This is a genomic window from Calothrix sp. CBUCES-K 9914 (assembly GCF_059640475.1).
The window spans coordinates 1-57,671 of sequence record NZ_JBXXZH010000027.1 but is presented as its reverse complement, the minus strand read 5'-3'; the positions used below and the strand labels follow the sequence as shown (position 1 = coordinate 57,671).

Here is a 57,671-nt window from a genome sequence, read left to right as displayed (position 1 = left end):
TACCGAGCAATGGCTTCCAATGAAATTTAACAAACCGTGCTTTACCTTGTTCGTTAACAAAGCGGAAAGTATGAACACCAAAACCCTGCATCATTCGATAGCTGCGAGGGATGGTACGGTCAGATAGCAACCACATTATCATGTGCATCGACTCGGGCATCAATGACACAAAATCCCAGAAGTTATCGTGTGCAGAAGAAGCTTGGGGCATTTCGTTATGAGGTTCGGGCTTAACTGCGTGAATTAAGTCGGGGAACTTCATCGCGTCTTGGATAAAGAAGACGGGGATATTGTTACCTACCAAGTCGTAGTTTCCATCTTCTGTGTAAAACTTCACTGCAAAACCACGTACATCACGTACTGCATCTGCTGAACCCCGGAACCCTGCCACTGTTGAAAAGCGAACAAAAACAGGAGTTTTTACTGAAGGGTCTTGAAGGAACTTTGCTTTTGTTAACTCAGATAATGATTCGTATGGCTGAAAATAACCGTGGGCGCCAACACCACGAGCATGAACTACGCGCTCAGGAATACGTTCGCGGTTGAAGTGCGCGTTTTTCTCTAGCAAATGAAAATCTTCTAGCAAACTTGGTCCACGTGTACCAGCTTTGAGTGAGTCATTTGTATTATTGACTTTTACCCCTTCGTTAGTTGTTAATAATTCTCCCGGCTCTTTGCGGAATTGTTCTAAGTCCTGATTTTTGCTTTGCTCGTTAGTATGTTCGTTCATAAAATCTCTGTTTACTAGTCTGGCTATGTGAGTCAAGATATAAAGACAATGTTTTGTAAACAGCAAACAAATAGCTTTTACCATCCCAAGAGGCGTGAACTATCACGCACGAGATAACAAAAGCGCTTTTGTAGGGTTTGTATTTTGTTTGTGCTGCTACTCACTTATCTTCAAACTTTCAACTTCAGGCGCCATCAACCAGCAGAAGTAGTTGCTTTGAACTGTAGCTATATAAAAGGGTGTATATTCTGGCATCATATAAATATGTGACAGACAAGGATGCCTGTCCCACAAGATTGATGATTTAATTTTTGGGATGTTCTATGTATTGCCAATCTAGTATCACGTCTAAATATTGTCTAAAACTTCTATTCTTACTGATGCGATACCACTGCTAATCATTCCTAGTTGTTTTGCGGCGCCGAGTGATACATCAATAATTCGACCACGGATGAAGGGACCACGGTCATTAATTCGTACAACTACAGAGCGACCATTCCAGTTATTAGTAACGCGAACACGAGTACCAAAAGGTAAGGTGCGGTGTGCTGCCGTTAAGTCTTGAGGATTGAATCTTTCACCAGTTGCAGTACGGGAGGAATCTCCGTAACTGTAGTAAGAAGCTGTACCGTTACTGGTTGCTTTTACTTTCGCACTTGTATTTTGTTGTGGTTTTTTAGCTGTAGATTGTTGTTTAGTAACTTCTGGCTTTTTAGCTGTAGGTTGGGTCTTTTCTTGCCGCGCGATATTTGGCTGGTTTAAAGGTTGGGCGCCACCAATAAGTCTACGTAGACGATTAGTTGCTTGTAGTGTATCTTGCGCTAAGTTATTAGTGGTGTCTGGTAATATTGTGCTGGCATCGATTTGTACTAGTTCTTCGCCATTGACTTTGATACTTTGGCGGTCTTTAGTCCAGCTAGCTGTGATTTGATTTGCATCAACATTAGAAGCGACTAGCTGATTAATTTTAGCTGCAACCGCGTTTGCTCTTTCAACTGGATTGGTTTCTTGACCAATAAAAGTTAGGACAGGAATACTACGAACGTACAATGTCGCTGCTTGACGACCAGATACGGTATGCGCGTGGATTTGAGTGATTATAGCAGGTGTACCTGGCTTTTCGGTTGCCGACGATTCTCCCTGAGTGTTATCACCTTTTGGTGGTAATTGGGGAGAAGTTTTTTTCGTTGTTGCAGCACTAGCAACCGAAGGTATTCCTAAAACAGTAGTTGACAAAGCAACAACTGACCACAGCTTTGTATTTTTCATGTGTTCTGTTTTTTTCTTGATTGAAGAACTACGATTTTGTTCGTTTGAATGTTGAACATTTAAAGTCACAACACTCAAAAACCCGGACTTATCTTTCATGCTTGCAACAGACGTTCCCCGAATCTTGAAAGTAAAATTTATAACTTCAATAACTTCAACGTGGTCAATTTATCAAATTGAGATCACTATTTCCAAGTGATGTACATCACAATATTTTATTTTTTTACCAAATTTATTTTTATTTTCTAACTAAATAATCTTGTTTTGTAGGTGAGATTACAAAAAACTCAAATTTGTATCTATCTTAAGGTAGAGTTAATGTAATATATAATGCAATTAATACTCAGGATAAAATTGGCAACAGATGTAACGGATGTAACGGATGGTTGATTGGTGGTTATGAGTTTTAATTAGTGGGTAGACATATTTGAAGATTGTTTAACCTTTGGATGGCTTGCTTGCTTTCCTCTTCGGCGCCAAGCTGTTTGTATATACTTGCCGCGCGCTGATAATCTTCGATAGCGTTTTGCTCTTTACCGAGAGTGCAATTTATAACTGCGCGGTTCATGTAAGCAATGGGCGCCTGAGAGGAAAGACTAATTGCTTTTGTATAATCGTTGATAGCAGCTTGGTAATCTTTAAGGTAGGAGTGAGCGTTACCACGTCCAATATAAGCATTAATATTTTGAGGGTCTAGTTTGATGGCGCCTGTATAAGTTTCGATAGAACCTTTATAGTTACCCTGCTCAAACTTGCTTTGTGCTTGTGTTAGTAATCTATCAACTGATTTTGCAGTAGAGGTTCTTATGAAAATTATTACTGTTATAACACCGAGAACTAAAAGCCCAATTAATGTTGTTTTGATTGCATACTTATAGTCAAATGTCAATAAAAATTTAAGAAGCTTTGAGGCTATAGGTGAAAGACTTGGTTGTTGAAATTGAGCAATATCTTCCTGCTGTAAACACAAGAATTCTTGAAGAGACTGTAACTTTTGCAGGTCTTTTTCTGCAATAAACTTGCTGTTACGTGTAAAATAATCTAACTCTTTCTTGTATTGCAGTAACTTTTGCTTGTATTCACGTTTCGCTTGTGCGGTTACTTCTTGGTGTACTAAGTCTGCATCTTGATTTTTGATATTCAAGTAATTCTTGATATCGTTCAAATTATTTAAAGCTTTTGTACGAAGTGGATACTCTTGAACTATTGCTGCTCCATAACTATATCTATATTCCTGTAACCGCTGCTGATATTGTTTAAGTTCTACAACTGTTGTCTCGATACCTTGTGATATATCAAGTAAAGCAGCATCAGGGTTTTGCCAGCTTTTTACTGGCATTCCATTTTTTGGTAGAGGGGAAATATTACCGAGTAATTTTTGCCAGCCATGAACTTGGTATAAAAGTATAGGTATAGCTACAACCTCACCTAATAAATGCTTTTCCTGTAATTTAGCTATTTCACTATTCCAGTCAATTCGGTTTTGAATCAAAGTCAAAAAATCCGAACTAATGAGCAAGACAATTACATCGGCAGTTTGCAGATGATAAGAATTCTCATAGTCTATAGATTTTTTTTCACTATGATGTTGATACCAAACCATGACAACATCTAAATCATCCAATCCCATCAAGTGCTTTTCTAACACCTGTCTAAGTTGTTCATCTTGATAAGAGGGAGAGTAAGCGAAAAAAATCTTGATAGGTTTAGCCGACTCTGGTAGTAAAAACATAAGTATAAAGGTAAGTAGAACTTCACCCAGGCAGAGCGAATCATCCAGCTATTAACTGTATGAGTTAAAAAGGTACTTTCTATAACAGTCAGCTCAAAAGTTGTAAATAAATTTAATACATTACGTAGAGACTCCATTAATGGAGTCTCTACAATATGAATTTTACTTTTGATAAGCGGATTGTTATATACTGTTACTCGACATTTAGCAAAAACCGCAACTTAAAGCAATAGGGCAAGTAGCTATTAATACTTCAATTATCAAAAAATTAACACAACTTATATTCGAGAATGTAATGGCGCCGAATATCTAGAATTCATCGTACTTAATAATGGCGCCTGCCCATACCCGAAGCGCGCATGTTACATTATTAACAGAAAATTTGTATAAATTATATCAAAATAATATTGTGAAGCAAAAAGAATCAACTAGTTATTAGCAGCCTAATAAAAAATGTAATTGTATAACAAAATTTTGCTAGCACTTCCACAAATGGTTTAATTTATGTACAATGTTACTAATTCAAACGGTAGTGATTTACCTGAAAATATGACACAAGCATCTTCACGTCAAACGCCTCGTAGAGGTAGAGTATTTCCTGAACGACAATTGTCAAAAGAAGAGTTGGAGCAGCGTAAAGCAGAAAAAGAAGCTTTTTCCCGGCGTTGTCGTTTAATTTTTGATCGCGTACAGCCCGAACTAATTAAAGACCATTACGACTGGTTCATTGTGATTGAGCCAGATAGTGGAGATTATTTTATTGACCAAGATGAAAAAGTTGCTAGAGCAAAAGCTGGTGAGAAACATCCTAGCAAATTACGCCTGATCATGCGAATCAATGAAACAGGAACCTGTGGCAGAGTATGATAACAGGTCAGTTTAATAGCCAGGGTGAGCTGGTATTTGACATTAGTTTAGTAGCAGCAGATAAAGACGAGTTACTAGTCAATACGGTTCTTGATACGGGTTTTACTGGGTGGTTAGCACTTGACACTCAAGACGCAGAAAGCCTTGGATGGGTTTTAAATACACAAGAACAACGTAAAATGAACACTGCGTGGGGAGAAGCCGACTTTGACATTTACGAGGGGACAATATCTCTAGATGATGAACAATTTACTATTGAAGTTTTGGCTGGCAATCAGTTTGAAGGCATTCTTTTGGGTGTATACTGGCTGCAAATAAAGCCTTTAGTTGCAAATTTTCCAGCAGGGGTGTTGACATTGGGTTAACGTAAACATCAAAAATATGACACAAGCATCCTCACGTCAAACGGCTCGTAGAGGTAGAGTATTTCCTGAAAACCAATTGTCTCTTGAAGAACAAGCGCGACTTGAAGCAGAAGACAAGGTATTTTACAAGCGCTGCCGCGCAATTTTTGACCGTGTGCAGCCTAAACTTATTAATAATCATTACGATTGGTTTATTGTAATTGAACCTGATAGCGAAGACCATATCATTGAGCAAGATGTAGACGCTGCTAGAGCAAAATCACGTGAAAAATATGGTAGCAAAATGCGTATGTTGATGCGATTAAACGAAACAGGAACTTGTGGAAGAATATGATATCAGGTGAATTTAATAGTCAGGGTGAGTTACTCTTTGAAATTGAATTAATAGCTGCGGACGGTAGCAAGATTCCTGTTAAAGCATTACTAGACACAGGGTTTTCTGGTTGGTTAGCCATTGATGCTCAGGATGCAAATAGTCTTGGATGGATACGTGAAAACCAAACGGAAGATATGTTGACAGCGCAGGGTGAGGCACAGTTTACTTTATATACTGGAGCAGTCTTTTTAGATGAACAAGAGTTTTCTATTTCTGTATTAGCAGGAAGACAACTACAAGAGATTTTACTAGGCGTTCAATGGCTACAAACAAAGCGTTTAGTCGCAGATTTTCCCGCAGGTGTATTGACCGAAGGGTTAGCCTAATATCAACTAACTTTGGATGGCAAGATATCTTGTAACCTTGCTACCATTTCCGCACGCGCGCTGACTTCGAGTTTACGAAACATTCTTTTTAATGCTTGTTTCACAGAGTTTTGTGTAATCCAAAGTTTTTCTCCTATTTCAGCATTCGTTAAACCGCGCGCTACAAGTTCGGCAATTTCTAATTCACGCGGAGTTAAGAGACTCGAAGCAGTAATATTAGAAGATGGTTTAGGTTGCGCTCGTAGCGATGCCAATTTAGCTGATAAATGTAAGCACAATGCACTTAAATCAGCTAAATCATTTGCTGTAAAGGCGGGGTTTCCTTTGGCGCGCGCTAAATTTAATGTTCCCACAAGGTGCCCGTCAGCGACAATTGGACCACTCATTACGTGTGCATGGTCATCGCGCGAACAAAATTGTTTCCAGTCACCAGCGGGTAATATTAATTGTTCATGTGCTGGTGCGTGACGTTCAACAACATATTTACCAACAGGGTTTCCCCGTAAGCAAACTTCAGGGATGTCGGGAAAACCTTGAGAATTTACCTTTACTTCGGGTTGCTCATCTAAAAGATAAATACCCCAACGCTGTACGTCAAAGTGTTCACCTACCGTTTCCATGACAGCAAGTTGCAGTTGTTGTTCGGTTTGGGCGCCAGCTATTGCATCAAATACGGTGTGGAGCTCATTTGGCATAAGTGTACCCAGTTGGGGTCTAGGCGGACTGACTCTATTACTTCTATCCTAGTAGATAACAGAAGCAAGTAAAAGCAAACATATACAATACTCTATAGGAGAAGTCCATGACAGCCACACAAGTATCAGCTAAAGAGCTTTTCCGCGCTGCCTACGAAAACCGTTACACCTGGGACAAAGATTTCCCTGGTTACACAGCTGATATTACCTACAAGTATGATGGTAAAGAGTATACAGGTAAAGTTACTATCGGCGCCAATATGAAGGCGGAAGTATTGGGTGTTGAAGACGAAGAGGCACAAAAAGCAATTCACGGTCAAGCATGGGAAATTGCTGTTCACCGTGTCCGTCGTACCTTTGAACAAACCCACGGCGAAAATACCTTTACATATGGCGCCACAGATGAAGATGGTGCAGTAGAACTTTTAATGGGTGGTAAAGCAACAGGTGACAAATACAAAGTTCGTAACAACGAAGTTAGCTTAGTTCACCGTCACATTCACAATGTAGTTGTCACTATCAACACCTTCAGCAGCCATGATACAGGTGAAGGATACCTTTCCCACACCTACGACTCGATATACCATGACCCTCAAACAGGCGAACAAAAAGGTGGTATGAGTTATTTCGTAGATGAATATGAGAAAGTAGGTAAATACTTTATTCTCAACCGTCGCGAAATTACTACCGATGTTGATGGTAAACCCTCTGTTCAAGAATTTGTCTTCTCCAACATCAGATTACTAGAACCTGCTGCTTAGGTTTTATTCAGAACATACTGTAGAACTATCTTGTAGAACTATCTTGTGGAAAGGGCATCCTTGCCCGTCCCATAGCACAAATACTTAAAATCCCGATTTCTTCAAGAAGCCGGGATTTTTAATTTTTTCCGTAATGTAATTACTTTAGCTTGAAGTTTGTAAATAATAGTATCTTTAATTTATATATGTAACAGGCAAGATGCCTGTTCCACAACATTGATAGTTCTAAAGTATTCATAATTAATATGGTTGAAATTTTAATATCATTTTGTCTACTTAAATTCGGAAACTTGTATACCAGTATTTTATGTATATATTTGTAATTTTTCTTCACCTTGAAGCAATGTAAATTTATCTTTTGTAACAATTAGATGTAGAAAGCCTTTTTTGCTGCAAATTGAGCAGTTACATTCGTCTAGTTTATGGTTGTCTACTGTGACTTGGAAGCGGATGGCACCGCAATGACATCCACCTTGATATGTTATTGTTTGGTTGGTTATTGGCATGATGATTTAAGAGGATTGAACCACATAATCCGGAGGATTTCCCGCAGGGTAGTCACAAAGGACACAAAGAAAGAAAGAAAGAAAGAAAGAAAAGATAGTTTTTAATTTATTTTACTATTTATGAGTGTTTATCAATTTCCAAATGATTTTTGTTGGGGTGTTGCTACTGCTTCTTATCAAATTGAAGGTGCAAGTGAGGAAGATGGGCGCCAAGCTAGTGTATGGGATACTTTTAGCAGTACTCCTGGTAAGGTACTGAATGGTGATACTGGAAAGGTTGCTTGTGACCATTATCATCGGTATGAAGCTGATGTGGAGTTAATGGCTTCTTTGGGTGTAAAGCATTACAGGTTTAGTATTGCGTGGGCACGAATTATTCCTGATGGTAGGGGAAATGTTAATGAGGCTGGTGTTGATTTTTACAAGCGTTTAATTGATTGTTTGCTTAAATATGGCATTACGCCACATGCTACTTTATTTCACTGGGATAGTCCCCAAGCGTTAGAAGATAAATATGGTTCATGGCGCCATCGTCAAATGGCTTATGATTTTGCTGATTATGTAACGGCGGTGGTTACTAGGTTGGGTGATAAAGTTACTAACTGGATGACTATAAATGAAATTCCCTGTTTTACCCATATGGGTTACGATGTGGCGCAAGAACCACCTCATGCACCTGGTACTCGTGTAAGTAGTAAAAAGGAAGTATGGCAAACTTCCCATCATGCCATTCTTGCACACGGTTTAGCATGTCAAGCTATCCGCGCGGCAACTCCAATACCTTGTAAAGTTGCAATAGTTGATAATATGAGTGTGACTGTACCAATTAGCGAGTCACCAGCTAATATTGAAGCTGCAAAAAAAGCTTTACATACTTCTATGCAAAATGGTGGGATTATTTTTCCCCTGTTAACAGGCGCCTACAGTTCTACAATATTGGAAGAACTTGGTGAAGAGGCGCCAGATATTCAGCCAGGAGATTTAGAAATTATTCATCAACCACTCGATGCTATTGGGTTGAATATTTACACGGGTGGATATGTACGCTCGGCAGATAATAATCGCGGTTATGAGTTTCTGGATTTACCTGAAGGTTATCCACGAATGTATATGCCTTGGTTGAATATCTTACCTGAAAGCATTTATTGGGGTATTCGACATATCAGCGAAACGTTAGGACATCCAAATTTACCTGTATTTATCACCGAAAACGGTTGTGCAGCACAAGATGAAGTTAATGCAGCAGGTGAAATTATTGATGTTGACCGCATTATGTATCTTCGTCAATATCTCAAAGCAGCACACCGCGCGGTAAGTGAAGGATACCCATTAAAAGGCTATTTTTTATGGAGTTTTATGGATAACTTTGAATGGGCTTGGGGTTATGGGCGCCGTTTTGGCATTACATATATAGATTATGCAACGCAACAACGTATTCCCAAAGCTAGTTTTGACTGGTACAAAGAATGTATTCGTCAAAACAGCGTAGCGTAGGCGCCAATATTTAAAGAATTAACATTATGAAATTAAACGAAGTAGTACCTTGGGGCAGAACATTAGAAGAATACAAGCTAATGTTCAATCTATCAGAAACAGATTTAAAAACTAAAATTCTTGGATGCGGTGATGGTCCTGCTAGTTTCAACACCGAAATGACGCAACTAGGATATTCGGTTGTATCCATCGACCCAATATATCAATTCTCTGCTCAACAAATCAAACAGCGAGTAGAAGAAATTTACGAACCAATCATTTCTCAACTTAAGCAAAATTCCAGCCGTTTCGTTTGGAAAAATTTCTCGAATGCTGATGAACTCGGTCAAATTCGTCTTGCCACAATGGAAAAATTTTTAATTGATTATGAAGCAGGCAAAGCAACAGGACGTTACCTATATCAATCTTTACCACATTTAGAACTAGCTGACAATCAGTTTGAATTATGCTTATGTTCTCATTTACTTTTCTTATACTCGCAACAGCTATCGCTTGATTTTCACATTGCTTCGATTTTTGAACTTTTAAGAATATCTCGTGAAGTTCGGATTTTTCCTTTACTTAATCTTGATTGTCAAATATCACCTTATCTTGAACCAGTAATTCAGGAGTTATCGAGTAAAGGTATGAATGTAGACCTTCAAACTGTAAATTATGAGTTTCAAAAAGGAGGTAATCAAATGTTGAAAATTAGTCATCATGTGGAAACCTAACCCCCTAACCCCCTTCCCTTGAAGGATACTGCTGGTCATTCAGGGGTATCGCCCCTCACATTCACGATTTTGCGTTGTTTCCGGAAATGTAGAGACGCGAAATTTACCTGCGGTACACTCCGTGAACGCGTCTCTACACGCCTGTTTTCACGGAATAAAGGGTGTTACCCCCTATTCGCCAGCAGTATCCTTGAAGGGAAGGGGGAAAATCTTAAGCCTCGGTCAGAACATATAGCGTTATCATTCTACACAGTGAAGCTAACCCATAAAAATTAATAAACAAAAATTATGTGGCCAACCTGCATAAATAATTTACACAAGATTGAAAATTCATTAAGAGCGGAAGTACCAAAATTTATAAGGCAAGCATTCAATAGCAAAGGAATATTTAATGATGACAAAATGTTTATTCCTATTCGTATATTGAACAAGCAAACCGTAATAACATCTTTTGTCACTGCCGCGCGTGTAATTACGAGTGGGTAGATTCATCAAAACATGTTGTGTGTAAAAAATACAGCAGTAAGGACATAGAAACTATCTCGTGCTGGCAATTTCCTGACGATTAAATAAGCTAATAAAAAGTATATACAGAGAATTTATTAGCGATTCATATTATATAGATATTTTGTTCACAAATTATTTAGGAATGCGATAAATATTTATCACTATCCATACATATTTTTAGATTTTTCGCGGCGCTCGCTTGGGACAATTTATAGCATATAATGCTAGCCTGCGAAGGCAGGCTTTGCTTGTATAGGTATCGAATTTTAGCAAAGGTATATTTATAGAAACCGGGCTTTTTCGATGAACTAAAAAAAGTGAAAAATGAACGGGTAACGGTAAGGTATATTCTCGTTCTCAAGTACTTTGATAATTCCAATAATTGGCATTATAAAACTAAAAATACCCAGTACTATTAAAAGCGGAATACCAATTAGTACAAATGCTAATAATCCAAAAACAAATGCCGCTATATAAAGATTAATATGAAAGTTTAAAGATTCTTTAGCATTATCTTTAACTACTGGGTCATTACTAATCGAGAGTATAGCGATTGGTATACCTATTGACACAATTGTAGAACTGAAAAATACAGCTCCGTGACATAGAGCGGATAAAAGCTTACGTTGAGCAATCGTTTCCATACAACAATCCTATGAAGCTGTAATGGTTTTTACTTCTTTATTTTAGCTTTTGTAGGTTGGGTTAACTATCATTCCTATAGAAGATTTTTATATTTAAATCTAGTTTTTGTCGGGTTGCGCGCTTCGTTCACTCAACCTACGACTATAAATAGTCCATGTTAGGATGCTTAGAATTATTAGTAAGGGTGTTAACCAGTCACCCCAACGCGCGTACATTGTTTGGGAGGTGCGTCGATAAATTGTTTCTGCGTGGGTTTCGTAGGTGTTGTGTCCTGATATCCACAAAGTTTGTCCGTGGGGATTGACAAATGCTGATAAACCTGTGTTAGTTGCGCGCGCTGCCCATCTGTCGGTTTCTATCGCGCGCATCGTATCTAATGCATGATGCTGCATTTGCATCGCTTTACTATAAGGGTCGTTGTTGGAAGCGGTAATAATAAATTCTCCACCTGAAAATGCTTGGCGCCGAAATTGTTCTGGAAAAGCAGATTCGTAACAGATACCAGCAATTACACGTCCAAATGGTGTATCAAATATTTGCAAAGTTGAACCTGGTACTTGACGCGCTGTTACTGGTGATAGGCGCCTGATTAATTTACCAAGTATTTCTTCAAATGGTACATATTCACCTAGGGGTACTAGTTTAGATTTCTCGAAGTGACTATAGATTTTACCATCACCTGTAAAGGTAAATAAACTATTGGCGTAAGCATTGCTGTTTGGACGTTCTGCAAAACCACCTATCCAAGCAACAACTCCTTTTTGTTTTACTGCTGCAACTAATGAACTATCTAGTATCTCGCGCGAAAAGTAAGGTAATGCTCCTTCTGGTGTCAGCACTGCATCTACACCTTGGTCTACTAATTTTAAATATCCAGTTGTGTAACCTTCGATTGCACGACGTAATCCATAGTAATCAAACTTGATACGGTTGGGGATATTGCCTTGAATAATTCCTATTTTTAATGCTGTTTCCTTTGGTTGAACTAAAGGTTGGTTGTATAAATTAAAGCCTATTAAATGCAGTATCAAAAACAAGCTTAAAGGTATAAAATAATATTTATTGTATTTGGTATTTTCTCTTGTTTTTATCCACACTTCAGCTATAAGTCCGTTTACTGCAACAATTGAGGCAGTAACAGCACTGGCACCACTATATTGACCTAGGTGTAAAATTACTAGATTATGAGGACTTTGAGTGTATGATAGCGAACTCCACCACAGCGGACCTAGACTCCAAATTCGTTCGAGAACACACCAAAGGGTAGTACCAATTAAAACGCGCAATATTGGGGTGAGAGGAGATGGTTTTAGTTTACGATTAATCCAAAAAAAACAACTTCCCCAACTCATCGCTAGTAGGGTTCCCCAAAATGTTACGAAAGTCCAGGCAAAAAGCGCAATACCTATACTCGATAACCAAGGTACTCCCATCCAAGTTAATGGATGAAGTCCTGTTATCCATGAAAGTGTGGCGCCATAATAACCTATACCCCAGGTGCCTGATAGTCGAAAATATGGTAATTTAATTTTATATTGTGCTGAGTTAAATATTAATATCCATAGTGGGGCAAAAGCAAACCAAGCTAAAAACCAGGCGCCAAATGGTGCAACAGTAAGCCCCATCAGCACTCCACTTGATAGGGCAATTATAGATATCATCAATGGAAAGTTGTGAATGGTTTTTGGTGAGTAAAAATTATTTGTTGGTTTATTACTCATAGTTTTTACTCACCTTTTTTAATCTTTAACTACTCGACTTCAGCAACTTCAGCAACTTCAACACCTTCAGCATCAGGTGGGACTACTGCTACTCCTGTAATTGCGTCGTCTTCGTCGAGACGCTGAACACGTACACCTGTAGCTGAACGCGATTGGATCGAAATTGCGTTGGTTGCCTGCCGAATGATGATACCGCGATTTGTTACCATCATTATTTCATCATCGCTGTTGACAATTTGCAAAGTTGCAAGCTTGTCTTTGGTTTTGCGGTTTTTAAATTTGGTCGCCATCAAACCTTGCCCTGCACGGTTTTGCAGACGGAATTGAGCGACAGGAACACGCTTGCCATATCCTCCCATTGTAATTACCAGTACCCAAGGACCGACGCTTGCGGTTTCGCTAACTTCTGTTACTTCCTCGGTTTCAACTTCAACTTCAATTTCCGGCGCCTCAATTTCTTCTACTTCAGCTTCGTTAGTTGCTGCGAAAGTTTCAAGAATTGCCGCTGGTAAAATATCCATACCAACAAGCTCATCACCTTTTTTAAGTTTCATGGATTTAACACCACGAGTTGCTCTACCCAAGGGACGAAGTTGTTCGTGGTTACAGCGGAAGTGAATTGCCATTCCCAGACGTGAACCAACAAGAACGCTGTCTTCTACTTTTGCACGACGAACCCAACGCAGTTGATCACCTTCTTCTAGTGAGATTGCAATCAAGCCGTTAGAACGAATATTACTAAACGCTTCTAATGCAGTTTTCTTAATATTGCCGCCCTTTGTTAGCATCACGAGATATTCTTCGCTGCTAAACTCATCGACTGGTACGATAGAGGTTATTTTTTCCTCCCTTGGAATTGGCAACATTTGCACGATGGGAGTACCTCTACTTGTGCGTGAACCAACAGGTATTTGGTACGCCTTCAAACAATATACGACACCTCTATCGCTAAAGAACAATACGCTGTCATGGTCGCAACAGGTAAGAAAATGCTCAACGGTATCGTCATCTTTTACCTTAGCTGCTGCTTTACCGCGCGTTGCTCGATGTTGCGCTTCAAAAGTGTTTACTGGCATCCGCTTGATATAACCTTGTTTGGTTAGCAAGATTATAGCCTTTTCGTTAGCGATTAAGTCTGTATCTCCTAAATCGCCTTCCGCGTGCGTAATTAACGTGCGCCGTGGTGTTGCAAATCTTTCTCTTAAATTTGTAACTTCACTTTCGATGATTTCGAGTATTCGCTGACGTTTTGCCAGAATATCTTGTAAATCAGCGATTTGAACTAACAGGTCTTCGTGTTCGTTGCGGATTTTGTCTGCTTCGAGTGCTGTTAACCGTCGCAACTGCATTTGTAAGATTGCATCAGCTTGCACTTCCGAGAGTCCATAAGTTGTGATTAATTCACCTTTGGCTGTTGGAGCATCGGCAGCGCTACGAATTGTGTTGATAATTTGGTCTAGATGCGACAGCGCAATCAGCAGACCTTGTAAAATATGGTCACGTTCTTGGGCTTTTCGTAGTTCGTACTGCGTCCGACGAGTGATTGCTTCGATGCGGAAATCGAGGAATACTTGTAGGAACTGCCCGATAGTTAGTATTTGCGGTTCGCCGTTTACTAACGCCAACATATTGGCGCCGAAGTTTGCTTGTATAGGAGTTTGTTTATACAAGTTATTGAGAACTACACGGGGATAAGCATCGCGTTTTAGCTCGATAACAATCCGCATTCCATCACGGTCACTTTCATCGCGAATATCAGCGATTCCCTCAATCCGTTTATCATTAACCAACTCGGCAATCTTTTCGATCAAAGCTGCTTTGTTGGTTTGATAAGGTAACTCGGTGACAATTATTGCTTCCCTATCTGGGCGCCCACGATGTTCGATTGTTTCGATATTCGCAACACCGCGCATTGTTATCGAACCGCGTCCAGTCATGTAGGCATCTCGAATTCCAGAGGTGCCTAAAATAGTGGCGCCTGTTGGAAAATCGGGGCCGTGGATATACTGCATCAACTCGTTATTTGTGATTTCTGGGTTGTGTATAAGTGCTACTAGCCCATCAATCAACTCTCCCAAATTGTGCGGGGGAATATTCGTTGCCATTCCAACGGCAATACCCGACGAACCGTTTAATAATAATTGCGGTACGCGTGCGGGTAAAACGGTTGGTTCTTGCTGCGAACCATCGAAGTTACTGGCAAAATCTACAGTTTCCGACTCGATATCTTGCAATAGTGCATTCGTGGTCAGCGCTTGCAACCGAGATTCGGTATATCGCATCGCCGCTGGTGGGTCATTATCGACTGAACCGAAGTTACCATGCCCTTCGATTAAAGGTGAGCGCATCGAAAAATCCTGCGCCATCCGTACTAAGGCATCGTATACTGCCGTATCGCCGTGTGGGTGATATTTACCTAATACTTCCCCAACTACACGCGCGCATTTACGAAAAGGTCGGTCGTGCGTTAAGCCCAACTCATGCATGGCGTAGAGAATGCGGCGATGCACAGGTTTCAGACCATCCCTGGCATCTGGCAGCGCCCTACCCACGATGACACTCATTGCATACTCCAGGTAAGACCTGGACATTTCATTCCGTAGGTCTGTTGGGATAATCCTCTCCTGAGAGAATGTCATAGCCTAAATAACTCCAAAAATCGCTGTTTTTAGCCTTGATAGCCGTTATAAAGCCAAATTATTCCTTACTTCTCTTGAATAATTGCCATATTTGTATATAATTCTATCACAGAATGTTCTTTTTATGCTCCAGAGAGGCTGATTTCAAGATAAAAAATACTGATTCAAAAATTAAAAATTAGACACAATTTTTTGCAATCAAGCCAAAATACAATATAGCAAATTTTTTTAGATATTGCAGGCGTTATATGGACAAGACAAATTCGATGGATTGAAATAATCATAATCATGCATTTATCTTATAAAAATATAGTTGAAATATTAGAGTTATTGATTTAACATTATAAATATCAAAATGATAGTAATAATAAGCTTTGTGGGTAAGTATATTCAAATAATTGCTTTCATGTATATGATGGTTTTAAGAAAAAATAATAATCAAAATAAGCCTTAAGACAGTGTGCGTGTAAGGATTGTCGAAATTATGATATAAACAAACAAGTTGAGGGTCAAAATCATGAGTGAAGAAAAAGAATCAAAAAAAGCAGAAAAATCCGACTCTGAAAGTAGCGCAGAGCAGCTCAGTCCGGAGATATTAGATATGATTAAGCACCCTCCCAGAATTGATGATGTCATGCGTGATTTGCCTGCTGAAGAACTGAGATCTAACCCAGCAGTGGCGCCTGAAATGCTTGACGATCGACCACAAGATTTAGGATAAGAATAAGAAGTGCTGAGTGCTGAGTGCTGAGTGCTGAGTTAAGAGTTAGGAGTAGAGACGCGATTAATCGCGTCTGTACAAAGAGCAGAGTAGGGAGTTTAAAATTTACTCAGCACTTGAAACTCAGCACTCAGCACTAATAACTCAGCACTTAGATTTCCTTTACAATTTCAAAATTGCTGCTATTTATGTCCGTGCTATGCTACCAGTCATATACTCTGACGAGTTTCTTCAACATCAAACAGGAAGGGAACATCCAGAAAGACCGGAACGTTTAAGTGCTATTACTGCTGCACTACGTGAAAGTAATATCGCATCTCAAATCGAATGGCGCCTGCCCACTCCAGCAAGTCAACGTTCTTTAGTAAAATTAATAGAACAAACCCACGACTCCAGCTATATTCAGAAAGTTCAAGAAATATGCTTGAATGGCGGTAGTTTTATAGACTATGAGACAACCGTTTCCCCTCAAAGCTATGATGTTGCTTTACTAGCTGTAAGTGCATGGTTGGATGGAGTTGAGATTGTTTTGGAAACAGGTAAACCCGCGTTTGTTTTGGCACGTCCACCTGGACATCATGCTGAACGCGAGACTGGAATGGGGTTTTGCGTATTTTCTAATGCTGCAATTGCAGCTGCTCATGCTCTTGAAAAACCTGGTATTGATCGTGTTGCAATTCTAGATTGGGATGTCCATCATGGCAATGGTACTCAAGCGATAGTCGAAACAAATCCACAAATAGCGTATTGTTCCTTACATCAATATCCGTGCTATCCTGGAACTGGTAAACACACAGAACGTGGATTTCACGATAATGTTTTGAATCTACCATTTCCACCTGGTAGCGATATTAGCCTTTATCAGCCAGTATTTGAAAAAAAAGTAATACCCTTTTTATCGAACTTTGAACCCGATTTACTTATCGTCAGCGCTGGTTATGATGCTAATGCTGATGACCCACTGGCAAATATTAACCTCCAACCACGAGATTACGGATTGTTTACCGATTACTGCTTACAGATAACTCGTAAAATTTTGTTTGGTTTAGAGGGAGGTTACGATTTGAACACACTTTCTCAATCTGTAGTAGCAACTATTGAACGGTGCTTGTAGTAATCATTTGCAACGGATGCAACGGATGTAAAGGATAAGTAGGGTGCGTGACGCTACTAAAATTTTAAAACGAAGCGCAGTGCTGGTAGCGTCACGCACCCTACAGTTGAATGGCACTTACTTAACGTATTAATGGTGCGTGAAAGCACTGTATTTGGCGTTACATTGCTTGATAGTAATAGCTTTCACGCACCCTACCCCAATTTATTGGCGCCTCAAAATGCTTAAGTCAGTGACATTCCACCCTACAGTTGAATGGCACTTACTTAACGATGTTTATGGTGCGTGAAAGCACTGTATTTCGCGTGCTTATTGATTGATAGTAATAGCTTGAAAGCACCCTACCCAATTTATTGGCGCCTCAAAATGCTTAAGTCAGTGACATTCCACCCTACAGTTTAAAATAAATTATCCGTTACATCCGTTTATAATCCGTTGCCACCTTACCCGATTAATTTTTGCCAGCTTGCAGGTCCAATAATTCCATCAGCAAACAAACCATTTTGCCGTTGGAATTTTTTTACTGCTTCTTCGGTTCCCAGACCATATACTCCATCTATCTCAACACCCATACGGTGCTGTATATACCGAATTACAAGACCTCCAGCATGATTGGCTCTAATAATTCGCTTTGCTAAAATTTGATTAATAGCTGCCCAGCTTGTTTGACTTGCAACTCCAGTAACTAGTAGTCCAACGATACGCTGAAACTTTTCGAGTGCAAATTTTGTTTGAACATCGATAGTATTGTCTTCTATCAATACTTTTCCGTTTTGGTCAGTGATTTTGAGTCGGTTCAACGCACGCTGTAATCGTAAGACCGATGTATCAATATTGTCTTCTTCGTCAGGTAATGAGTTAACAGGTTGCGAAGGTAGTTGTCCGGTCAAACCTTTAACAATAGCATTGGCTATCGCTTCTGGATTATATAAAGCCATATCCTTTTTTGAGTCAAGAAAACAGCTTTCTATTAATATTCGAGCCATATTTGTGTTTCTCAACACAAATAAATGCGAACCATTTTTGACACCACGATTGAAAAAACCTATCTTAACTATTTCATCTAATACTGTTTTAGCAATTTTTCTACTTTGTTCCCCAACTGCATACACTTCTGTACCGTTTGCTTGTTGGTTAAAGGCATTAAAATGAATTGATACGAATGTTTCAACTTTTGCAGAATTGGCTCGATCACATCTTTGTGATAGTGATTCTCTGACTGTTCCTGCTCTTTGCGGTCTACACTCGATTACTTCATGTCCTAATGCTCTTAACTTAGATATTACCCGATTTCCTACATCTACAGTTAAATTATCCTCGAATTTAATACCACGGGCGCCTGTATCAGGGGCACAATTATGCCCAATATCGATTCCAAATTTCATGGGAAGCACCTCCACCAGGGATAATGTTACTTTCGTTAGTTACTTGAAAAATTAATGTATAATTTATTACTTAATGTTTGATTGCTAAAATCTAATATACATCAATTTTCCACTTAAATATAAGTACTTTATACGACATTTTACAGAGAACAGGCATGATAAAATATATAGCAAAATTATTGATTTTAGAAAGTAAAATCAAGTGGAATGCATAAGTAAAAAACACATAAATTATGTGCTAATTAAAGCAGTATTTAGTAATGTGATACGTACAGAAACTGGGTTTATAACAAAATACCTTTGAATAATCTTGAAAAATATGACATTGAAGAGGGAATTGAAACTTTAATCATAATGATTGGTGCAAATAATGCACTTGGCTCAATTTTAACTTTGAATGTTTCGTGGAGCGATGTTGGTTACGATGATATGGATGTCAACGATAAATATAGAGTTTGGCGCCGAACTTAATCCTACAGCTAAAATTGAATAGGAACTTACTAATACACAGACACCAATGTTCGGCAAATATCAACAAAGTCAACTACGTATCGAAGTCGAGGCGCCTTTTTCAGCCATAAGCAACAGTTTGCTGCGTCCTGCAAACCTGGCAAAATGGCTACCCTCCGGTAATTTTACAAACTCAATGCCAGATGAGTTGCGTCCAGGGTTGGAATTTACGCGCGTTCTTGGACCAATTTCCATTCACCACCGAGTCGAAGTCGTTAATTCTGACAGCTTACGTTTATTACTAAGTCAAGGAATTGATGGTTTTCACGAATGGTACTGGGGTGATGGTTGGGTACAATCACGTATAGAAGGAGTGACTGTTTTACCATTGTCATTAGGACAAACACTCTCCTTATTGAGCTTGCGGCAATTTCTAGCAAGTGAGAAAAAATCTAATTAGTTGTTAAAGTTTTAGGGTAGTATGTGTCTGTTACTCTTATTGTAAGCAATAATTAAATAGAAACTCTACCCAAAAAATGGGCAGACATTCAGCTCGATTATTCTTGAAGATTATCCTTATTTGTCCCAGGAAGATATCAAATTTGCTCTTATTTATGTAAAAGCGTATCCAAACGTTGGGCACCCGAAACAATTATGAAGTAGCGGTAATTTTTTAGAAGTCTGATACTAAAGCTTTCATTTTCAAATCGTATACTTGACTGACTGCCTTAACGATGTCGCGTTTATTGGTCTCTAGCTTGAGCTTATCGACAGCTTGGTTCAAAGTATCTCCACTGCGTATCAACTTCACTAGGCTTTTTTGCTCTGTTTGATTCAATATTTTACCGATTTCGCGGTTACGTCTTTGATTTATTGCTTGAATCATTTGACGCTGACGGGGAGTTAGGTCGAGTTCGATTAAATTTGCTGATTCTGTATTATTAACAACTACACTTGTATTGAATTGTGTTGGTAGTGCATTTGCTATCCCTGGCGCCACAAATACAGTGGCAAATACTAGCACTATCAGTAAAAGTTGCCGAGCTAAGTAATTCATTATACTTACGTTCCTCCCAGAAAACATCCACTAAGTATAATTTACCAGTGAATGGGAACTAGGAACATAAACACTATGATTTAACTATGATTTAACTCGGCGTAGGTTGCGGGTGGCGATTTAGAATAGCTTTTGTTTTGAATGCGCTTAATTCCATAATTGCCTGAATTGTGTCCCACTGCTCGTGGTTAATTTCTAATGTGCTGATAGCATCTTCGAGGTCATGACCGTGGCGAAGCAAATGTTCTAGTCGGCGCCGTTGTGATGGGTTAAGAACGGCAGTAATTTCACGGTTACGACGTTGACGTACTGCTTGTAACTCTTGGTGTTCCTGGGGAGTAAAGTTTTCTTGCTTCGATAGTTGGGGTAAGTCTAATTGACCTGGAGTTCCATTAGCAATATCCGGCGACATCAAAACAAAAATGATAATTAGTGCCAAAATAGACAGCAATTTTTTCAAGTTAACGACTATAGCCATAGTAGATTTGTTGATTAGAGGTTTGGAATAGGGGATTCCCCAACTAAGAATAGTCAGTTCGGTCGGTTTAATATGTTCTTTCTATGACTTACCAAGGATATTGATAATTAAAAAAAATATATGAGTCACATTAGAATTACAATCTTTTATATTTCCGGACTCAAGGTTATCATCAAAAAAACCAACGAAGGTAACGACTATGAGCGAGCAAGTTTTGGAAAAAGATGAAGTTAGCACTGTTGGACACGATGTACCTGACGTAAAAGCTGATACACCTATCGATTTAGAAGCCACATTTCGCGAATCCCATGTGCAAGAAATCTTAGACCGACTTGACCAAGAGCTAGTCGGGTTGCAAGCTGTCAAAAACAAAATCAAGGAAATGGCAGCTTTGTTGTTGGTTGACCGCGTTCGCAAAAGTCTAGGTTTAACCGCAGGCGCCCCAACTTTACATATGACGTTTTTGGGGAACCCGGGTATGGGTAAAACTACAGTCGCGATGCGGATGGCAGAAATTTTGCATCGTCTTGGCTATATTCGCAAGGAAAATGTCATGTTAGTGACGCGCGATGATTTAGTCGGACAGGGTATTGGACAAACTGGCCCGAAAACGCGCGAAGTTTTGAACAACGCAATGGGTGGGGTATTACTCATTGATGAAGCGTATACTTTATTTCGTCCAGATAATCCTGGTGACTTCGGTTTAGAAGCAATCGAAATTTTAATGCAGGTAATGGAAAATCAGCGCGATGATTTAGTTGTAATTCTCGCTGGTTATAAGCAGCAGATGGATCATTTCTTCCACAGCAATCCTGGGATGAATTCGCGTATCGGTTTGCACATCGAGTTTAATGATTATTCTGTTGATAACTTGATGATTATTGCCAATGCAATATTGCGAAATCAACATTACCACTTTAGCCCAGATGCTGAGAAAGCTTTTCGTGAATATTTAATTAGACGCAAAGCAATGCCGCATTTTGCCAACGCGCGCTCGGTGCGAAATGCTATAGATAGAGCGCGTTTGCGTCAAGCAAATCGTTTATTGAATATGCGCGATAGACAGGTAACAAGGGATGATTTGATGACTATCGAAGCTGCAGATATTTTAGCTAGTCGCGTGTTTAGAGACGGTGTGCCTGATTGTGAGACTGAAAGTTAGCAACGGTAACACTCCTGTAACGGATAGTTGATTTTTTAAAATTAATGATCCGTTACATCTGTTAATAATCCGTTGCTAACTTTTATTTTGTAACCGTAAGCATTCAACGGTGTAAAAAATAGCAGTTACTGTTAATAAAATCAGTGACAAATTTGGTAATTCCTTGATATAGTTACCTTTTGACCATAATAGTCCACCAGAAATCAAAAAGGCTAATATTAGTAAAATGTATTGTTGTTGAAATAACTGCGGACGCACAAGTGAGATTAAAGATAGTGCTATAGCTGTGATAATTAGTGTAGTAACTAGCATTTTATTTTAATTTTTGTCTTAATAATATAGAGTTACTTGCTGAAAATAGAGCTGCTCCTGAAAGTAAATATTCTACGGTTTGAATTTCTTGAGTTGTATATTTATCCTGAAACAGGAACAAAATACCGCACAAACAAAAAACTGCTGCGAATACTGCATCGTAATCGCGCGCTAGTCGTGAGTAAATAGAACGTAATAAAAATAAACCTACTCCGGCGCCAATTAATGCTACACCCAATAAGATAACTAGCGTATCAGCAGCATCTTTAAACAAAAATACTCCTACGGCGCCTGCAAATGGTATGTATCTAGCTGTTGATAAAGTTGGAATTAACCAATTTGGAGGTACTGACGTGCGTTGAATATCCTCCATATTAGTGCTGTTAGGGGTGGCAAAAGATACCTGTTGAACTGTTGCTCCTGGTAGTCTCGAATTTTCTGTACTTACTGGTTGTGTTGGCACCACTGGTATTGTTAACTGTTCAATATCTTGTAAAACTTCGTTTGCTGTTTGATAGCGCGTAGTGAAGTGATAACGCACCATTTTTTCTAATATTGCCTGTAGTCGTGGTGAAATACTAACTTTGTCTTGCCAAACTACCTCCCCTGTTTCGGGGTTTTCAATAAGTTGAGTTGGTAATAATCCTGTTAATGCTTGAATTGCTACTATACCTACTGCGTAAATATCACTATTTTGTCTTGGTCTGCCTTGCGATTGTTCGGCACTCATATAACCTGGTGTGCCAATTGCTACTGTTGCTGGCATTTGACTATCAACAGCCATTTGAGTGCGCATTTGTTTGACAGCGCCAAAGTCAATAAGTACTAACTTTGTATCAGCATCACGTTTAATTAAATTATCTGGTTTTATATCGCGATGAATAACTCCAAAGCTGTGTACAAAATCAAGTACCCGCAAAACATCTTGCAGCATTTGGACAACTTGACTTTCGCTCCAAGGTGTACCGGGACGTATGTAATGACCTAATGGGCGCCCAACGATTAACTCTTGCACTAAAAAAAACTGTTGGTCTTCTTCAAAGTATGCTAGGAGACGGGGTATTTGGTCGTGGTTGCCTAATTGCTCTAAAATTTCGGCTTCACTATTAAATAAACGCCGTGCTATTTGCAAATACTGCGTATCAGAACTAGCAGGTTTGAGCAGTTTGAGAACGCACTTTGGGTTGCCTGGGCGCCGAGTATCCTGGGCAATGTAAGTTTCGCCAAACCCTCCCGAACTCAGGATTTGCACGACTTGGTAACGTCCATCTAATAGCTTTCCTAGCATAGGATATTTCAAACAGTTTTTTTATGCCTATATGATGCCATATTTATAACAAGGGTAGTATAAACACACATTTAGTCAAAAGTTAGTACTTAGCACTCAGCACTCAGCACTCAGCACTCAGCACTCATAACTATTATTACTCCACAACTTCGTTCACTGGGAACCTGTCAATTAGTTGGACGGCACGACGCGCGTTACTATATAAAACTTCTGATAAAAATGGCACGTGGGGTATTTGCGAGAGCAAATCAAGCGTTCGCCGTAATATCCGCACTACATCACCTTCATCTAGCGTCGTGTTTTCACACAACTCTACCCATTCGACACCTAATGCCCATTGTTCAACTAAAGCAATTATGTTGATATAGCGATTTTCCAAACCAACTGGCAATGCGACACCATGACGGTATTGAACTTTTAACAGCGAGCGGCGTATATTTCGTAACCTCGACCACGCATCATCAATTTCTTGTGAAAGTCCATACCGCACAAAGCTATCGGGACGGGGGGTTTCTGTTACTAATGCTGCAACTGTTGCCGCTAAGAAGTGAGGGTCAAGGTTATCGAGTTCTCCGCTATGAAGCGCTAAACCTAACCATAATTCGTTTTCACCGCGAATTGCCGCTGCTATTTGCCCAAGCCGAGTTGGAACTAAATTATCAAGGCATTGGAAATGCTGCAAAATATCAATCAAATTGATAAACTCTTCCCAATGTCGCTGTGATTGTTGTTCTACAGCACTTTCCAACTCTTCAAGTTCGCTAGCTATTTCTGTTAAACGGTTTCTGCGTTTAAATATGGCAGATACATTACCCGACTGATGCAGAGGATGTGCTTCGATTTGAGCTTGAACTGCTGCAACACGGGCAAGCTGCTCTCGAACTTCTGGAGCTATGTGTAATTCGGGGTCTGGCTCTGGTATTTGGGAAGTTAGAACCACAGTACTGCCGTCTCCTCGCCACGTTTGTCCAGGTTTAATTGCTAATTCTGGGGGTGGTATTAAATCGGGTGGTATATCAATAGGTGGTAATTCACCATATAAATCTACTACATCTCCGATAGTTGCTACATACCAACGATTATCACGTCCGAGACAAACTAAATAAGGCGCCGAACCTGAACCTGGTGATTTGCTGACAATGGCGGCTGTAATTGGTGTTGAAACTGTGATATTTTTACCTTTCAAGCTGACCAAAGTTCCTGCCATTGCGAAGCCAAGCATCATGCTAATTTCTTCTTGCCTAGTTGCTACCGCTTGTTCTTGGAGTGTTTTTAGTAGTTGCTTTTCGACTTTTAACCGTGAGCGTAATTTTTCATAAACAGCGATTTCATGTTCCCCGACTGCATCAATTTGAGCTTGAGTTTCTTCAAGTTGGCGCCGTAATTCGTTGATATGTTCGTACTGTGGTCGGAGATGGAAGTTAGCTAGATATTGTCCAAAGCTGCGCTCGATAAGTTCCTTAGCTTGTTCGAGGGTATGGGTTTGTAACAAGTTTAAAACCATGCCATAGCTTGGAGTAAACTGACTAACTAAGGGGTCAGGTTGGGATGTTCCTAAATATGCTGCTTCCTTGGCACCTTCAAATGGCGTTTGTAATGTTACCACGTGACCCTCTTTATCCATACCTCGTCTTCCTGCACGTCCTGCCATTTGCAGAAACTCGGAGGCATTTAACAAGCGGTGCCCAGTATCGGTACGTTTCGAGAGACTGGAAATTACGGTTGTACGCGCGGGCATATTTATACCAGCGGCTAAGGTTTCGGTGGCGAAGACAACTTTGATTAAACCTTGCTGGAAGAGTTCTTCGACTAATACCTTCCATGCTGGGAGAATTCCAGCGTGGTGTGCAGCGATACCTCGGTAAAGCGGAGCAATTTGTCCAGAACGACCAGCGTCGGGGTTGCGACTTAAAAAATCATCAATTTGGACTCTTAGTTGGTATGCTTCATCAGGGTTAACAAGCCAAATGTCCCCAACTTCTGCAACAGCTTTATCACAACCGCGACGGCTGAAAATAAAGTATATTGCTGGTAACATATCGCGTTCTGAAAGTTTGCTTAGAGTAAAAGCAATACTTGGTGCCTCTGGTCTGCCATTTCTGCCCCCATCACCATCACTCCTACGCTTTTTCTTTTGTATTAACCGTGGATTTATTTTGTTTTCGCTCTCGTTGAGAAGGGGAAATAAACCTTTAGTATTGCCGAAGTGAAATTGTAGAGGAACGGGGCGGAAATCAGAGTAAATTAAGTCAGTTGGTCCGTGGACTTGGTTGAGCCAGTCGGTTAGTTGGTCGCTGTTTGCTACGGTTGCTGAAAGAGCTACCAATTGTACTTCTCTTGGACAATAGATTATCGATTCTTCCCAAACTGTACCGCGTTGACGGTCGTTCATGTAGTGACATTCGTCGAGTACTACTGCATCTACATCTGCTAACGAGATACCAACTTGTCCAATTGGAGTACCATATAGCATGTTGCGGAAAATTTCTGTGGTCATCACCAAGATAGGCGCCTCGCGGTTGATCGAAGCATCACCTGTTAATAGACCTACTTGGTCGGAACCAAACTTCTCCCGAAAATCGCGTAGTTTCTGATTTGATAACGCTTTCAGGGGTGTGGTATAAAATACTCGCTTACGTCGTGCTAGCGCGCGGTAAATAGCATATTCACCAATTAAGGTTTTGCCAGAACCTGTTGGCGCACAGACAACGACGGAACGTCCAGCGTTGAGAGAAGCGACGGCATCAAGCTGGAAAGTATCCAGTTCAAATGGAAATATGACTTTTGGGTCAACTTCTGAAGAAGGTACAGTATAATTCACAAATGGAAATAACAACCAGATTTATATATATAGTATTTCAACAAACGACCGTGTTTGGGTACACACACCAACTTAGCCGCAACACGTCAATCCTTCAACGGTGAATTTTTGTATTTTCTTTACAATACAGACTGTAATTATATCTAACTATTTCATTATTTGCTATTAAATCATGACAAGACGAAATAATTTTTAACGTATTCGCGGAATTCCCCACCCTCTACAGGATACTGTTGGCGAATCAGGGGTAACACCCATCATTTCATAAAAACAGACGTGTAGAGACTGTACATGTACGGTCTCTACATGCACGGAAATCACGTAAAATCGTGGAAATGAGGGGTCAGACCTACCATGAGCCAGCGGTATCCTCTACAGGGTGGGGATGGATAGTGCATAAAAACTAAGGGTTCGAGCATGAGCGTTTTTGTAATTTCTTTTCAAGTGAACGAATAAACTCTCTCATTACATCACTCTGCTGCCTCCCTACCTGGTCGCAATACTGTCGAAGTATTTCTTTTTCTTCCTGAACTACCCGAAAAGTTATATAAATATCTGGTTTTGCCATTGACATTGTACCTCTATAATTGGTACAATAATAGCATCTAAACCACGAAAACTGAAGATAGGGCGTTGTGCCGAGAAATACCTTTGGCACGTAAAATCTTCAAGGATTTGCGCCAACATTCGTATATGCGTACAGGGAGAAAGCTTTGAGACGGTAACTGTCTCGTCGAGAGTGCATTACGCTCATTACACCGATTCAAGTAACCCCAAGGCGGTATAAGCAGCAACTACCCAGAAATCGAAACTGTACAATGTTGGCGACGCAGTTCACGTAAAGGTACGACAGCAGGCTAGTCTTGTTGTACGACTATAGGACTCACTGAACCGGGTCAGTAAACTAGAAACCCCGCCATGCGGTGGGGTGGTTCATTCTTCTATCACGGTGCCCACACGATATTACCCATACGATATTACCCACACGATATACCCACACCATAGAATGGTGGGGCTATACGAACAAAGCCTGCCTACGCAGGCTAGGAATGCTTATTTTACGTGCTATTGATAAAATTGAATGTTTATTGTCAACGTAAATAGAGTATAAATACGTAAAAAAGAAAAGATTTAACTCTATTCTCTGTGTCCTCTGTGTCTCTGTGGTAAAAGAGAAATAAACCACGCTCGTCACAAAGAACAGACAAGGTAAGAAATAAAGTAAAATTTACATTTATACAAACGGATGGCGCGGCTTGTTTAGTCAATGAATCAATCACTTACTGGTAAGGAAGTTCGGCAGCTTTGTCGAAATGGGGAATTAACAACACCGACTCCAGGTTTGGCTAATGGATATACTCAGGCAAATTTAGTTATTTTACCTAAGTCAGTTGCCTTCGACTTTTTGTTATTTTGCCACCGTAACCCAAAACCATGTCCATTATTGGATGTTACCGAAGTTGGTGACTACGAAGCGCGATATGTGGCGCCAGCTTCTGATTTGCGAACAGATTTACCACGCTACCGAGTTTGGCGCCACGGTGAAATGGTTGAAGAAGTTACCGACGTTAAACACTTATGGCAAGATGATTTTGTTGGGTTTTTGATTGGCTGTTCGTTCACTTTTGAAGCAGCAATGTTAAATGCCAATATTCCTGTGCGTCACATCGAAGAAGGAAAGAATGTACCGATGTATAAAACAAACATCGCTTGTCAGTCAGCAGGGGTGTTTTCTGGTAACTTAGTCGTTTCAATGCGTCCTTTGTTACCTGCTGATGCTATTCGTGCCATACAAATTACCAGCCATTTTCCACTATCGCATGGGGCGCCCATACATTGGGGAGCAGCACGAGCAATAGGTATTAACGACATCGATAAACCTGATTTTGGTGATGCAGTTACAATACATCCAGAAGAGGCGCCTGTATTTTGGGCATGTGGAGTAACCCCTCAAGTTGCACTACTCCAAGCAAAACCTGAAATAGCTATTACCCATTCCCCTGGACACATGTTTATCACTGATATCAAAGAATAGTTATTTAGTACATGAGTTTTATTTTAAATTTGATAACCAATGGTTAACAAAAATCTCCATCTATCATTTTTGACAACCAGTGGTTGTCAAATTTTTGTTTTACGGATGTTGTCGTTGTAGACGTTACATGTAACGTCTCTACAATTTAATATTTTTACGTATAGCTAACTATGCCTACATACACACAACAAACTTTAGACAAAATTGCCGAATTACAAACTGTTATTTCACAAGATGTAGGTAGAGGTATTCAACCACTTGTTGAAGTAACCCAAGGACAACTTTTAGGCGCCGCAACTTCAATCACCGAACATCCATCACCGCATGTAGCAATCATTACAGGATTTTTCTTACCTTACACTCTTCCACCAGCAGCCGAAACCGACGGTTTGATAGGTAGTGTACAGTTAGCTGCTGGGTTGCAACGTTTAGGCATAACGATAAGAATTGTTACAGATTCGTTATGTTTTCCAGCGGTGAAAAGTGCCGCAATAGCTGCGGGTGTATCATCTAACGTTCAATTCGATATTATACCTGTAGTTACAACCACGTATCAGGAAGTGATAACTTTAGTGTTGCGTGTTTGGAAATGTTTATTAAATCCAGTTACGCATGTAATCTCAATAGAACGTCCAGGACCTAGTTATGATGGAATAATTCGGGATATGCGCGCGCAAGATATTACTGCTCACACGGCGCCGTTACATCTATTATTTGATATACCTGACGTTATTACAATTGGTATTGGTGATGGTGGTAACGAATTAGGAATGGGTAAGATACCTAGAGAAATAATTTCTCAAAGTATTCAATACGGTGAGAGAATTGGCTGCGTAACGGATTGCGATTATTTATTAGTTTGTGGTGTTTCTAATTGGGGTGCAGATGCTTTGTTATGCGCTTGCGCTTTATTAAAACCCGAATGGAAAAGTATTGTTAAAGAACAATTAAATCCCGAACTTGAATTTAATATTCTCAAAACAGTAGTCAATAATAATTTAGCAGCAGACGGAATTACAGGTCAAGCAACTTTAACAGTAGATAACTTACCGTGGGAATTTCATGCAGAAATCTTAGAAAAAATTCGCATTATTTTAGAGGTAGGGTGTGTGACTGCTTGACAAAACTACACTAATAACTAAAAAATACACTAGCAGTCACGCACATAGCCTAAAACTGTCTGAATATGTTTGGATTAAATCGTTGCATTGATGAATGTTATTTACTGTTGCGATTGGTATATTACGATATCGCAATCAACGCTACAAAAAATATGACTAAGTAGCAATATTTTCAAATTCTGCTAAATGCTTTGTGGCTTCTTGGCATAATATATCGTGATATTCACCGTTAGTTGCTAATAAACCACCCCATTTACTAATATCTTCTGTGTTATATAGCAATGTAGAATTATCGTATCGAGTATATTTCCCACCTGCTTCGGATAATATCAACTCCGGCGCCGCGATATCCCAGTCTTTAGGCGCCGACTTTCCAGAAAGCGAAATGTAAACATCTGCTTGTTGTTCAACGATAGAGGCAATTTTACAACCGATACTACCAACGTTTTTGTGGTTTTGACAAGGTAGTTTACTCAAGATGTAATCTAATGGTTTGCTACGATGCGAACGACTCACGAGAACAGTTAAATCTTCTATCTTTTTTTGCTTTGAGACTTGCTTTTGCTCAATGTTTCCATCGCGCGTTTCTACAAATGTACCATTACCTTTGATGGCATAATACATTTTATCTGCTTCAGGTACTGCAACTAATGCTAGTACAGGACGGTTGTCTTTAACCAAGCCGATATGAATTGCGTATTCTCCAGTTTTATCAATAAAGTCGCGCGTGCCGTCTAAGGGGTCAATTATCCATACTAGTTCATTATTTACTTGCTCACCAGTATAATTTTCCTCACTGATGTACCCAAAATCCTCCGAACCTAAAGAAGCTTGCAGGTTTTCAATTAAATAATTACTGACTGCAATATCCGCTGCTGTTACCGGGTCATCGACTTGATTATCTTTATATTTTATATCCAAATCTTGGCGCCTGTTTCCATGATAGTACTCGCGCAAAATTTCAGCGGCACTCCAAGTAATAGGACGGGCAATGTCTAAAATTTCCTGTAGATTTTTCATTTATTATATAGTTTCAGTATCTAACCAACGACGTGTGCCAAAAAATTGACACGAACGAGCAGCTACTTTTGCACTATAACTAAGAGCTTCCGCAAAACTATGCTGGAGAATATAGTAACAAAAGGCGCCGTGAAAAATATCTCCCGCTCCTAGAGTATCAGTTGGTTGAATCTTTGGCACATCTATAGTCAAAATTTCTTTTTTCCTTAAATAGTTTATAGGCTGTTCACCATGAGTAATGGCAATGTTAGGTATCCCCATCTGGCTTAGGTAAGTAAAAGTATCTTGTTCTGTGGGACAATTAGGGGGGTGAAAGTTTGCAGAGCAGATGGCGAAGTCAACGAAGGGTAAGATTTTCTCAAAACCGGGTTTCCAACTTCCACAGTCGATAACTACAGGGATATTTCTAGCTTTGGCTAGTTGGGCAATGCGGTAGCCGACTTCCATTTGATGTCCGTCGATCAGAATTATATCTATATATATGTCTTTGTTGGCGCCTATATGAGCGAGAATATCTGTTGCTGCTTCCAGACTAGCTTGAGTTTTTACGGCATTGATGGATATTACTGCTCTTTCACCCGTGGTTTGGGTGACAATAATTGATGAGACTGGGGGTGGGTTTTGAAACGATGCTTCCAAGTCAGTGATGGTGACTTGGTATTTTTCTAAGTCAGTACAAATTAACTGCGTCATCGGATGCGAACCAAGTATACCCAATAATTCAGCTTTACCACCAAGATGACTAAATGCTACTGCTGCATTTGTCGCTGGACCACCTGCTGCTACCGTATAATCTGAAGCTACAAGTTTTTGGTTGTTTTGGGGTGGTGATGGGGCAAGGTAAATTAAGTCTAGGGTGATTAAACCAACGAATAATCCACAATATTTATTATTGTTATTATTGCTCATATTTTTTATCTTGAATTATCTTGAATTCATGACATTAGGAACACTTTACGTCGTCGGTACACCAATTGGTAATCTTGAAGATATGACTTTCCGCGCGGTACAAACTTTACAAAATGTTGATTTGATCGCTGCGGAAGATACACGTCATACAGGCAAGCTACTCCAGCATTTTCAAATTAAAACTCCACAAGTTAGCTACCACGAGCATAACCGTAGTAGTCGCATTCCAGAGTTATTACAAAAGCTAATCAATGGTAGTACTATTGCATTAGTGAGTGATGCGGGAATGCCAGGTATTTCTGACCCTGGATATGAGTTAGTCAAAGCTTGTGTTGATTCTAATATTAAGGTAATTCCGATTCCAGGCGCCAGTGCAGTGATAACAGCATTGAGTGCGGGTGGTTTGCCGACTGATAAATTTGTATTTGAGGGATTTTTACCACCGAAAACTGTTAAACGGCGCCAGCGGTTGGAATTTTTGGCTAAAGAATCTCGAACTATCATTTTCTACGAATCACCGCATCGTTTGCGCGCGACTTTACAAGACTTTGCAGAAGTGATAGGGATGGAGCGTCAAATAGTTCTCGCGCGGGAGTTAACTAAGTATTATGAAGAATTTTGGCGAGGAACGGTCTCTGAAGCTTGTCAGCATTACCAAGAACGTACACCACAAGGAGAGTATACTATCCTGGTAGCGGGTGTAACAAATCAAACCCAACTTTCTGAAAGTCAAATTAAGACAGAACTAGAAAAAATGATTAGCCAAGGTATCGCGCGTTCTCAAGCTAGTCGGGAACTCGCAGTTTTAACCTCGCTTCCCCGTCGCTATATATACCAGTTAGCGCTCGATATTAAAGACTCTACCGAAGATTAAATTGACCAAAAATTTCTGGTCAAAACTTAAATATAAAGAAATAATTAAATGCTGCGTAATATTATTATTTTGATGCCAGTCTAATAATAACAATTTTATACAGGCTAGTGCTGGCCGTTTACATAGCTATCTAGCTGTATACCGTATGAATATGTTTCTGTGGGATATTCCTCCCCGAAGCGTCAGTTTTGAATCAAAAGCTTGACGTTAATTTTTGGGAAGGTATAGATTATCAACAGGTGCAAGCTATCCAAAACAAGTTACTTATCTAGAGTTTAAGAGTTGATGAGTGTTATTCAAGCTGTTTTCCAATATCTTGCATACAAATTTCCTTGGTGCGGAGTTTATCACTTCAAATTTGACCTCATACAAAAAAATGTTTATATACACTGTCAAAGTCCCGAATGTCGAGCAGCAATACTTAAAGATGCTGAACGATTAGCTGACTTAGATATTGGTATTGAAAGATTCGTGATTGTTTATGCTGGGTGTAGTGATATTACTATTCCACATACACCACGTAAAACAGCTTAGTAGGAAAGGGGGGGTCTTCCCCTTTTTTTATCTTTCGGTAAAATTATAAATCATCAAACGGATTAACCCCATCTATCGCGAGAGAGTTTTGAAATAGGGTGAAATATTAGTAGACTTGTCTCGTCGATCCGAAAACGAGAGAAACTAATGAGTGGCAATCTAGCATCAAGACTTTATCCAACCCGCATCGATATTCCAACAGATGCTCGTAAACAGATAGTAGTATTACTCAACCAGACTCTAGCAGCTACATCCGATTTAAAGAGTCAAACAAAGCAAGCACATTGGAACGTCAAAGGAAGTGACTTCTACCAGTTACATGAATTGTTCGATGAAATTGCTGGTGAACTTGAAGAATATGTTGATATGTTCGCAGAGCGCATTACCGCTTTAGGTGGTTATGCAATGGGAACTGTACGTATGGCAGCAGAAAATTCCATTTTGCCAGAGTATCCAACAGAAATCATAACAGGCATGGAGCATGTGACATCTCTTGCGGAACGTTTTGGACTCTACGCTAAACACCTGCGTGAAGCTATTGACACCACAGATGAACTAGGCGATGTTGACACATCTGACTTGTACACTGAAGTTTCCCGCACCATTGACAAGCGTTTATGGTTCCTCGAAGCACACCTGCAAGCTTCTAGTCCTAGCAGCAACGGGGCGCCTGCAACTGCTAAAAATCTAGATACTGTTGGTGTTAATTAGTTAGAAGTGCTGAGTACTGAGTGCTGAGTGCTGAGTGCTGAGTGCTGAGTGCTGAGTGCTGAGTGCTGAGTGCTGAGTTAAGAGTTAGGAGTTAGGATGTGCGGAGTGAAGAGTTAAAACAAAGGAAGTCATGACAAACAACTCATAACTTCTAACTCACAATTAATAACTTATAACTCATAACTTCTAAATAACAACTCAGCACTCAGCACTCATAACTCAGCACTCATAACTGAACTACATGAGCAAAAAAAAGTAAAATTATACTCAGGTTTATAATTTTTACATAGTAAGCTTTTTCCTAAAAACTATTTTATCGTCACCTTCCTTGTAGTACTCTCGAATTGTAGCTTCTTTTTCATAATTATTTTTCAGATAAAACTGTCTCGTCTTTTCAAAGTTTGGTAGTCCAGAAGTTTCAACTAGTAGTAACCTTTGACCAAGTTCTTTGAGATGATTTTCTACATATTTTAGTATTGATGAGCCTGTTCCCTTTCCTTGGTGGTTGGGTAGTACGCCTATAAAATATAGATTATACACATTTTGTCCGAAAGATTCAGGAGCGTAGTATGCTGCACTTGTAATACCATTATCATCACTAATTATCCAGTAATGACCCTCTCCTAAAGTTCCATCAAAGTAGTCATCCACTAAATTAGACATAAACTTTAATTCATCGTTATTAAATAAATTTAGAGCAGCAAATACGTTTGTCATTGCATCTCTGTCGTTTAATGTGGCGGGTCTAATCATGGTAACTGTACTTTTGACTTCCTTTTAACTATAAGTGAGGTTGAGCGTTTAGTGTAGTGTATAGTTCATTTCCGAATGCTTGAATTATCTACCTGCAACAGCATCATGTAATAGTAATAAGCCGTATTCGGTTCTATCGTACATAGCGTGCTAAATTTTAATTAAAATCTATAAATATGCTTGATTTACAAGGCTTACAGACGCTTTTAGTTTTAATTTTGGACAAGAATACCGTTCTGAAGGTAATAATAGCTGTAAGATAAGCCCAGCAAAGGGTTTTAACCTTGTTTTCCCCTAATTTAGCACGCTAAGTACGCAAGAGCCGCGTCACTATGCATAAAACTTATGTATTATTTGGTAACAAGTAAATCATACTCTCTCAAAGCAGCTACTCTATATATACTAGAAGTTTTCCTCTGGTTATTTGTGAACCATGCATTTCTACTTGTATCATCATCGACCCTTGAGTTTCGCCTTCATACTCAATTGCATAACTTTTGAAATAGTATCTTTTTGGTAAGTACGTTACTTTTAAGTGCGTACTTTTCTTTTTTTGTCAAGTTATTTAATATATAAATATACAAAACAGATTCGTGAAAAACAAATAAGTGGCTCGAAATTTTTACCACAGAGACACGTAGAGACCGAATTAATTCGGTCTGTACAGAAAAGAAATAATTTTAGTTTTAATTTATTAGGAGAGGCTATGTCTCAAACAGTAACTCATTTAATTCATGATAGAAGCGCGCGTGGGACTACACAAATAGGTTGGCTAGATAGTCGTCACACGTTTTCTTTCGGTAATTTCTATGACCCAACGCGGATGGGTTTCCGCTCTTTACGAGTGATTAATGATGACCGTGTGGCGCCTGGTGCAGGTTTTGCAACTCATGGTCACAAGGACATGGAAATTCTAACTTATGTGTTAGAAGGAGCGCTAGAACATAAAGATAGTTTGGGTACTGGTTCGGTTATTCTTCCAGGTGAAGCGCAAATTATGAGTGCGGGAACTGGAATTAGGCACAGCGAGTACAACCATTCTAAGACTGAGCCAGTTCACCTTTTACAAATTTGGATTTTGCCTAACCAGCAAAATTTAGAACCTAGATATGAACAAAAAGCATTTCCCATTGAAGAGCGTACTGGGAAGCTACGTTTGATAGGTGCCAAAGATGGACGTGATGGTGCGGTTAAAATTTACCAGGATGTGGATTTATATGTATCGGTTTTAAATTCCGGTAATACAGTAAATTATCAAGTTCAACCACATCGCTACGCTTGGTTACAAGTCGCCAAAGGTGTAGTGAACTTAAATGGTGAAGAACTACGCGCGGGTGATGGTGTACAAATTAATGGCGCCGAACAACTGGAAATTAGTACTACTGTAGGTGGAGAAATTTTGTTGTTCGATTTAGGCTAAAGTAGGGTGGGGCATAGCCTCACTTACTTACAGGTTGTTTCTATCAAATATTATGTCTCAACTAGCAGGAAAAGTAGCAATCGTCACAGGTGCCTCGCGAGGAATAGGTAAAGCCATAGCTTTGAAACTAGCTGGCAACGGCGCCTCGGTTATTGTTAACTATGCAGGCAATGCACAAAAAGCACAAGAAACTGTTGAAGAAATCACAAAATTAGGTGTCGCAGCACATTCAATTCAAGCCGATGTTAGTAAAATTTCGGAAATCAAAAAACTTTTTGACCAAACTATCGAGCAGTTTGGTAAAGTAGATATTCTTGTCAATAATGCAGGCATAACTATATATAAGCCGATAACAGAAGTCACTGAAGAAGACTTCGACAAAATATTTGATATCAACGTTAAGGGTACATACTTTGCTTGTCAACAAGCGGCGCTTCGTATGGCAGATTCTGGACGTATAATAAACTTCTCTTCATCTACAACCGCGATGATGTTGCCTACTTATAGTGCATATGTTGCAACTAAAGGCGCCGTTGAACAAATGACGCGCGTGTTAGCAAAGGAATTAGGAAGTAAAGGTATTACTGTAAATGTTGTATCTCCTGGTCCGACTGATACAGAATTATTTCGTGAAGGTAAAAGCGAAGAAACAATCAACCGCTTTGCCCAAATGGCTGCACTTGGGCGCCTCGGTCAAGTACAAGATATTGCGGATGTTGTAGCATTTCTTGCCAGCGATGACGCGCGCTGGATAACCGGACAAAATATTCGCACCAACGGCGGAATAGCTTAGAAAAGATAAAATAAAGCTATTTGCGATAATTAGAACATACAAAAGTATATGTTTGCCGTTATAACACCAGAAAAAATCCATTTACCCCCAGGTACTGTAATCCGTCTTCCTGGTAGTTGGCATGAGTATGAAAAATTATGCCAATTGCTGGGAGATAGACCTTCGCCACGTATCAAATATCGACCAGGGGAAATATTATTGATGTCACCGTTGCCAAAACATGGACGCGATGTCCATATTATCTCAATGGTTGTAATTGCTTTATTAGATAACTTAGAGCAAAATTACGAAGCATTCACACCAATTACGATGGAAATAGTTGAAGTCAGTGGGGTAGAGCCAGACTATTGCTTTTATATAGATAATTGGGCTGCTGTAGCAGGTAAAGATAGGATTAATTGGGGTGTAGACCCCTCACCTGACGCGCGCTATTGAAATAGATGTCACTAGCTATACAGATATTAATGACTACTTGCCTTACCAAGTTCCTGAAGTTTGGTTATTCAAAAGAAACCAACTATTTATTTACCATTTAGAACGTAAAGAATATACTCTCAAGCAAAATAGCAAATACTTTCCAAACATAAATGTAATAGATATTGTTCAAGAAACTTTGCAAAAAGCGCGCGTTAATAATGCTAGTACAGCCATTAGAAATTTAAGAAAAAAGTTAACATTAAAAAATAGATGCACCCTAAATAATTAAATTGGAGGTTCTAAAAAAGTCATTTGATTGTGATTGCTATATTTAATTGCAATAAATACAGCTTTCACTGGTAGATACTTAGACTGATAACTAGGATAAGTAGATTGCAATCCCTGATAATTAGAGAGTTTGATTCTGTTTACCTAGTTGGATTCACTTACGTGAATTTCTCAACCATGTTTAGATAATAATCTCAGAAAAATTAAAAAGGTGTAAATAAACAGCTATTTTGTATAAACTTATGTTGTTTTTACGGATATTTATGAGTATTTTGTCAGTCATTTTTTAGTTTCTAATGCATCATTTTTAACTAATCATCAACGCCGTGTATGACGGATTTTGGTTTGGCACAATCAATTTTCAGTAAATACCGTCAATAGCAAAGATGACAGATTTTATTGTGTCATATTCGTCTACCAAATATTACTTAAATATGAGAATAAATATCAAGTTAATGTTAGAAACTCTTTGAAAGGGGGTTCATGGTAAAGGGTGAAGGGGTAAAAAACTCTTGTGGAGCGGGCATCCCTGCCCGCCTTTGTACAAGAAATGAGCAAGCTAGCGCTGTGTAAGAAATGAGCAGCCACGGGCAAGGATGCCCGTTCTATTTGATAATAATTATTATTCTCAATATTCTTGCAAATGCAAAAAAAACAGAGGCATTTATTAAATGTCTCTGACGTTTCCTATGCAATTAAACCATCCTCAAACACCGTTTTTAGACGGGTTCAAGCTTTTGAATTCTGTTTTCTAACCCTGCTGCCATCAGCCCAATCATCTCTAGTATGGCTGTTCTGTCACCTGTTTTACACCGCTCGAACAATGACCGAACATCTACCAGTCCGGCATTGGCTGCTGAGACCTCAAGGGTGTTTGCTTTCGCGCGACTGTTATTATTGGCACAAGCAGAGTATAGAATTAGCCCAGCCATCGTATATACGTCCATCATTGGCTCATCACTACCATGATGATTCGATACGCTGGGAAAATTGGAATTAGGATGGATGAATTCGCTAAAAGTTAGTTGTGTCATACATGAACGTCGATTTAATACCATGAAGTTTTTACATAATCCAGTTTTGCTAAACCTGATACAGGCTCTTGTTGTAACCGGAACATTGTAAGAAAGTTTTTTCTGGATACGATTTGGTAGTAAGCGAGTATAGCATTCCGTTTACTGCACTCTGGTTGATACGAGTTTGTCTAAATAAGGGAAGATGCCGCGCTTAATTTACAACTATAGATAGATATTGAAGACAAAATAAGTTAGGTACTTAAGTTGACAGGTATTGCGTAAGTAAGTGACACGATATATACTAGATACATCAGAGAAAAACCTCGGATTCCTTGTTATCGGTCTGTTCGCTAGTCTTCAACACGGAGGAGCTAGCACTTCGGGGTGTCCTACCATTCTTTTCCTTCAGTCACTTATTACTCTACACTTTTATACTAGCTCTTGTCATTTTTTAATGTCAATATGTCATTTAAAAATTTTGGCACAAAATGTCTTGATTTTTAGCTGTCATGAGAGAAAATAGAAACAAGCGTTGGATAAAACACTAGGGAGGACAGTCGAAACCATGACTGACAGAAGACGTTCTGACGAATACAAACAAGTCAGCGGTTATGTACCAAGTTCATTAGCACGGACTTTCAAGAGCATTTGCGCGCGTGAGGGGTTATCTCAAAGCGACGTGCTGGAGGAGATTCTATACGAGTGGGTGGCTTCTAAGGGCGTATTGCAGGACTCTATTGAGTCACCCCCAAGAACAGTAGCGGACTTGGCGCGTGTGAACATGCCAAAGCTGAAGCGCTGTGGTATCAAAAATTTGCAAGCGATAGCAAAAGGGGAAGTGCTACCAACACCAGGAGACTTCGCCATCATTACGTCTGCCTTAGCTCTAACAGAGGAAGAAAGAAAAATGATTTGGCAAGAAACCTATAAAGTTTCCGTGGATCACGGTTCAAGTGGTGTAAAACTATATAAATATACTGGAGGTATAAAAGAAGGTGAGTGCGAGTATTCTTAAGATTCTGAATTTACCTGGTTGGGACTACAAAATCTCTTACGAAGGGGTTTCTATTGTCGCTCCTACAAAGCGAGATGCTACTCACCTCGCTCAAAGCTACGGAGAAGCTTTGAGCGAAACTGCAGCAAAGTTTAATGGTAAGGTTCGTATCGGATGGAGACGGTGTAAGCAACCGATTGAGTTTTACTCTTGGATGTCCTCTGGGAGTGTGCCAACACCATCCGAAACAGCCGAACGCATTTTACGCACTGAAGGCGCCGTTTTTTGTAGCCAATTGGAAATGCCAGTTGGACTACTGAGACGGATGATTGTAGCTGCTGAATGCGAACGACCCATTAGCATTGTAAGGCAGGATACTCGTAAGCAGATTATCGTCAACCAGCCGATGGCTGATATGTTACAAACACCTCCAGAGATGGCTACTCAGAGAGTCATGACTCGCTTTTGGCTACCAGAGGATTTGGAGGAGCTGGAAAAACGATTGCAACAAGATAGACAATTTACCTGGACTTATTCGGCTGGGTTAAACGAGCAAGCTTGGGCAATTTTAACAACTCAGTTTGAGGCTTTTGAAGCTGAGGGGGTTTGGTATAGACAGGGAACCTGCTTGTCTACTCCTCAGCTCGTGCCTATTCCGTCAGGTGCCTTTGTCGCTTAAGGTTACAAAGGTCATTGTTTGATATCAAAGTTATTTAAATTTTGAAAATTAAAATTATTACTATCTGGGTTAAATCTACGGTTATATAGTAGATACCCGGTTTGTTAACAAACCGGGTATCTACCATGAAAGAACAAATAATTCACTTACCAGCTTTTTCGACCATTTTCTTCAGTTTGAAGTACGCTTGTTTTCGTGTTAGTGGTTCTGAGTCATTTTCATACTCCCAAACTTCTTTGTTAGTATATTTTCTACAAGTTGTACTGAAACTTTTCGAGTATATCTACTAAATTAACCTGGCACTGGAGTGGCAGTAAGTCGCTCAAAGGTAGTTCACGTCTACCACCACCAATCTTTACGGGGATTGATTGTAGAACTTGAGTAACTCGGTCTTCGCTTACAGACTTTGATGTCAACAAAGGATACATTTTCTCGGCAACAACTGTATGTAATTTTGCGTTCGATAAATACAGATGCCACTTAGAAATATCAATGTATATATTTTCACCAATTTCAGCAGCTAGGGCTTCGAGGAGTTCTGTAGTATTTGTGTTAGCCATAAAAAATCAACCTCAGTTAGCTAGATATTAAATTCAAACTCCAAGCTATTCATTATTATGGCGCCCTTACTGAAATTGGCTCCACTACCTCAAGTTACAATTTTCAGAATCGCACCGCTATTCCTTTATTCGGTGGATTTAGGGTGTTTTTTGTGAATAATCGGCAAGTAGTGCAATATAAATAAGATGTGCTAGCAATACACCTAACCACGAGAGAGTTACCCAAGGCAACCATTCCCAGGTTGTTTTGAGAAAATTATGGAAAAACCACATTCCCGAATTGGTTGCAGCAAAGATTGCCACATGTACAGCAAAATTCATGCGGTCGTCCAATTTACGGAAATCTGGGTCTTGACGGGTGGGTATACGAGACCAACGCGGAGGCATAATACTTAAGAATCTTACCAACAGGATTGATTGTATCGCATTATATAGTTGAAAGGTGATTTTTGTTGACAAGGCTGAAAATATGACTCCTATACCAAGTGGAGGAATTTTTTATTTAAATAAATGTGATTTGCTTTATCTTTTGATAGAGGTAGTTAATTTTTTTGCTTGTAATGATATATAACTGTTGCTGAATTAGAGAAACACATTTATGGCTAAGATTAATCCAATCCAATTACAAAAGCATTTGAAAGGCATGGATTATCCGGCAAGCAAAGATGAATTGGTGAAACAAGCCCAAAAGAATGGCGCCGATGACAACGCCATTTCAGTTTTAGAAAAGCTACCTGATAATGAATATGGAAGCCCTACTGCTGTAAGTCAAGCTGTAAGCAGCATAAATTAATTTCAATTTTTTTGAGATTGTGTGTAATTTAAATTATGGTTGGTAAATTTAGAGGGGCTATTCAATAGCCCTTTTTTGTAATGTTTAACCAAAATCACCAGATTTACCTCCTGTTTTGCTCACCAACTGAATAGACTCAATCTGAATCGACTTTTCTATGGCTTTTGCCATATCGTATAAAGTTAGTGCAGCAACCGAGACTGCTGTTAAAGCTTCCATCTCTACCCCCGTTTCAGCTTTGGTTTTAACGGTTGCTTGAATCTCATAACCTGGTAATTGCGGTTGCGGTATTATTTGAACTTCGACTTTCTGTATTGGAAGAGGATGACATAGAGGTATTAAATTCGCGGTTTGTTTCGCTGCCATTATTCCTGCAAGTCGCGCGGTAGATAGTACATCACCCTTTGGAACGTTACCCGCTTCAATTGCAGCAAACGTTTCGCTCAACATCCGCACTCGTCCAACTGCAACAGCTGTACGCGCGGTAAATGCTTTGTCTGATACATCCACCATTTGCGCTTGTCCCTTTTTGTCAAGGTGACTCAGGTTCGTAGAAAAATTTTCGTTCATTGTCTTGTGTTTTTATAATGGCTGTGCTAATATTAATTCTTGTGAGTGCAAGGGCGTGTAGCTCAGTGGACTAGAGCACGTGGCTACGGACCACGGTGTCAGGGGTTCGAATCCCTTCCCGCCCGCTAAGATGATGTAGAGACCGTAAATTTACGGTCTCTACATTTATTGATTTAATGAATATACATCTGTACCTTTACCCAAGGCAAAAAGTGCGGAAGCGCGTAAGCTTTTACTTGACTGAGTTAAGAAAATAATAATCGCGATCACAGTTAGTATTCCAACGAAACCAAACATACTGCGATAACCAACCTCTTCAGCAACGGAACCTAAAACTGGGCCAGCTATCGCGATACCAACATCAAATCCTGAAATACATAAAGCAAATATTCGTCCCCGTTCATTAGGTAGCGAACGGTCTGCCATCATTGCTACTACCATTGGTATTAATGTTCCACCTCCGGCGCCTTGAATTAAAGCTGCTAGCAAAAAGTCAACTGCGCTGTTTGCTTGCCACAGTAAAAACATGGCTACGCTATAGCAGGCAATACCAATAGTTATAAATAAACCTCGTCCGATGCGGTCACTAGTTTTACCTGTGAACAACCGAATACTAAAACTTGTAATTGCTGCTGCGGTGTAAAATAATCCCGCATTCAAATCTACTTGAGTCGATTTGAGAAATAAAGGCACGAAAGTACTAATAGTTCCAAATGCTAGTCCAACAATAAGCATCACGAGAGTTGGAATTCTAACTCTCGGACTTAGAAGAATTCGCCAGAATTTATTTTTATCATTATTTGTTTCTTGTTGAGTCGGCGCCATCAAAACTGGAGTTACAACTTGTAATGTACATAGTAGTGAAGCGGTTGCCAACCCAGTAGCAAGTAAAAACAAAGGTACGTAGCCTTCATATTCTTGTAAATAACCACCTATGGCAGGGCCGATAGCCATGCCAACAGGGTTAACTAAACTCATATATCCAAGAATCTCACCGCGTTTCGTACTTGGGGCAATATCTGTAACCAACGCACTAAAAGCTGTTGTAAAAGCAGCAATGCTTATACCGTGAAACGCGCGTAATGCCATTAATATCGGTACTGATGTCGCAACTGCGTAACCAAGCGGCGCCAAAGCAGCAGCTAAAACACCAATAATTAGTACAATCTTACGTCCACGTTCATCAGCTAATTTTCCTAAATAAGGACGAAACAATAACAAACCGATGGCAAAACTGCCCATCGTCACCCCGATTTGCTGTTTAGTCGCCCCAATGTGTTGTATATACAAAGGTAGTGTTGGCAACTGCGAAGCCATACTCGACCAAAACAATAAACCTGCTGCAAATAATACATACAAGTTACGGTTCAGTCTTGAATCAAATGTGTGTACGTCCACGGTAGATGTGTTTGAGGGATTAATAATTAATCCCTTTATTGTTACATTACTTCACATCATTTGATACAACTTCCCGAACGCGGTATATTGGTCGTCCCTGTGATTCGTGGTAGGTACGCATTAATAATTCTGCGAGTAAACCGAAGCAAAATAACTGAACGCCTGTAACAAGAAGCAGCACGGCTAAAATCAGCAGTGGACGATTTCCGATATCCTCGTTAAATACTAATTTGACAAAAGTCAAGTAAATACTAATGGCGCCACCAGATACTATTGAACCTAACCCTAATAACCCAAACACGTGCATGGGACGGGTAAGGAACTTTTTCATAAAAGCAATGGTAAGTAAATCCATCATGACTCGAAAAGTTCTTGCCAGTCCATACTTACTTGCGCCAAAACGCCGAGCATGGTGTCTCACAGGCATTTCAGCAATACGGGCACCTTCGATGTATGCTAACGCTGGTAAAAAACGATGCAGTTCGCCGTATAAATTCATATCCGCGACAAGTTCACTGCGGTATGCTTTGAGCGAACAACCATAATCATGAATTCGTACTCCAGTGATGCGACGAATTATCCAGTTGGCAATTTTGGAAGGCAATAACCGCGTCAAAGCTTTGTCTTGACGTTTTTGGCGCCAACCGCTGACCATATCGTAGCCTTCATCGAGCTTTGCCAGCAGTAACGGTATATCTGCTGGGTCATTTTGCAAATCGGCATCTAATGTTACAATAGTTTTACCCAGTGCATGATTGAAGCCGGCAGCCATTGCCGCAGTTTGACCGTAGTTACGACGTAAAAGAATTGCTCTTAAATCATTACGAGCTAATGCTACCTGCTTGAGTAACTGCGCTGACCCATCAGTCGAACCATCGTCTACCAAAATAATTTCATAAGTTATTCCACTGTCACGAAAGACAGACGCGATAGCATCAAGTAAATGGGGGATGCTTTCGACTTCGTTATATACAGGTGCCACTATTGACACATCAGGTATGATTGGAGTCACCCCATTTTGTCCAACCATTAATTGCGAAACTAACCCACTCCTCATACAATTGCCTCAAAACTTCTCAAAACCCTACCCGCACCGCGCAGCTGTTTATAGTATGACTGGCTAACAGTATCGCCTTGTTCCGAAAGGATATCAATACCAATGCCATTACGTCCATGTTCTTTCCCGGAACTATGGATATAACGACCATCACCTAAATAAAGTCCTACATGCGTTGCTTTTTGGGGAGTTCCAAAGAATACTAAATCACCTGGCTCTAATTCTGTAACAGCAATCTTGTATAAAAAAGCCTCCTGTTGATATGCGTCGCGCGGAAGACGAACTCCTACTGATGCAAAAGCAGCTTGCATCAACCCCGAACAGTCATAATTTGGCGCTACAGTACCACCCCACAGGTAATAATTAGACTGTTGCATGGCATGGTGAGTAAAGTCAATTACAAGAGGTAGCAGTTTTTTAATATCTTCATAAGCAAATGTTTTCGGTCGATAAGGTACATTGCATGGTTGTAGTAAACTCAAATCTGAAACTGCCAACCAGCCTGGGTAGTTATCTTCACACAAACGTACCTCAATCGCTGTATCCTGATTTGATATAAATTTTAGATGTCTTCCAGTTGCCGCTTGTGTTGCAAGTCGGGAACATTCAGGGGAGTCATATAGATTTAAGTCAGCTAGACATTCGTACTCTAAGGTTTTAGATTCAATATTGAAAACCATATGTTCAAGGTTAAGTGCAAAAAATGAACTTTTTCAGTACAGACGAACAATTAGAACAACTCGGGCAAAGTGTGTTAGAGACTACTTGGAGTAAATTTCCAACGCTAAAGAGTGAACAAATTGCACTGACTTGGATTGTCTACGACCCGCCCGTACTTGTAAATACTGGTGGGGCACTAACACCAGATGCTTTTTGGAATCATCCTGTGCGTGGATTTACTTACCGTGGTGCCGAACGAGTATATCCTGCGAGTGTTGTGAAGTTGTTTTACCTAGTAGCAGCACAAGAATGGCTAGAAAAAGGTATGACTGTCGAATCATCGGAGTTAGAACGGGCAATGCGCGATATGATTGTTGATTCTAGCAATGATGCAACTAGCTTGGTAATGGATATACTTAGCGGTACAACTTCTGGCCCAGAACTTCCACCAGGCCCTTTTGACACATGGAAATATCAACGTTTTATAGTTAATAGATATTATCAGTCTTTAGGTTGGGATGAGTTAAGCAATATAAACGTTTGTCAAAAAACTTGGTGTGATGGATCTTATGGACGTGAGCGCATGTTTTATGGGCAAATGCTGGAAAATCGCAATATGTTAACAACTAATGCAACTGCTAGATTACTGCACAGTATTATTGGTGGAGTCGCTGTTTCCAGCGCGCGCGGAACTGCGATGATGAAGTTACTTTCGCGCGATATCAAAAAAGAATTATTACCCCAAGATGTTGAAGAAGACCAAGTTACAGGTTTTTTAGGCGCCGGACTACCTGAAAATGCACAACTATGGTCAAAAGCCGGATGGACGAGCCAAGTTCGTCACGACGCAGCTTATATAGAAATTCCAGACTTACGTCCTTATTTATTAGTTGTATTTACTGAGGGAAAACCTCAAGCCAAAAGTCGCGAGATTTTACCCTTTGTTTCACAACAATTTGCTGAAGCCATTGGTAGCCTTGGCAACGGATGATAAACGGATGTAACGGATAATTTATTTTATGTGTAGGATAGGCGTCCCGCCTGTCCATTATTCAAATTGTAAGCAGGCATAAAATTAATGAATGATATGTTTTACTATTTAAAACTATATTTACCTATAAATTGGGTGAAGTTTTATAATACAAAACCCGTAATCGTAGACATTTTGATGCAAGCAACTGAGGCTTAACACTTGTATTATTTAATTATAAAATTATCAAAATTCAGTATTTATATGGTGTAAAAATCGAATTTTTATTTTTAAGACTGGTATATATTCAAACTAAATACTTACAATCTAACAGTACTACCTGTTCACCTAACCAGTAGTACCAGTAACGGCGCCAATTTATCTAAAAGCTATGAACAGTACTACCTGTTTGCTTAACCAGTAGTACTAATAATGGCGCCAATTTATCTAAAAACTACGAACTGTACCAATACTGCAAGGGATAGCAAATCGCGAAACGTGAAACCCCGCTCCGAGAGGTTACATGTAACGTCTCTACATACGTTAACCGAGCAGTATTGCGAACCGTACTACCTGTTTACTCAACCAGTAGTACTAATAACGGCGCCAATTTATCTAAAAACTACAAACCTTACTACCTTTTTAGAGTACTTTAGAAGCATAATTGTAAAGCTTGTGGATGTGAAGAAAACATTCAGAAAGCGTTTGTTAAAATAAATGATAGGTGGAATAAGAGTTAACCAATAGTACCAAATTGCTTCATGGGCAACCACATCATATAATAGCTTATAATTGGTATTATTTAATGAGCCAATACTTGAAATTCTTTCATTTTTGTTAACAGTATATATTTAAACTAAATATATTTACTATATAAATTACTACTAGTTAACTTAGCTTTTGCTCCAAAAGTCGCGCCACACCGAAGCAGCACTGCACAGGCGAGACGCCTATGCTACAGCAACGCTCTAAAATTAAAGGTTTATCCGTTACATCCGTTGCGATTATTTTTTCCCAAAAACACGTTGTGTTACCCAAAGAGAAAATAGTGGCAAACAGGTAACATGTGCCCATAAAACAGCTATCGCAACTCCAAGTATTGAAAATTTGGCGCCCACAAGCAATGCAACTCCAAATATTAAAGTAAATATCAAGTTCCAGCGTAGGTCTAAATCTGGTTTACCTATCGTAACAAGTAGCTGGGAGGCTGCATCTGCAAAAGGTCTTGGAAGTGCTGATAAACAAACTATAATGATAATGGGAATTGCATTAACTCGATTTTGCCCGAAAACTATTGGTACATAAAACGGCGCCAGAGTTGATTGCAGTAGTACAAAAGGAAAAATAATTTTAGCTATGATTTTTAGGGTGTGGAAATACGTTCTCTTAAATTCGTCAAATTGAGTGCGTACAGCACATAAATGTGGTAATATCGCCGAGTTGACGGCGTTAATAATACTTAAACTAATTCCTAAGCCAGCATTAAAACCAAAGAAATATATACCTAATTCTTTAACTCCCAAAAAATTGAATATGATTAAGTAGTCTAAGTTATTTCGTAACGTTTTAAATAATCCTATAGCTAATATATTTTTACCAAAATCCCAAATTTGGCGCCAGTGCTTTGTTGTAAATCCTGTTTTAATTCGCCAATTGCTATTTTTAAAATAAACAAAAATTTCAATCGGAGCAACAATTACAGCAGGTAATGCAAATGCCCAAACTCCCATATGCATTATAGCGAATATTGCAGATAAGAAGCTGGCTAAGGAAAATTGGATACTGTCGGTAATTGCAATAAATTTGAAGCGGTTTGCTCTTTGAAGTAAAGTTTTTTGAATACTACTAATAGGCCAAATTAAGTAAGCAATTGCTGATACACATATTGGTAAGACGACTTCAGGAGTATTTTGAGCCTTTGAAATTGGTAATGAAATAATACATTGAATCACAAATAGGCTAGCAAAAACTAACCAGTTTAACCAGTACGCTGAATCACATAATTCTTTTAACTCTTCTTCTTCAGCTTGAATTATTTTGGCGCCAATACCCAAGTTACTAAAATTTACCGCAAACTCTCTTACCGTCAAAACTATGGCGCCTAACCCATAGTCATAATCACTTAGATACCTCGCCATAATTGCAATAAGTACTAAGCGAATAACACGGTAGATCATTTCTGCCATCCCTAACCAGCTGAGGTTACGCAAAAACTGGTTCGATAGCTTTTTTTGAATTTGCCCAATTAGGCTTTGAATAACACTCACTGCATTTTCACAAAATAATAATTGCGTCTCTACTCAGCACTCAGCACTAAATAATCTAATTTTCTAAACTATTCGTTACCATACCTAAAATTCCGATTTGTCCTCCTTTTAACTCCTCTACTACTTGTTGAAAATTGGGACGCGAGGTTTTACCTAATCCAACAACAAATAATATACCATCACAGCGATTGGCTATAGCATTAGTATCCAACCTTCCTAAAAAACTAGGTGTATCATAAATTACTAAATCGAAGTGAGTGCGTGATAGCTCGACGAAATTATTCATCTGAGCAGAGGTAAATAACTTGTTTGGATTTGCTTTGACCCGACCAGCAGTTAACAAATAAAGATTTTCCTCTTTTGGTAACAGTTGAATAGCTGAGTCAATATCTAACCCTTGTGAGAGGACTTCGCTTAATCCTTGAACATTTGGCATTCCTAATTGAGCATGAAGTTGTGGATGTTGTAAATTAGCGTCAACGAGTAGAACTTTTTGCCCTGCTTCCGCTGCAATCTGGGCAAGGTTTACTGCTACAGTGGTTTTACCTTCACCTATTGTTGTGGATGTTATGGCGATTGTGCGAATCGGCATTTCCTTGCTCAGAGATTGAATGCGGTTATAAAGCGAACAAAAGGTTTGCGTAAAAACTGCATTTTCGTTTTGCTTCAATACAGTATTTGATTTTGTATCGCTTTTATCTTCAAGACTTTCTCTACCATGCAATTGAATCACGTTACTGACTGCTGGAATCGGAACGTTTTGACAATAAGGAATTGAGCCGATAATAGGTAATTTTGCCGCACGCTTTACTTCGTTTAGGTCATGAAAAACATTTTTGAAGTTTTCTAACACGAATGCGGCGCCGACACCTAGAAGCAAACCAGCAATTCCACCAAGTACAAGGCTTTGGGAAGGAGTAGCTTTAATCGGAATTAAACGACCTTTTTTGTCGCGCGGTAAAGTTGGAGGCATTATTACCTCCCAAGGTACTTCTTGTTGCGCTGCATCAACTCGCAAAGCTTCTTGTCTAGCAAGAAGTTGGTTTTGGGTATCGGTAGCAATTTGCAAGTCGCGCTGTAAATTACTGTACTGACGCGCGACTAATGGGTATTGCTTGATTTGTTCGTTTAGTTCAAACTCAGCTTGGGTTAACGCGCGTAAACTCGCATCCAGTAACTGCATTTGATTGGTACTATCAGCAAGCTGTTTCGTCAAGTCGCGTCGCACCGTATTTTGATAAGTATTAACTTGGTTTGCTGGTGTTGCTCCTGTACGGTTCCCTAATGCTAATCGTTCTTCTTGTTGTAATAAGGGCTGTAGTTTTTGACGCTGCTCACGTAAGTTTCGCATTACTGGACTTGCTTCTTGATATCGCACCGACTGAGCAGCTATTTGAGCATCAAGTTCTCTTATACGAGTTAGTAATTGCTGATACTGAGGCGACTCACTTAAAGCACTAGCAGCAATTGCATCATTTTGTGACATTCCCAACTGGTTTTGTAGTGATGTATACAATGACCGCGCTTCCAAAAATTTACGCTCGGTTTCCAATCGCTTTACCTTAATATCGTCAAGCCGCTTTAATAACTGCTCACCTTGTATTTGTGGGTTGTAAAAACTGTAACGTTGTTGAAACGCTTGAAGTTGTTCTTGAAGTGTTTTGACACGCATGTTTAACTTCGGTATTTGCTGCTCAACAAACTTTATTCCTTGGCGCAAACTACTATGCTGTTGTTCTATACTATATTTGCGATAAGCCTGAGATAATTGTTCTAGAACAGACTCAATTTTATGTGGATTCTTATCGCGGTAACGTACTTCAATCACCCGCGACTCGTCTTTACCTTTGGCAATGCGTGTCATCATTAGCGTACCCTCACGGTTAACGGGCGCCTTACCCGCTACATCGTTACCAACTAACTGGTCATAATTGATATCAGGGTACTCAGATTTTAACTCCAGAACAACTGGTTTTATTAACTTTGGACTCTTGAGTACCTCCATCAAAGCATTGTAATCTAAGGCTGTTGTATTTTGCTTTGTTATTTCGTTTACGTTTTGCTGAAGTGTTTGAGATAATAATTTCAAAAGTTCACTGTCAGTAGTTTTCAATGGTTCCACCATGATTTGAAACCGACCTTCATACTTTGGCACTTGCGTCGTACCCCAAACTACGGAAATTGTCGCAACTGCTACAGTTACTCCTGCAATTAACCATTTGTTTCGACGCAGAACTCCCAAAACAGGCAAAAACATCGGTTCAGACTCAGCTTCTGGCTTTTTCCAAGCCCAAAAAGCTTCGCGTCCAGTTGAGTGAAGATTTTTATGCTTTAAGGCGCCGTTTTCTGAAGTTGGTATTTGTGTTCCCATGAAAACCCGTGATTAATAAGTAGTATTTTTATGGCTAAATTTATTTTCTATAAATTCTATAGAGTCTTTGCGAATGCACAAGCAGCGTTGTTGACATAAGTCGCTATAGCTGCGTGGGAGCATCTTATGTGTATCAAAATATATTACATCTTACAGCTAAACAGTGGATTTTAATCTATCACTCCGGTCGCTCGATAAAACGAACGGGAACTGTGACTGCACCGAGGCACTGAAATCAAGTATATCTACGTCTTATCTCACTTATTCCATGAGGTAATGCTTTTAAACGTAATTGCACCGAAAATTTTTCATATCTTTATGTATTCTTAACAAGGAGAGCTTGTTTGTCAATGAATAAGTATCAGAAATTTACTTTTGTTTAAGATATCTTGTACACTGCGGGATTAATTCGGCTTTACGAAAAATTTGTATGATAATCCGAGGAGTAAAGATTAAGTAAATTCAAATCTAAAGCTTTACATTATTTAGATTATTGAGACTATTCTGAAAATATCAGTATACACCTATGTACTCTTAGTTTGACTCGAAGCTGAGATTGAGAACTAAGGTAAAAAAAACAGCAAGCAGCATTTAACTTGATAGAGAAGTTGATTGCGCTTGAGTTATAACTTGAGTCCCACTTACACCTATGATACTTATGATGTCAAAACTTACTTTTCCTTCATCAGTATTTTTCTCTGAACAAAAGTAAAAATATTGTAGGATATTATCTGCAATGCTTACAACTCCAACGATTACTGAAAAAATATTCGCAGTGCTTTCGCTGTTCTTTTCCACAACTGCGTTAATACCTGTTCTTCTCGACACTGAAGGTGCTTCGAGCGTAGCAGCAGACCCTTACAGTCCTGTGTTATTCATGGGAATTTATGCGGTTACTACACTGCTAATTGCTTTTCAGTGGAAGGGTTTTAAGCGCGTAGCACTGAATGATATTTGGGTTTGGCTGCTCGTTGGAATTGCTATCGCTTCAAGTTTGTGGACTGTGGCGCCTGAAATTACACTGCGTAGGGGTTTATTATTACTGGGCACTAGCTTATTTGGCGCCTATCTAGCGATGCGATTTACTATACGTGAACAATTACAACTGTTTGCTTGTGCTTGTGGGCTAGTAGTGATATTAAGTTTTGTATTTGCAATTGCTTTACCGTTTTACGGATTAATGAGCTTTCAGGAAGGAGGGGTTCATGCAGGCGCATGGCGTGGCATCATGACACACAAAAATATCTTAGGTCGCTTTGTAGTACTAAGTAGCATTGTGTTAATGTTTACTGCACTTGGTAAACCAATGCCAGCAAACAGAAAATATAACTGGCTGTCTTGGGTCGGTTACGGTATGTCAGTGGCGCTGGTAATTCTTTGTACTTCAAAAACAGCATTAATTGCATTTATTGTTTTGACAATCACGTTTATACTGTACAGGTCGTGGCGTTGGAACTACTCTTACTTCATTCCCTTTACTATCGCTGTAGTGCTGGTAGTTGGAGGTGGAGCTATTTTATTACTTGATAATCTTGATGTCGTTGCAGGTGCTGTTGGACGTGACCTGACGTTAACAGGACGCACTGATATTTGGGCTGTAATGCTGGATAAAATTGCTGAACGTCCTCTAAATGGTTACGGCTTTAATGCGTTTTGGCGTGACTGGGATAGTCCTGTTACTGCCGATGTCTGGCGCCAGTTGGCTTGGGAGTGTCCCTATGGTCACAACGGAGTTATGGACTTACTCGCAGAGTTGGGAATATCAGGATTAATAACTTTTATATGTAGCTACATGATTGCTTTGTTCAAAAGTATTCAACTGCTGCGAATGACTCGAAACGTCGAGGGCATGTGGCATTTGATGTTTTTGACTTATCTATTAATCTACAACATCAGCGAGAGTACTTTGGTTGCAACGAATAGTATTTACTGGATACTTTATGTGTCAACAGCGTTTTCACTATCGCTCAACTTGCAGCAGTTACGAGACTATAACTATGAATCGGTTCCTGACAACTGGATGGAACTCGAAGCATCAAACAACCAAAATTTTTACTAGATAGTTTATTTACTTACTTTAAAATGAAGATTACCTTAGTATGTCACGACATTCCCTATCCTGCAATTCATGGCGGTCGAGTAGACATGTGGCGCCGGATAAAAGCCTTCGTGCAACTTGGAATTGAGTTGCAAATAATATCTTGGGTGAATCAAGCTCCTGAATCAGAAGATATTCTTCAAATCAACAGATATGTCAAAAACTTGTGCTTAATAGTTTACAAAAAAGATGTATTTTCAGCTATTCAGCAAATCTGTCAGTTATCGAAGTATCCGTTAGAAGTCACTTCTAGAATAGTTAGCGCGAGTAAATTAGAATCGCTTGTAGAAGAAGTTAATTCATTTCATCCTGATGTAATATGGCTTGATGGTATTCAAGGTGGAGAAATTGCGTGTAAGTTGAGTAAAAAATTAAATATTCCGCTGATTTACCGTTCGCATAATATTGAATATTTATATTCTCAAAGATTATTTGCTTCCGCAAAAGGTTTGAGTAAAGTTAGAAGTTTTTTCTCGAAAATGCATATGGAACAATACGAGAAAAATATTCTCACAAAAAGCGCTTTATTTTACGATATCTCTTTGGATGATTTGAAATTTTGGCAGTCGCAAGGTTTTACTAATGGACGTTATCTACCACCATTAGCAGATTTTTATCAGAATATAAACGATATTAATAATAGCTTTGATGATACTAAGCTCGAATACGATATTGTTTTTTGCGGCAATTTATATTCTAATAATAACGTTGCCGGAATCGCTTGGTTTTTGAGTGAAGTTTTTCCTATTGTACTAAATAAATTACCAAATACCAAAGTTTTGATTGCTGGCGCCAGACCTGTTGAAAAAGTTAAGAATATGTGTCGGGAAGCAGGAGTGCATCTTAAAATAAATCCAGTTTCATCAGCAGAAATTTATAATTCAGGTCGTATTTTTATTAATCCAACACTTACAGGTAGCGGTGTCAGCATCAAATCAGTTGAAATGTTAGCATTCAATAAACCTATAGTATCGACTTTACAAGGTATAAGTGGTTTACCAGAAGTCATTAACAAACACTTTTACATTGCTGAAAATCCAGAGTCTTTTGCTGATACAATAATTAACTTATTATCATCTTCAGATCAAAAAAATATTCCTGACTCGAAATTATTTGAATCTATTTTTGGAATACAAACTTTAGAAAAAGTCCTTCAAGAAATAACTTATTTGATTGAATTACCACTATCAAAAAGAAACTGATACGTTATTTGATAACTTGAAGGCGCCTGTAAGTAAGAGTAATAGAGGAGATATACCGCACTAGATGATATTTTGCAGTCAGAGCTAAATTCAATTGTTTTAATTTTTTGCTGTTTTTAAATTGTTTTAAAATGAAAATATTGTACTTAACAACAGTTCTCCCAAGCCCAAAAAAGACAGGTGGTGAAATCGCATCTCAAACTTTTATTGAAGCGCTTGAGAGGGAGCAGTATGAAGTTACAGTAGTTGCTTATCAAAGGCAAGATTCAAACACAGTTAGAACTAACGAAATTTCTGTAGGCACCCGCAAAATAGAAACGTATAAATCTTATTTATCATCAATTGTGTGGATGATTAAAAGCTTTTTTAAAAACTTACCTTACTCGGCAACAAAATATTATTCTAAAAAATACTCACAAATTGTAAATGTGCTTTTGACAAAAAATAATTATGATATTATAATTATAGACCATGCTCAAATAGGATGGATAATAAATTTATTAATACCTAATAAAATCAGCAAACAAAATAACATAAAAACTAAAATCATACTAATGGCTCATAATATTGAGCATGAAGTTTATTTAGCTCAATGCCAGAGTACAAAGAATCAGATATCTAAGTACATTTATTCTCGTGAAGCACGTCTAATTAAAGTCATAGAAGACAAATTGGCAAGTGTCGCTCACCAAGTTTGGACTTTGGCAGAGCATGATTCCAAGTATTTTTATAAATTGAATCAGCATTCGATAGTTTTCGATTTGCCCGCTAGCTTAACTTTAAGTTATAAACCATTCCAGCATCAAATTCCGACAAAATTTGATATCGGTATTATTGGTAGCTGGACTTGGAAAGCTAACTTATTAGGTTTGAAGTGGTTTTTTCAAGCCGTATATCCATACTTACCCAAAAATTTATCAATACACGTTGCTGGTAAAGGGGCTGAATGGTTAAATGGAGAATACGCAAATGTTGAGTATTGCGGTTTTGTTCCTGATGTTCAGGCATTCATGGCACAAGCAAAAGTAATTGCTATTCCCTCGATAGTAGGTGGTGGTGTTCAAATTAAAACACTTGATGCTATTGCATCAGGTTTACCGATAGTCGCTACTCCTATGGCTTTACGAGGAATCTTTAGTTATCCATCGATAATTAAAGTTGCTGAACGACCTGATGAATTTGCTTATACTTTAGTTGATTTATTGAATAGCAACTTTGGACAAGAAATGAATAGCAAGCTAATTGATGAATGCTTTCAATGGCTACAGTCAAGACAGGAACAATTCTCCAAAAAAGTCACGTTTGCAATCAAGAATCTAGGAATTATTTTGACAAAATAATTAGGGTTTTTCATGTTATTTAATCATGAATTTAAAACATGTAGAGACCAAATTAATTCGGTCTCGACAACATACAGATTTTACAAATGATTTACGACAACTATATTTTTAATATTTATCTGCCATGCGCCAAAAATGACGATTATTTTTATGGTCTTTCTTAAGATAGTCTTTTTTCACATATAAATTAAGTTTTTGTTTTAAAATCAGAAATAAAAAGGGTATATCTTCGATTAAATAACGTCTCCACAACCTTTTTGGCTCACACAACAATCTGAACAACCATTCAAAACCAGTTTGACTAACCCAGTTCGGTGCGCGTTTCACACTTCCTGCTTCAAAATCAATAGTGGCGCCAAGTGCCATAAAAATCTGAATATGTGGCAATTGGTCTTTATACTTATGTATCCATTTTTCCTGTTTAGGGGCGCCAACTCCTATAATTAAAACAGTGGCACCAGAATTATTTATCATCTCGGTAATCTGTTGACATTCCGGAAGATTATTTTCAAACCCAAAGCTCGGAGAATAAGAACCAACTACAATGTTTCTACCAATCTTAGAGTTGATTTTTTGCTGTGCTTGACTCGCAATTCCTTCTTTGGCGCCTAAAAGAAATATTTTTATTTTCTTATTATGCTTATGATAATTGTAAAAAGCCGGCAATAAGTCAGAGCCAGATATCTTTTCGCGCAGAGGAGTACCTAGTAATCTGGAAGCTAAGAGTAGTATTTGACTGTCACAAACTTTATAATTACTGATACTGTAAGCTTGGCAGAATTCTGGGTCTTTTTGCAGCTTCATCAAATGGTCTACGTTGGGTGTAAATACAACACCTGATTTCAAGCTTTCCAAAAATTCAGTCTTTGATAAATTGTCGATTTCTAAATTTAGGATTTTGACTTTATTCATGGTAGAACACTGCTCATATGAACTTGATTTAGACAAATTTGAAACATCTGTGTAAAATTTAATTAAAAAAACGCAGAATCTACTGAAGTAATATTTGCTCTTATCTTAGAATGTTTCGCTGGGATATCTATTGTTTACTGAGAAATTTCGGTATTGTCACCGTTTTAAATTGACAATCTTTTAATCTCTTAATCTTAAATTAGCATACTTACCTATGTAGTCATATCAAGTTCATATACTTTTCATTGAAACTACAAGATGCATTTTGTGAGTTCATACTAAAAAATAAGCTATTTACTGCTTTTGTCGTATTTATGTGATTGTATTGACCTTTAAATGTATGAAATTTATGTAAAGACCTCCTTGTGTAGGAAAGATGTAATTTTTTTCTTTTATCGATGTTTACAAAAAGATAATATACAATGTAAAACTTTACGAAATCAAAAAATCTTTAACTGACACATTGCGAATAGTATCAGCAATTTTGATCTTATTGAACACCATTGTGATATAACTAATATATCCAAGTAATTTTTGCTACAAATAATATTTAATATAAATCATTTTTTATACTTAACAAGCCAAGCCAATTCTAAAGACAAACCTAGTTTCTTAAACCACTTCAATATCTTGTTGATATTAAAAAATTTCTTACCGAGTGACTAAAATTAGTGACATACCTATATAGGTATATACAATTTGAGTTGTTGACATAATTATGATATTTTTGTATTATCTGTTAGTGGAGCGTAGGAAGTAGATGTAACATGTATATTAGATAGTTTTTGTCAACCGTATAATTAATGTTGTATAGTAGTATAAACTGGTAATAAATATTATATTTTCCTATCTCAAAGACGATGTAGAAATTAAATTTTTGATGTTTAATAGTTGAGTATTGCTAAAAATTCATGCCTAGCAACTACTATTTAATTGGTGTGATAGTATTTTTTGAGGAGTGAACGTGAAGAGTATTTTTTCCCGCAATGGAATTTTCTGTGCGTTAGGTTTAACGTCCACGGTCGTTTTGGCAAGCACAGCAGCAGTTGCCCAGATAGCAACACCAGCAAGTAGTACACAAACACTGACCCAGACATTAAAGCGCGCGCGTACAGTAGTGGTTACACCCGTACCAGGAACTACAGCAACAACTTCTGCTGCGTTAATGCAGTCGTCAAATTTGCCAGCAGAACAGCGAACGCAGGAAGTCACAAACCAAACCACTAAGCAAGTAGCACAAGCAGATATTGACCCAGGTAGAACAACTCGCGGTGGTTCAAGCTATGTTGGTGTAGCGGGTAATATTGGTCTTGGGGGTGGAGATTCGGCGCTAGGAGACGGTAACTTTGCTGTAATAAGTAAAGTTGGGTTGACAAGAGCTTTTTCAGTTCGACCAGCAGCAATCTTTGGTAATAACACAGCTATATTGATACCTGTGACTTATGATTTTTCCTTGCAGCAATCTGAAGACCCATTTGTAGAGCCATTACCAATTGCACCATATGCTGGAGTCGGCGCCGCAATTAAAACGGGTGGTGATAATTCAAAAGTAGCGTTTATGGTTACTGGTGGAGTAGATTTTCCGCTAACTCAACAATTTACAGCAACCGCAGCAATCAACGCCGGATTTTTTGACCAAACCGATGTTGGACTTTTAGTTGGTGTTGGTTATAACTTTGGTGGCTTTTAATGAGTGAAGAGTACTGAGTGCTGAGTGCTGAGTGCTGAGTAGAAAGTGCTGAGTAGAAAGTGCTGAGTGCTGAGTAGAAAGTGCT

At 39.0% G+C, this 57,671-nt stretch carries 55 protein-coding genes, 1 tRNA gene and 1 pseudogene (1 of these 57 running past the window's edge); 29 read left to right on the top strand and 28 right to left on the bottom strand.

What is annotated here, in order from left to right:
- From AC2JBO_RS08900 to AC2JBO_RS08890, 3 genes are all read right to left on the bottom strand, one after another.
- On the bottom strand, window positions 1–730 hold the 5' end (the start) of the coding sequence (locus AC2JBO_RS08900) for a catalase (RefSeq protein WP_496953275.1). Its footprint begins 1,391 nt before the window's first position; the window shows 730 of its 2,121 coding nt (coding positions 1–730); its start codon is at window positions 728–730; its stop codon lies beyond the left edge, outside the window.
- Between the two features lie 348 nt (window positions 731–1,078).
- Window positions 1,079–1,999 carry a septal ring lytic transglycosylase RlpA family protein gene (locus AC2JBO_RS08895; protein ID WP_496953279.1) on the bottom strand — a complete coding sequence of 307 codons (921 nt, stop codon included), beginning with the start codon at window positions 1,997–1,999 and terminating at the stop codon, window positions 1,079–1,081.
- Window positions 2,000–2,405: 406 nt separating this feature from the next.
- Window positions 2,406–3,731: a tetratricopeptide repeat protein gene (locus AC2JBO_RS08890; protein ID WP_496953274.1), complete on the bottom strand. Its 1,326-nt coding sequence runs from the start codon at window positions 3,729–3,731 to the stop codon at window positions 2,406–2,408.
- A gap of 549 nt (window positions 3,732–4,280) precedes the next feature.
- Here AC2JBO_RS08890 and AC2JBO_RS08885 point away from each other — a divergent pair.
- The 4 genes from AC2JBO_RS08885 to AC2JBO_RS08870 are packed head-to-tail and all read left to right on the top strand — an operon-like array spanning window position 4,281 to window position 5,665.
- Window positions 4,281–4,598, top strand: coding sequence for a hypothetical protein (locus tag AC2JBO_RS08885; RefSeq protein WP_496953278.1), 318 nt, complete (start codon window positions 4,281–4,283; stop codon window positions 4,596–4,598).
- Window positions 4,595–4,963, top strand: a complete 369-nt coding sequence (locus AC2JBO_RS08880) for an aspartyl protease (RefSeq protein ID WP_496953273.1) — start codon at window positions 4,595–4,597, stop codon at window positions 4,961–4,963. Before AC2JBO_RS08885 ends, AC2JBO_RS08880 begins: the two co-directional genes overlap by 4 nt.
- 16 nt (window positions 4,964–4,979) lie before the next feature.
- Window positions 4,980–5,297, top strand: a complete 318-nt coding sequence (locus AC2JBO_RS08875; protein ID WP_496953272.1) for a hypothetical protein — start codon at window positions 4,980–4,982, stop codon at window positions 5,295–5,297.
- Window positions 5,294–5,665, top strand: a complete 372-nt coding sequence (locus tag AC2JBO_RS08870; protein WP_496953271.1) for an aspartyl protease — start codon at window positions 5,294–5,296, stop codon at window positions 5,663–5,665. The genes AC2JBO_RS08875 and AC2JBO_RS08870 overlap by 4 nt, the downstream gene beginning before the upstream one ends.
- 2 nt (window positions 5,666–5,667) lie before the next feature.
- On the opposite strand, the gene AC2JBO_RS08865 is transcribed toward AC2JBO_RS08870, so the two are convergent.
- Window positions 5,668–6,360 carry a LuxR C-terminal-related transcriptional regulator gene (locus AC2JBO_RS08865; RefSeq protein ID WP_496953270.1) on the bottom strand — a complete coding sequence of 231 codons (693 nt, stop codon included), beginning with the start codon at window positions 6,358–6,360 and terminating at the stop codon, window positions 5,668–5,670.
- Between the two features lie 107 nt (window positions 6,361–6,467).
- On the opposite strand from AC2JBO_RS08865, the gene AC2JBO_RS08860 reads away from it, so the two are divergent.
- Window positions 6,468–7,121: a DUF3386 domain-containing protein gene (locus AC2JBO_RS08860; protein ID WP_496953269.1), complete on the top strand. Its 654-nt coding sequence runs from the start codon at window positions 6,468–6,470 to the stop codon at window positions 7,119–7,121.
- 308 nt (window positions 7,122–7,429) lie between these two features.
- Here the strand turns inward: AC2JBO_RS08860 and AC2JBO_RS08855 are convergent.
- A pseudogene (locus tag AC2JBO_RS08855) lies at window positions 7,430–7,627 on the bottom strand (GFA family protein); the annotation flags it as partial.
- A 120-nt stretch (window positions 7,628–7,747) separates the two neighbouring features.
- Between AC2JBO_RS08855 and AC2JBO_RS08850 the strand changes: the two are divergent.
- Window positions 7,748–9,121 (top strand): GH1 family beta-glucosidase, encoded by a 1,374-nt coding sequence (locus AC2JBO_RS08850; RefSeq protein ID WP_496953268.1) that lies wholly within the window; start codon window positions 7,748–7,750, stop codon window positions 9,119–9,121.
- Between the two features lie 26 nt (window positions 9,122–9,147).
- Entirely contained in the window at window positions 9,148–9,834 is a 687-nt protein-coding gene (locus AC2JBO_RS08845; protein ID WP_496953267.1) for an SAM-dependent methyltransferase, read from the top strand.
- A gap of 815 nt (window positions 9,835–10,649) precedes the next feature.
- On the opposite strand, the gene AC2JBO_RS08840 is transcribed toward AC2JBO_RS08845, so the two are convergent.
- The 3 genes from AC2JBO_RS08840 to gyrA all read right to left on the bottom strand — a co-directional run bounded on the left by AC2JBO_RS08840 (window position 10,650) and on the right by gyrA (window position 15,346).
- Window positions 10,650–10,985 carry a DUF4870 domain-containing protein gene (locus AC2JBO_RS08840; protein ID WP_496953266.1) on the bottom strand — a complete coding sequence of 112 codons (336 nt, stop codon included), beginning with the start codon at window positions 10,983–10,985 and terminating at the stop codon, window positions 10,650–10,652.
- A gap of 99 nt (window positions 10,986–11,084) precedes the next feature.
- Window positions 11,085–12,647: an apolipoprotein N-acyltransferase gene (gene lnt, locus AC2JBO_RS08835; protein ID WP_496953277.1), complete on the bottom strand. Its 1,563-nt coding sequence runs from the start codon at window positions 12,645–12,647 to the stop codon at window positions 11,085–11,087.
- Window positions 12,648–12,736: 89 nt separating this feature from the next.
- Window positions 12,737–15,346 carry a DNA topoisomerase (ATP-hydrolyzing) subunit A gene (gene gyrA, locus AC2JBO_RS08830; protein WP_496953265.1) on the bottom strand — a complete coding sequence of 870 codons (2,610 nt, stop codon included), beginning with the start codon at window positions 15,344–15,346 and terminating at the stop codon, window positions 12,737–12,739.
- 517 nt (window positions 15,347–15,863) lie between these two features.
- Between gyrA and AC2JBO_RS08825 the strand changes: the two genes are divergently transcribed.
- Complete coding sequence (locus AC2JBO_RS08825) at window positions 15,864–16,067, top strand: hypothetical protein (RefSeq protein WP_496953264.1); 204 nt, start codon at window positions 15,864–15,866, stop codon at window positions 16,065–16,067.
- Window positions 16,068–16,266: 199 nt separating this feature from the next.
- Entirely contained in the window at window positions 16,267–17,181 is a 915-nt protein-coding gene (locus AC2JBO_RS08820) for a histone deacetylase family protein (RefSeq protein WP_496953263.1), read from the top strand.
- A gap of 443 nt (window positions 17,182–17,624) precedes the next feature.
- Here the strand turns inward: AC2JBO_RS08820 and AC2JBO_RS08815 are convergent, their stop codons facing one another.
- Window positions 17,625–18,566: an N-acetylmuramoyl-L-alanine amidase gene (locus tag AC2JBO_RS08815; protein WP_496953262.1), complete on the bottom strand. Its 942-nt coding sequence runs from the start codon at window positions 18,564–18,566 to the stop codon at window positions 17,625–17,627.
- A 300-nt stretch (window positions 18,567–18,866) separates the two neighbouring features.
- Here AC2JBO_RS08815 and AC2JBO_RS08810 point away from each other — a divergent pair, with 300 nt between their 5' ends.
- Both AC2JBO_RS08810 and AC2JBO_RS08805 read left to right on the top strand, forming a co-directional pair.
- Window positions 18,867–19,037 carry a hypothetical protein gene (locus AC2JBO_RS08810; protein ID WP_496953261.1) on the top strand — a complete coding sequence of 57 codons (171 nt, stop codon included), beginning with the start codon at window positions 18,867–18,869 and terminating at the stop codon, window positions 19,035–19,037.
- A 46-nt stretch (window positions 19,038–19,083) separates the two neighbouring features.
- Window positions 19,084–19,476, top strand: coding sequence for a hypothetical protein (locus tag AC2JBO_RS08805; RefSeq protein WP_496953260.1), 393 nt, complete (start codon window positions 19,084–19,086; stop codon window positions 19,474–19,476).
- 213 nt (window positions 19,477–19,689) lie between these two features.
- On the opposite strand, the gene AC2JBO_RS08800 is transcribed toward AC2JBO_RS08805, so the two are convergent.
- Both AC2JBO_RS08800 and AC2JBO_RS08795 read right to left on the bottom strand, forming a co-directional pair.
- Window positions 19,690–20,073: a hypothetical protein gene (locus AC2JBO_RS08800; RefSeq protein ID WP_496953259.1), complete on the bottom strand. Its 384-nt coding sequence runs from the start codon at window positions 20,071–20,073 to the stop codon at window positions 19,690–19,692.
- Between the two features lie 91 nt (window positions 20,074–20,164).
- Window positions 20,165–20,551 carry a hypothetical protein gene (locus AC2JBO_RS08795; protein WP_496953258.1) on the bottom strand — a complete coding sequence of 129 codons (387 nt, stop codon included), beginning with the start codon at window positions 20,549–20,551 and terminating at the stop codon, window positions 20,165–20,167.
- A 199-nt stretch (window positions 20,552–20,750) separates the two neighbouring features.
- Between AC2JBO_RS08795 and AC2JBO_RS08790 the strand changes: the two genes are divergently transcribed.
- Complete coding sequence (locus AC2JBO_RS08790) at window positions 20,751–21,713, top strand: AAA family ATPase (protein WP_496953257.1); 963 nt, start codon at window positions 20,751–20,753, stop codon at window positions 21,711–21,713.
- A gap of 75 nt (window positions 21,714–21,788) precedes the next feature.
- Here the strand turns inward: AC2JBO_RS08790 and AC2JBO_RS08785 are convergent, their stop codons facing one another.
- The 4 genes from AC2JBO_RS08785 to AC2JBO_RS08770 all read right to left on the bottom strand — a co-directional run bounded on the left by AC2JBO_RS08785 (window position 21,789) and on the right by AC2JBO_RS08770 (window position 26,702).
- Entirely contained in the window at window positions 21,789–22,025 is a 237-nt protein-coding gene (locus AC2JBO_RS08785) for a hypothetical protein (RefSeq protein WP_496953256.1), read from the bottom strand.
- 1 nt (window position 22,026) lies between these two features.
- Window positions 22,027–23,313, bottom strand: a complete 1,287-nt coding sequence (locus AC2JBO_RS08780; RefSeq protein ID WP_496953255.1) for a protein kinase domain-containing protein — start codon at window positions 23,311–23,313, stop codon at window positions 22,027–22,029.
- A 136-nt stretch (window positions 23,314–23,449) separates the two neighbouring features.
- Window positions 23,450–26,134 (bottom strand): DEAD/DEAH box helicase, encoded by a 2,685-nt coding sequence (locus AC2JBO_RS08775; protein ID WP_496953254.1) that lies wholly within the window; start codon window positions 26,132–26,134, stop codon window positions 23,450–23,452.
- Between the two features lie 403 nt (window positions 26,135–26,537).
- Entirely contained in the window at window positions 26,538–26,702 is a 165-nt protein-coding gene (locus AC2JBO_RS08770) for a CopG family transcriptional regulator (protein ID WP_496953253.1), read from the bottom strand.
- Between the two features lie 699 nt (window positions 26,703–27,401).
- Here AC2JBO_RS08770 and AC2JBO_RS08765 point away from each other — a divergent pair.
- Together AC2JBO_RS08765 and AC2JBO_RS08760 are read left to right on the top strand one after the other, a co-directional pair.
- On the top strand, window positions 27,402–28,169 hold the full coding sequence (locus AC2JBO_RS08765; RefSeq protein WP_496953252.1) for a putative hydro-lyase: 768 nt from the start codon (window positions 27,402–27,404) through the stop codon (window positions 28,167–28,169).
- Window positions 28,170–28,339: 170 nt separating this feature from the next.
- Window positions 28,340–29,290, top strand: a complete 951-nt coding sequence (locus tag AC2JBO_RS08760) for a DUF4392 domain-containing protein (RefSeq protein ID WP_496953251.1) — start codon at window positions 28,340–28,342, stop codon at window positions 29,288–29,290.
- A 156-nt stretch (window positions 29,291–29,446) separates the two neighbouring features.
- On the opposite strand, the gene AC2JBO_RS08755 is transcribed toward AC2JBO_RS08760, so the two are convergent.
- Both AC2JBO_RS08755 and AC2JBO_RS08750 read right to left on the bottom strand, forming a co-directional pair.
- Window positions 29,447–30,310 carry a 3'(2'),5'-bisphosphate nucleotidase CysQ family protein gene (locus AC2JBO_RS08755; RefSeq protein ID WP_496953250.1) on the bottom strand — a complete coding sequence of 288 codons (864 nt, stop codon included), beginning with the start codon at window positions 30,308–30,310 and terminating at the stop codon, window positions 29,447–29,449.
- Window positions 30,311–30,313: 3 nt separating this feature from the next.
- On the bottom strand, window positions 30,314–31,219 hold the full coding sequence (locus tag AC2JBO_RS08750) for a sugar kinase (protein ID WP_496953249.1): 906 nt from the start codon (window positions 31,217–31,219) through the stop codon (window positions 30,314–30,316).
- Between the two features lie 28 nt (window positions 31,220–31,247).
- Between AC2JBO_RS08750 and rsmI the strand changes: the two genes are divergently transcribed.
- The 3 genes from rsmI (at window position 31,248) to dps (ending at window position 33,338) form a co-directional block, all read left to right on the top strand.
- Window positions 31,248–32,093, top strand: coding sequence for a 16S rRNA (cytidine(1402)-2'-O)-methyltransferase (gene rsmI / locus AC2JBO_RS08745; RefSeq protein ID WP_496953248.1), 846 nt, complete (start codon window positions 31,248–31,250; stop codon window positions 32,091–32,093).
- A 285-nt stretch (window positions 32,094–32,378) separates the two neighbouring features.
- On the top strand, window positions 32,379–32,627 hold the full coding sequence (locus AC2JBO_RS08740) for a hypothetical protein (protein ID WP_496953247.1): 249 nt from the start codon (window positions 32,379–32,381) through the stop codon (window positions 32,625–32,627).
- 147 nt (window positions 32,628–32,774) lie between these two features.
- Entirely contained in the window at window positions 32,775–33,338 is a 564-nt protein-coding gene (dps, locus tag AC2JBO_RS08735) for a DNA starvation/stationary phase protection protein Dps (RefSeq protein ID WP_496953246.1), read from the top strand.
- A 282-nt stretch (window positions 33,339–33,620) separates the two neighbouring features.
- Here dps and AC2JBO_RS08730 read toward each other — a convergent pair whose 3' ends face one another.
- On the bottom strand, window positions 33,621–34,091 hold the full coding sequence (locus tag AC2JBO_RS08730; RefSeq protein ID WP_496953245.1) for a GNAT family N-acetyltransferase: 471 nt from the start codon (window positions 34,089–34,091) through the stop codon (window positions 33,621–33,623).
- Between the two features lie 706 nt (window positions 34,092–34,797).
- Here AC2JBO_RS08730 and AC2JBO_RS08725 point away from each other — a divergent pair.
- The 3 genes from AC2JBO_RS08725 to AC2JBO_RS08715 are packed head-to-tail and all read left to right on the top strand — an operon-like array spanning window position 34,798 to window position 36,739.
- The gene (locus AC2JBO_RS08725; protein ID WP_496953244.1) at window positions 34,798–35,511 is read left to right on the top strand and encodes a pirin family protein; all 714 of its coding nucleotides are present in this window, start codon (window positions 34,798–34,800) and stop codon (window positions 35,509–35,511) included.
- Between the two features lie 52 nt (window positions 35,512–35,563).
- Window positions 35,564–36,304, top strand: a complete 741-nt coding sequence (locus AC2JBO_RS08720; protein WP_496953243.1) for an SDR family oxidoreductase — start codon at window positions 35,564–35,566, stop codon at window positions 36,302–36,304.
- Between the two features lie 48 nt (window positions 36,305–36,352).
- Window positions 36,353–36,739, top strand: a complete 387-nt coding sequence (locus AC2JBO_RS08715) for a Uma2 family endonuclease (RefSeq protein ID WP_496953242.1) — start codon at window positions 36,353–36,355, stop codon at window positions 36,737–36,739.
- Window positions 36,740–37,728: 989 nt separating this feature from the next.
- Here AC2JBO_RS08715 and AC2JBO_RS08710 read toward each other — a convergent pair.
- Window positions 37,729–38,043 (bottom strand): hypothetical protein, encoded by a 315-nt coding sequence (locus AC2JBO_RS08710; RefSeq protein ID WP_496953241.1) that lies wholly within the window; start codon window positions 38,041–38,043, stop codon window positions 37,729–37,731.
- Window positions 38,044–38,590: 547 nt separating this feature from the next.
- Between AC2JBO_RS08710 and AC2JBO_RS08705 the strand changes: the two genes are divergently transcribed.
- Together AC2JBO_RS08705 and AC2JBO_RS08700 are read left to right on the top strand one after the other, a co-directional pair.
- Window positions 38,591–39,040: a RepB family protein gene (locus AC2JBO_RS08705; RefSeq protein WP_496953240.1), complete on the top strand. Its 450-nt coding sequence runs from the start codon at window positions 38,591–38,593 to the stop codon at window positions 39,038–39,040.
- Window positions 39,021–39,698, top strand: coding sequence for a PAS domain-containing protein (locus tag AC2JBO_RS08700; RefSeq protein WP_496953239.1), 678 nt, complete (start codon window positions 39,021–39,023; stop codon window positions 39,696–39,698). The genes AC2JBO_RS08705 and AC2JBO_RS08700 overlap by 20 nt, the downstream gene beginning before the upstream one ends.
- A gap of 251 nt (window positions 39,699–39,949) precedes the next feature.
- On the opposite strand, the gene AC2JBO_RS08695 is transcribed toward AC2JBO_RS08700, so the two are convergent.
- On the bottom strand, window positions 39,950–40,258 hold the full coding sequence (locus AC2JBO_RS08695; RefSeq protein ID WP_496953238.1) for a DUF3181 family protein: 309 nt from the start codon (window positions 40,256–40,258) through the stop codon (window positions 39,950–39,952).
- A gap of 138 nt (window positions 40,259–40,396) precedes the next feature.
- Window positions 40,397–40,645 (bottom strand): hypothetical protein, encoded by a 249-nt coding sequence (locus AC2JBO_RS08690; RefSeq protein WP_496953237.1) that lies wholly within the window; start codon window positions 40,643–40,645, stop codon window positions 40,397–40,399.
- A 211-nt stretch (window positions 40,646–40,856) separates the two neighbouring features.
- Here AC2JBO_RS08690 and AC2JBO_RS08685 point away from each other — a divergent pair, with 211 nt between their 5' ends.
- Window positions 40,857–41,051 (top strand): DUF2795 domain-containing protein, encoded by a 195-nt coding sequence (locus tag AC2JBO_RS08685; protein WP_496953236.1) that lies wholly within the window; start codon window positions 40,857–40,859, stop codon window positions 41,049–41,051.
- Window positions 41,052–41,135: 84 nt separating this feature from the next.
- Here the strand turns inward: AC2JBO_RS08685 and moaC are convergent, their stop codons facing one another.
- The gene (gene moaC, locus AC2JBO_RS08680; protein ID WP_496953235.1) at window positions 41,136–41,621 is read right to left on the bottom strand and encodes a cyclic pyranopterin monophosphate synthase MoaC; all 486 of its coding nucleotides are present in this window, start codon (window positions 41,619–41,621) and stop codon (window positions 41,136–41,138) included.
- Between the two features lie 51 nt (window positions 41,622–41,672).
- Between moaC and AC2JBO_RS08675 the strand changes: the two genes are divergently transcribed.
- A tRNA-Arg gene (locus AC2JBO_RS08675) sits at window positions 41,673–41,746 on the top strand.
- 40 nt (window positions 41,747–41,786) lie between these two features.
- Here the strand turns inward: AC2JBO_RS08675 and AC2JBO_RS08670 are convergent.
- From AC2JBO_RS08670 to AC2JBO_RS08660, 3 genes are read right to left on the bottom strand one after another with little or no spacing between them, the layout of a single operon-like run.
- Complete coding sequence (locus AC2JBO_RS08670; RefSeq protein WP_496953234.1) at window positions 41,787–43,019, bottom strand: MFS transporter; 1,233 nt, start codon at window positions 43,017–43,019, stop codon at window positions 41,787–41,789.
- Window positions 43,020–43,065: 46 nt separating this feature from the next.
- Window positions 43,066–44,076 carry a glycosyltransferase family 2 protein gene (locus AC2JBO_RS08665; RefSeq protein ID WP_496953233.1) on the bottom strand — a complete coding sequence of 337 codons (1,011 nt, stop codon included), beginning with the start codon at window positions 44,074–44,076 and terminating at the stop codon, window positions 43,066–43,068.
- On the bottom strand, window positions 44,073–44,756 hold the full coding sequence (locus tag AC2JBO_RS08660; RefSeq protein WP_496953232.1) for a C40 family peptidase: 684 nt from the start codon (window positions 44,754–44,756) through the stop codon (window positions 44,073–44,075). Before AC2JBO_RS08660 ends, AC2JBO_RS08665 begins: the two co-directional genes overlap by 4 nt.
- Before the next feature lie 23 nt (window positions 44,757–44,779).
- On the opposite strand from AC2JBO_RS08660, the gene AC2JBO_RS08655 reads away from it, so the two are divergent.
- Window positions 44,780–45,727, top strand: a complete 948-nt coding sequence (locus AC2JBO_RS08655) for a serine hydrolase (RefSeq protein WP_496953231.1) — start codon at window positions 44,780–44,782, stop codon at window positions 45,725–45,727.
- A 983-nt stretch (window positions 45,728–46,710) separates the two neighbouring features.
- On the opposite strand, the gene AC2JBO_RS08650 is transcribed toward AC2JBO_RS08655, so the two are convergent.
- Complete coding sequence (locus tag AC2JBO_RS08650; RefSeq protein WP_496953230.1) at window positions 46,711–47,973, bottom strand: lipopolysaccharide biosynthesis protein; 1,263 nt, start codon at window positions 47,971–47,973, stop codon at window positions 46,711–46,713.
- Between the two features lie 55 nt (window positions 47,974–48,028).
- Window positions 48,029–50,344, bottom strand: a complete 2,316-nt coding sequence (locus AC2JBO_RS08645) for a GumC family protein (protein WP_496953229.1) — start codon at window positions 50,342–50,344, stop codon at window positions 48,029–48,031.
- Window positions 50,345–51,080: 736 nt separating this feature from the next.
- Between AC2JBO_RS08645 and AC2JBO_RS08640 the strand changes: the two genes are divergently transcribed.
- From AC2JBO_RS08640 to AC2JBO_RS08630, 3 genes are all read left to right on the top strand, one after another.
- Complete coding sequence (locus AC2JBO_RS08640) at window positions 51,081–52,403, top strand: O-antigen ligase family protein (protein ID WP_496953228.1); 1,323 nt, start codon at window positions 51,081–51,083, stop codon at window positions 52,401–52,403.
- A gap of 23 nt (window positions 52,404–52,426) precedes the next feature.
- On the top strand, window positions 52,427–53,644 hold the full coding sequence (locus tag AC2JBO_RS08635; protein ID WP_496953227.1) for a glycosyltransferase: 1,218 nt from the start codon (window positions 52,427–52,429) through the stop codon (window positions 53,642–53,644).
- A gap of 131 nt (window positions 53,645–53,775) precedes the next feature.
- Window positions 53,776–54,984, top strand: a complete 1,209-nt coding sequence (locus tag AC2JBO_RS08630) for a glycosyltransferase family 4 protein (RefSeq protein ID WP_496953226.1) — start codon at window positions 53,776–53,778, stop codon at window positions 54,982–54,984.
- 108 nt (window positions 54,985–55,092) lie between these two features.
- On the opposite strand, the gene AC2JBO_RS08625 is transcribed toward AC2JBO_RS08630, so the two are convergent.
- The gene (locus AC2JBO_RS08625; protein ID WP_496953225.1) at window positions 55,093–55,896 is read right to left on the bottom strand and encodes a WecB/TagA/CpsF family glycosyltransferase; all 804 of its coding nucleotides are present in this window, start codon (window positions 55,894–55,896) and stop codon (window positions 55,093–55,095) included.
- Between the two features lie 964 nt (window positions 55,897–56,860).
- Here AC2JBO_RS08625 and AC2JBO_RS08620 point away from each other — a divergent pair.
- On the top strand, window positions 56,861–57,586 hold the full coding sequence (locus AC2JBO_RS08620) for a hypothetical protein (protein ID WP_496953224.1): 726 nt from the start codon (window positions 56,861–56,863) through the stop codon (window positions 57,584–57,586).
- Window positions 57,587–57,671: the final 85 nt, after the last annotated feature.

Bases quoted from the DNA above. Each gene is read 5' to 3' on its own strand.
- AC2JBO_RS08895 (WP_496953279.1), bottom strand. From the start codon at position 1,999: ATGAAAAATACAAAGCTGTGGTCAGTTGTTGCTTTGTCAACTACTGTT.
- AC2JBO_RS08890 (WP_496953274.1), bottom strand. From the start codon at position 3,731: ATGTTTTTACTACCAGAGTCGGCTAAACCTATCAAGATTTTTTTCGCT.
- AC2JBO_RS08885 (WP_496953278.1), top strand. From the start codon at position 4,281: ATGACACAAGCATCTTCACGTCAAACGCCTCGTAGAGGTAGAGTATTT.
- AC2JBO_RS08880 (WP_496953273.1), top strand. From the start codon at position 4,595: ATGATAACAGGTCAGTTTAATAGCCAGGGTGAGCTGGTATTTGACATT.
- AC2JBO_RS08875 (WP_496953272.1), top strand. From the start codon at position 4,980: ATGACACAAGCATCCTCACGTCAAACGGCTCGTAGAGGTAGAGTATTT.
- AC2JBO_RS08870 (WP_496953271.1), top strand. From the start codon at position 5,294: ATGATATCAGGTGAATTTAATAGTCAGGGTGAGTTACTCTTTGAAATT.
- AC2JBO_RS08865 (WP_496953270.1), bottom strand. From the start codon at position 6,360: ATGCCAAATGAGCTCCACACCGTATTTGATGCAATAGCTGGCGCCCAA.
- AC2JBO_RS08860 (WP_496953269.1), top strand. From the start codon at position 6,468: ATGACAGCCACACAAGTATCAGCTAAAGAGCTTTTCCGCGCTGCCTAC.
- AC2JBO_RS08850 (WP_496953268.1), top strand. From the start codon at position 7,748: ATGAGTGTTTATCAATTTCCAAATGATTTTTGTTGGGGTGTTGCTACT.
- AC2JBO_RS08845 (WP_496953267.1), top strand. From the start codon at position 9,148: ATGAAATTAAACGAAGTAGTACCTTGGGGCAGAACATTAGAAGAATAC.
- AC2JBO_RS08840 (WP_496953266.1), bottom strand. From the start codon at position 10,985: ATGGAAACGATTGCTCAACGTAAGCTTTTATCCGCTCTATGTCACGGA.
- lnt (WP_496953277.1), bottom strand. From the start codon at position 12,647: ATGATATCTATAATTGCCCTATCAAGTGGAGTGCTGATGGGGCTTACT.
- gyrA (WP_496953265.1), bottom strand. From the start codon at position 15,346: ATGACATTCTCTCAGGAGAGGATTATCCCAACAGACCTACGGAATGAA.
- AC2JBO_RS08825 (WP_496953264.1), top strand. From the start codon at position 15,864: ATGAGTGAAGAAAAAGAATCAAAAAAAGCAGAAAAATCCGACTCTGAA.
- AC2JBO_RS08820 (WP_496953263.1), top strand. From the start codon at position 16,267: ATGCTACCAGTCATATACTCTGACGAGTTTCTTCAACATCAAACAGGA.
- AC2JBO_RS08815 (WP_496953262.1), bottom strand. From the start codon at position 18,566: ATGAAATTTGGAATCGATATTGGGCATAATTGTGCCCCTGATACAGGC.
- AC2JBO_RS08805 (WP_496953260.1), top strand. From the start codon at position 19,084: ATGTTCGGCAAATATCAACAAAGTCAACTACGTATCGAAGTCGAGGCG.
- AC2JBO_RS08800 (WP_496953259.1), bottom strand. From the start codon at position 20,073: ATGAATTACTTAGCTCGGCAACTTTTACTGATAGTGCTAGTATTTGCC.
- AC2JBO_RS08795 (WP_496953258.1), bottom strand. From the start codon at position 20,551: ATGGCTATAGTCGTTAACTTGAAAAAATTGCTGTCTATTTTGGCACTA.
- AC2JBO_RS08790 (WP_496953257.1), top strand. From the start codon at position 20,751: ATGAGCGAGCAAGTTTTGGAAAAAGATGAAGTTAGCACTGTTGGACAC.
- AC2JBO_RS08785 (WP_496953256.1), bottom strand. From the start codon at position 22,025: ATGCTAGTTACTACACTAATTATCACAGCTATAGCACTATCTTTAATC.
- AC2JBO_RS08780 (WP_496953255.1), bottom strand. From the start codon at position 23,313: ATGCTAGGAAAGCTATTAGATGGACGTTACCAAGTCGTGCAAATCCTG.
- AC2JBO_RS08770 (WP_496953253.1), bottom strand. From the start codon at position 26,702: ATGGCAAAACCAGATATTTATATAACTTTTCGGGTAGTTCAGGAAGAA.
- AC2JBO_RS08765 (WP_496953252.1), top strand. From the start codon at position 27,402: ATGAATCAATCACTTACTGGTAAGGAAGTTCGGCAGCTTTGTCGAAAT.
- AC2JBO_RS08760 (WP_496953251.1), top strand. From the start codon at position 28,340: ATGCCTACATACACACAACAAACTTTAGACAAAATTGCCGAATTACAA.
- AC2JBO_RS08755 (WP_496953250.1), bottom strand. From the start codon at position 30,310: ATGAAAAATCTACAGGAAATTTTAGACATTGCCCGTCCTATTACTTGG.
- AC2JBO_RS08750 (WP_496953249.1), bottom strand. From the start codon at position 31,219: ATGAGCAATAATAACAATAATAAATATTGTGGATTATTCGTTGGTTTA.
- rsmI (WP_496953248.1), top strand. From the start codon at position 31,248: ATGACATTAGGAACACTTTACGTCGTCGGTACACCAATTGGTAATCTT.
- AC2JBO_RS08740 (WP_496953247.1), top strand. From the start codon at position 32,379: ATGAGTGTTATTCAAGCTGTTTTCCAATATCTTGCATACAAATTTCCT.
- dps (WP_496953246.1), top strand. From the start codon at position 32,775: ATGAGTGGCAATCTAGCATCAAGACTTTATCCAACCCGCATCGATATT.
- AC2JBO_RS08730 (WP_496953245.1), bottom strand. From the start codon at position 34,091: ATGATTAGACCCGCCACATTAAACGACAGAGATGCAATGACAAACGTA.
- AC2JBO_RS08725 (WP_496953244.1), top strand. From the start codon at position 34,798: ATGTCTCAAACAGTAACTCATTTAATTCATGATAGAAGCGCGCGTGGG.
- AC2JBO_RS08720 (WP_496953243.1), top strand. From the start codon at position 35,564: ATGTCTCAACTAGCAGGAAAAGTAGCAATCGTCACAGGTGCCTCGCGA.
- AC2JBO_RS08715 (WP_496953242.1), top strand. From the start codon at position 36,353: ATGTTTGCCGTTATAACACCAGAAAAAATCCATTTACCCCCAGGTACT.
- AC2JBO_RS08710 (WP_496953241.1), bottom strand. From the start codon at position 38,043: ATGACACAACTAACTTTTAGCGAATTCATCCATCCTAATTCCAATTTT.
- AC2JBO_RS08705 (WP_496953240.1), top strand. From the start codon at position 38,591: ATGACTGACAGAAGACGTTCTGACGAATACAAACAAGTCAGCGGTTAT.
- AC2JBO_RS08695 (WP_496953238.1), bottom strand. From the start codon at position 40,258: ATGGCTAACACAAATACTACAGAACTCCTCGAAGCCCTAGCTGCTGAA.
- AC2JBO_RS08690 (WP_496953237.1), bottom strand. From the start codon at position 40,645: ATGCCTCCGCGTTGGTCTCGTATACCCACCCGTCAAGACCCAGATTTC.
- AC2JBO_RS08685 (WP_496953236.1), top strand. From the start codon at position 40,857: ATGGCTAAGATTAATCCAATCCAATTACAAAAGCATTTGAAAGGCATG.
- moaC (WP_496953235.1), bottom strand. From the start codon at position 41,621: ATGAACGAAAATTTTTCTACGAACCTGAGTCACCTTGACAAAAAGGGA.
- AC2JBO_RS08665 (WP_496953233.1), bottom strand. From the start codon at position 44,076: ATGAGGAGTGGGTTAGTTTCGCAATTAATGGTTGGACAAAATGGGGTG.
- AC2JBO_RS08660 (WP_496953232.1), bottom strand. From the start codon at position 44,756: ATGGTTTTCAATATTGAATCTAAAACCTTAGAGTACGAATGTCTAGCT.
- AC2JBO_RS08655 (WP_496953231.1), top strand. From the start codon at position 44,780: ATGAACTTTTTCAGTACAGACGAACAATTAGAACAACTCGGGCAAAGT.
- AC2JBO_RS08645 (WP_496953229.1), bottom strand. From the start codon at position 50,344: ATGGGAACACAAATACCAACTTCAGAAAACGGCGCCTTAAAGCATAAA.
- AC2JBO_RS08640 (WP_496953228.1), top strand. From the start codon at position 51,081: ATGCTTACAACTCCAACGATTACTGAAAAAATATTCGCAGTGCTTTCG.
- AC2JBO_RS08635 (WP_496953227.1), top strand. From the start codon at position 52,427: ATGAAGATTACCTTAGTATGTCACGACATTCCCTATCCTGCAATTCAT.
- AC2JBO_RS08630 (WP_496953226.1), top strand. From the start codon at position 53,776: ATGAAAATATTGTACTTAACAACAGTTCTCCCAAGCCCAAAAAAGACA.
- AC2JBO_RS08625 (WP_496953225.1), bottom strand. From the start codon at position 55,896: ATGAATAAAGTCAAAATCCTAAATTTAGAAATCGACAATTTATCAAAG.